General features: G+C 73.0%; 52 protein-coding genes (2 of these 52 cut by a window edge). 30 read left to right on the top strand and 22 right to left on the bottom strand.

Annotated features, from left to right (window positions below; genetic code table 11):
- Nucleotides 1–165: the start of a hypothetical protein gene (locus tag ACFY2L_RS28825; protein ID WP_390660391.1), read on the bottom strand. It extends 309 nt beyond the left edge of the window; the window shows 165 of its 474 coding nt (coding positions 1–165); the start codon lies at nt 163–165; its stop codon lies beyond the left edge, outside the window.
- Nucleotides 166–324: 159 nt separating this feature from the next.
- On the opposite strand from ACFY2L_RS28825, the gene ACFY2L_RS28820 reads away from it, so the two are divergent.
- The gene (locus ACFY2L_RS28820; RefSeq protein WP_390660390.1) at nt 325–837 is read left to right on the top strand and encodes an EF-hand domain-containing protein; all 513 of its coding nucleotides are present in this window, start codon (nt 325–327) and stop codon (nt 835–837) included.
- 3 nt (nt 838–840) lie between these two features.
- On the opposite strand, the gene ACFY2L_RS28815 is transcribed toward ACFY2L_RS28820, so the two are convergent.
- Nucleotides 841–2352, bottom strand: a complete 1512-nt coding sequence (locus ACFY2L_RS28815) for a class I adenylate-forming enzyme family protein (protein WP_390823852.1) — start codon at nt 2350–2352, stop codon at nt 841–843.
- Nucleotides 2353–2534: 182 nt separating this feature from the next.
- On the opposite strand from ACFY2L_RS28815, the gene ACFY2L_RS28810 reads away from it, so the two are divergent.
- The 4 genes from ACFY2L_RS28810 to ACFY2L_RS28795 all read left to right on the top strand — a co-directional run bounded on the left by ACFY2L_RS28810 (nt 2535) and on the right by ACFY2L_RS28795 (nt 6959).
- Entirely contained in the window at nt 2535–3764 is a 1230-nt protein-coding gene (locus ACFY2L_RS28810; protein WP_390660388.1) for an amidohydrolase family protein, read from the top strand.
- Entirely contained in the window at nt 3764–4894 is a 1131-nt protein-coding gene (locus tag ACFY2L_RS28805; RefSeq protein ID WP_390823851.1) for an acyl-CoA dehydrogenase family protein, read from the top strand. The genes ACFY2L_RS28810 and ACFY2L_RS28805 overlap by 1 nt, the downstream gene beginning before the upstream one ends.
- A 7-nt stretch (nt 4895–4901) precedes the next feature.
- A complete protein-coding gene (locus ACFY2L_RS28800; protein ID WP_390823850.1) occupies nt 4902–5804 on the top strand; it encodes an acyl-CoA dehydrogenase family protein in 903 nt (300 codons plus the stop codon).
- A 534-nt stretch (nt 5805–6338) separates the two neighbouring features.
- Nucleotides 6339–6959, top strand: coding sequence for an ATP-binding protein (locus ACFY2L_RS28795; RefSeq protein ID WP_390660385.1), 621 nt, complete (start codon nt 6339–6341; stop codon nt 6957–6959).
- Between the two features lie 474 nt (nt 6960–7433).
- On the opposite strand, the gene ACFY2L_RS28790 is transcribed toward ACFY2L_RS28795, so the two are convergent.
- On the bottom strand, nt 7434–8360 hold the full coding sequence (locus tag ACFY2L_RS28790; protein ID WP_390660384.1) for a cyclase family protein: 927 nt from the start codon (nt 8358–8360) through the stop codon (nt 7434–7436).
- A gap of 119 nt (nt 8361–8479) precedes the next feature.
- On the opposite strand from ACFY2L_RS28790, the gene ACFY2L_RS28785 reads away from it, so the two are divergent.
- The 3 genes from ACFY2L_RS28785 (at nt 8480) to ACFY2L_RS28775 (ending at nt 11709) form a co-directional block, all read left to right on the top strand.
- Nucleotides 8480–9394, top strand: coding sequence for an SDR family oxidoreductase (locus ACFY2L_RS28785; protein WP_390660383.1), 915 nt, complete (start codon nt 8480–8482; stop codon nt 9392–9394).
- Between the two features lie 101 nt (nt 9395–9495).
- A complete protein-coding gene (locus ACFY2L_RS28780; protein WP_390823849.1) occupies nt 9496–10641 on the top strand; it encodes an acyl-CoA dehydrogenase family protein in 1146 nt (381 codons plus the stop codon).
- Between the two features lie 18 nt (nt 10642–10659).
- A complete protein-coding gene (locus ACFY2L_RS28775; protein WP_390823848.1) occupies nt 10660–11709 on the top strand; it encodes a Zn-dependent alcohol dehydrogenase in 1050 nt (349 codons plus the stop codon).
- 44 nt (nt 11710–11753) lie between these two features.
- Here the strand turns inward: ACFY2L_RS28775 and ACFY2L_RS28770 are convergent, their stop codons facing one another.
- Nucleotides 11754–12797, bottom strand: a complete 1044-nt coding sequence (locus ACFY2L_RS28770; protein WP_390660380.1) for a GlxA family transcriptional regulator — start codon at nt 12795–12797, stop codon at nt 11754–11756.
- A 72-nt stretch (nt 12798–12869) separates the two neighbouring features.
- Between ACFY2L_RS28770 and ACFY2L_RS28765 the strand changes: the two genes are divergently transcribed.
- Nucleotides 12870–14183, top strand: coding sequence for an MFS transporter (locus ACFY2L_RS28765; protein WP_390660379.1), 1314 nt, complete (start codon nt 12870–12872; stop codon nt 14181–14183).
- A 35-nt stretch (nt 14184–14218) separates the two neighbouring features.
- Here ACFY2L_RS28765 and ACFY2L_RS28760 read toward each other — a convergent pair whose 3' ends face one another.
- Complete coding sequence (locus tag ACFY2L_RS28760; protein ID WP_390660617.1) at nt 14219–14803, bottom strand: flavin reductase family protein; 585 nt, start codon at nt 14801–14803, stop codon at nt 14219–14221.
- A gap of 92 nt (nt 14804–14895) precedes the next feature.
- Between ACFY2L_RS28760 and ACFY2L_RS28755 the strand changes: the two genes are divergently transcribed.
- Complete coding sequence (locus ACFY2L_RS28755) at nt 14896–15924, top strand: hypothetical protein (RefSeq protein WP_390823847.1); 1029 nt, start codon at nt 14896–14898, stop codon at nt 15922–15924.
- 3 nt (nt 15925–15927) lie between these two features.
- Here the strand turns inward: ACFY2L_RS28755 and ACFY2L_RS28750 are convergent, their stop codons facing one another.
- The 5 genes from ACFY2L_RS28750 to ACFY2L_RS28730 form a co-directional block, all read right to left on the bottom strand.
- The gene (locus ACFY2L_RS28750; RefSeq protein ID WP_390660377.1) at nt 15928–16794 is read right to left on the bottom strand and encodes an enoyl-CoA hydratase/isomerase family protein; all 867 of its coding nucleotides are present in this window, start codon (nt 16792–16794) and stop codon (nt 15928–15930) included.
- A gap of 16 nt (nt 16795–16810) precedes the next feature.
- Nucleotides 16811–19036, bottom strand: a complete 2226-nt coding sequence (locus ACFY2L_RS28745; protein WP_390660376.1) for an acetate--CoA ligase family protein — start codon at nt 19034–19036, stop codon at nt 16811–16813.
- A gap of 100 nt (nt 19037–19136) precedes the next feature.
- On the bottom strand, nt 19137–20654 hold the full coding sequence (locus ACFY2L_RS28740) for a flavin monoamine oxidase family protein (RefSeq protein ID WP_390660375.1): 1518 nt from the start codon (nt 20652–20654) through the stop codon (nt 19137–19139).
- Nucleotides 20655–20793: 139 nt separating this feature from the next.
- Nucleotides 20794–21972: a flavin-containing monooxygenase gene (locus ACFY2L_RS28735; RefSeq protein WP_390823846.1), complete on the bottom strand. Its 1179-nt coding sequence runs from the start codon at nt 21970–21972 to the stop codon at nt 20794–20796.
- Between the two features lie 283 nt (nt 21973–22255).
- On the bottom strand, nt 22256–23863 hold the full coding sequence (locus ACFY2L_RS28730) for a subtype B tannase (RefSeq protein ID WP_390823909.1): 1608 nt from the start codon (nt 23861–23863) through the stop codon (nt 22256–22258).
- Nucleotides 23864–24077: 214 nt separating this feature from the next.
- Between ACFY2L_RS28730 and ACFY2L_RS28725 the strand changes: the two genes are divergently transcribed.
- Together ACFY2L_RS28725 and ACFY2L_RS28720 are read left to right on the top strand one after the other, a co-directional pair.
- Nucleotides 24078–24527 (top strand): DoxX family protein, encoded by a 450-nt coding sequence (locus tag ACFY2L_RS28725; protein ID WP_390660373.1) that lies wholly within the window; start codon nt 24078–24080, stop codon nt 24525–24527.
- The gene (locus ACFY2L_RS28720; RefSeq protein ID WP_390660372.1) at nt 24524–24955 is read left to right on the top strand and encodes a Zn-ribbon domain-containing OB-fold protein; all 432 of its coding nucleotides are present in this window, start codon (nt 24524–24526) and stop codon (nt 24953–24955) included. Before ACFY2L_RS28725 ends, ACFY2L_RS28720 begins: the two co-directional genes overlap by 4 nt.
- 5 nt (nt 24956–24960) lie before the next feature.
- On the opposite strand, the gene ACFY2L_RS28715 is transcribed toward ACFY2L_RS28720, so the two are convergent.
- Nucleotides 24961–25608, bottom strand: coding sequence for a class I SAM-dependent methyltransferase (locus tag ACFY2L_RS28715; protein WP_390823845.1), 648 nt, complete (start codon nt 25606–25608; stop codon nt 24961–24963).
- Nucleotides 25609–25723: 115 nt separating this feature from the next.
- Here ACFY2L_RS28715 and ACFY2L_RS28710 point away from each other — a divergent pair, with 115 nt between their 5' ends.
- The 4 genes from ACFY2L_RS28710 to ACFY2L_RS28695 all read left to right on the top strand — a co-directional run bounded on the left by ACFY2L_RS28710 (nt 25724) and on the right by ACFY2L_RS28695 (nt 28228).
- Nucleotides 25724–26293 (top strand): GNAT family N-acetyltransferase, encoded by a 570-nt coding sequence (locus tag ACFY2L_RS28710; RefSeq protein ID WP_390660370.1) that lies wholly within the window; start codon nt 25724–25726, stop codon nt 26291–26293.
- A gap of 150 nt (nt 26294–26443) precedes the next feature.
- Nucleotides 26444–27301, top strand: coding sequence for a GNAT family N-acetyltransferase (locus ACFY2L_RS28705; protein ID WP_390823844.1), 858 nt, complete (start codon nt 26444–26446; stop codon nt 27299–27301).
- An 88-nt stretch (nt 27302–27389) separates the two neighbouring features.
- Nucleotides 27390–27872, top strand: coding sequence for a hypothetical protein (locus ACFY2L_RS28700; RefSeq protein WP_390660368.1), 483 nt, complete (start codon nt 27390–27392; stop codon nt 27870–27872).
- Nucleotides 27869–28228, top strand: coding sequence for a hypothetical protein (locus ACFY2L_RS28695; protein WP_390660367.1), 360 nt, complete (start codon nt 27869–27871; stop codon nt 28226–28228). The genes ACFY2L_RS28700 and ACFY2L_RS28695 overlap by 4 nt, the downstream gene beginning before the upstream one ends.
- A gap of 75 nt (nt 28229–28303) precedes the next feature.
- Here the strand turns inward: ACFY2L_RS28695 and ACFY2L_RS28690 are convergent, their stop codons facing one another.
- From ACFY2L_RS28690 to ACFY2L_RS28680, 3 genes are all read right to left on the bottom strand, one after another.
- Entirely contained in the window at nt 28304–28969 is a 666-nt protein-coding gene (locus tag ACFY2L_RS28690; protein ID WP_390823843.1) for a pyridoxal 5'-phosphate synthase, read from the bottom strand.
- Nucleotides 28970–28992: 23 nt separating this feature from the next.
- Nucleotides 28993–29949: an expansin EXLX1 family cellulose-binding protein gene (locus tag ACFY2L_RS28685; protein WP_390823842.1), complete on the bottom strand. Its 957-nt coding sequence runs from the start codon at nt 29947–29949 to the stop codon at nt 28993–28995.
- A 125-nt stretch (nt 29950–30074) separates the two neighbouring features.
- Nucleotides 30075–31241 (bottom strand): acetyl-CoA acetyltransferase, encoded by a 1167-nt coding sequence (locus tag ACFY2L_RS28680; protein ID WP_390823841.1) that lies wholly within the window; start codon nt 31239–31241, stop codon nt 30075–30077.
- Between the two features lie 76 nt (nt 31242–31317).
- Here ACFY2L_RS28680 and ACFY2L_RS28675 point away from each other — a divergent pair, with 76 nt between their 5' ends.
- Together ACFY2L_RS28675 and ACFY2L_RS28670 are read left to right on the top strand one after the other, a co-directional pair.
- Nucleotides 31318–32502 (top strand): acyl-CoA dehydrogenase family protein, encoded by a 1185-nt coding sequence (locus tag ACFY2L_RS28675; RefSeq protein WP_390823840.1) that lies wholly within the window; start codon nt 31318–31320, stop codon nt 32500–32502.
- Nucleotides 32499–32972 (top strand): nitroreductase/quinone reductase family protein, encoded by a 474-nt coding sequence (locus ACFY2L_RS28670; protein WP_390660362.1) that lies wholly within the window; start codon nt 32499–32501, stop codon nt 32970–32972. The genes ACFY2L_RS28675 and ACFY2L_RS28670 overlap by 4 nt, the downstream gene beginning before the upstream one ends.
- A 132-nt stretch (nt 32973–33104) precedes the next feature.
- Here the strand turns inward: ACFY2L_RS28670 and ACFY2L_RS28665 are convergent, their stop codons facing one another.
- Nucleotides 33105–33713, bottom strand: coding sequence for a LysE family translocator (locus tag ACFY2L_RS28665; protein ID WP_390660361.1), 609 nt, complete (start codon nt 33711–33713; stop codon nt 33105–33107).
- 82 nt (nt 33714–33795) lie between these two features.
- Here ACFY2L_RS28665 and ACFY2L_RS28660 point away from each other — a divergent pair, with 82 nt between their 5' ends.
- Nucleotides 33796–34248: an Lrp/AsnC family transcriptional regulator gene (locus ACFY2L_RS28660; protein WP_390660360.1), complete on the top strand. Its 453-nt coding sequence runs from the start codon at nt 33796–33798 to the stop codon at nt 34246–34248.
- Between the two features lie 88 nt (nt 34249–34336).
- Here the strand turns inward: ACFY2L_RS28660 and ACFY2L_RS28655 are convergent, their stop codons facing one another.
- Nucleotides 34337–34972 carry a TetR family transcriptional regulator gene (locus ACFY2L_RS28655; protein ID WP_390660615.1) on the bottom strand — a complete coding sequence of 212 codons (636 nt, stop codon included), beginning with the start codon at nt 34970–34972 and terminating at the stop codon, nt 34337–34339.
- A gap of 133 nt (nt 34973–35105) precedes the next feature.
- Between ACFY2L_RS28655 and ACFY2L_RS28650 the strand changes: the two genes are divergently transcribed.
- The 3 genes from ACFY2L_RS28650 (at nt 35106) to ACFY2L_RS28640 (ending at nt 39164) form a co-directional block, all read left to right on the top strand.
- Nucleotides 35106–35852, top strand: coding sequence for a VOC family protein (locus tag ACFY2L_RS28650; RefSeq protein ID WP_390660359.1), 747 nt, complete (start codon nt 35106–35108; stop codon nt 35850–35852).
- Between the two features lie 215 nt (nt 35853–36067).
- Nucleotides 36068–38434 carry a PQQ-binding-like beta-propeller repeat protein gene (locus tag ACFY2L_RS28645; protein WP_390660358.1) on the top strand — a complete coding sequence of 789 codons (2367 nt, stop codon included), beginning with the start codon at nt 36068–36070 and terminating at the stop codon, nt 38432–38434.
- 193 nt (nt 38435–38627) lie between these two features.
- Nucleotides 38628–39164, top strand: coding sequence for a hypothetical protein (locus ACFY2L_RS28640; protein ID WP_390823839.1), 537 nt, complete (start codon nt 38628–38630; stop codon nt 39162–39164).
- A gap of 477 nt (nt 39165–39641) precedes the next feature.
- Here the strand turns inward: ACFY2L_RS28640 and ACFY2L_RS28635 are convergent, their stop codons facing one another.
- The 3 genes from ACFY2L_RS28635 to ACFY2L_RS28625 are packed head-to-tail and all read right to left on the bottom strand — an operon-like array spanning nt 39642 to nt 41989.
- Nucleotides 39642–40415, bottom strand: a complete 774-nt coding sequence (locus ACFY2L_RS28635; RefSeq protein ID WP_390823838.1) for an enoyl-CoA hydratase/isomerase family protein — start codon at nt 40413–40415, stop codon at nt 39642–39644.
- Nucleotides 40412–40828, bottom strand: coding sequence for a Zn-ribbon domain-containing OB-fold protein (locus ACFY2L_RS28630; RefSeq protein ID WP_390660355.1), 417 nt, complete (start codon nt 40826–40828; stop codon nt 40412–40414). The genes ACFY2L_RS28635 and ACFY2L_RS28630 overlap by 4 nt, the downstream gene beginning before the upstream one ends.
- 3 nt (nt 40829–40831) lie before the next feature.
- Nucleotides 40832–41989, bottom strand: a complete 1158-nt coding sequence (locus tag ACFY2L_RS28625; protein WP_390823837.1) for a lipid-transfer protein — start codon at nt 41987–41989, stop codon at nt 40832–40834.
- Between the two features lie 92 nt (nt 41990–42081).
- On the opposite strand from ACFY2L_RS28625, the gene ACFY2L_RS28620 reads away from it, so the two are divergent.
- Complete coding sequence (locus ACFY2L_RS28620; RefSeq protein ID WP_390823836.1) at nt 42082–43671, top strand: FadD3 family acyl-CoA ligase; 1590 nt, start codon at nt 42082–42084, stop codon at nt 43669–43671.
- 89 nt (nt 43672–43760) lie between these two features.
- Here the strand turns inward: ACFY2L_RS28620 and ACFY2L_RS28615 are convergent, their stop codons facing one another.
- Together ACFY2L_RS28615 and ACFY2L_RS28610 are read right to left on the bottom strand one after the other, a co-directional pair.
- A complete protein-coding gene (locus ACFY2L_RS28615) occupies nt 43761–43967 on the bottom strand; it encodes a hypothetical protein (protein ID WP_390823835.1) in 207 nt (68 codons plus the stop codon).
- A 202-nt stretch (nt 43968–44169) separates the two neighbouring features.
- Nucleotides 44170–47154, bottom strand: a complete 2985-nt coding sequence (locus ACFY2L_RS28610; RefSeq protein ID WP_390660351.1) for a BTAD domain-containing putative transcriptional regulator — start codon at nt 47152–47154, stop codon at nt 44170–44172.
- Between the two features lie 182 nt (nt 47155–47336).
- Between ACFY2L_RS28610 and ACFY2L_RS28605 the strand changes: the two genes are divergently transcribed.
- The 6 genes from ACFY2L_RS28605 (at nt 47337) to ACFY2L_RS28580 (ending at nt 54728) form a co-directional block, all read left to right on the top strand.
- On the top strand, nt 47337–48578 hold the full coding sequence (locus tag ACFY2L_RS28605; RefSeq protein WP_390660350.1) for an amidohydrolase family protein: 1242 nt from the start codon (nt 47337–47339) through the stop codon (nt 48576–48578).
- Complete coding sequence (locus ACFY2L_RS28600; protein WP_390660349.1) at nt 48575–49486, top strand: TIGR03619 family F420-dependent LLM class oxidoreductase; 912 nt, start codon at nt 48575–48577, stop codon at nt 49484–49486. The genes ACFY2L_RS28605 and ACFY2L_RS28600 overlap by 4 nt, the downstream gene beginning before the upstream one ends.
- Before the next feature lie 21 nt (nt 49487–49507).
- Nucleotides 49508–50278: an SDR family NAD(P)-dependent oxidoreductase gene (locus tag ACFY2L_RS28595; protein WP_390660348.1), complete on the top strand. Its 771-nt coding sequence runs from the start codon at nt 49508–49510 to the stop codon at nt 50276–50278.
- Nucleotides 50279–50399: 121 nt separating this feature from the next.
- Nucleotides 50400–51518, top strand: a complete 1119-nt coding sequence (locus ACFY2L_RS28590) for an LLM class flavin-dependent oxidoreductase (protein WP_390660347.1) — start codon at nt 50400–50402, stop codon at nt 51516–51518.
- Nucleotides 51519–51537: 19 nt separating this feature from the next.
- Nucleotides 51538–53268 (top strand): amidohydrolase family protein, encoded by a 1731-nt coding sequence (locus ACFY2L_RS28585; RefSeq protein ID WP_390660346.1) that lies wholly within the window; start codon nt 51538–51540, stop codon nt 53266–53268.
- The gene (locus ACFY2L_RS28580; RefSeq protein ID WP_390660345.1) at nt 53265–54728 is read left to right on the top strand and encodes an aldehyde dehydrogenase family protein; all 1464 of its coding nucleotides are present in this window, start codon (nt 53265–53267) and stop codon (nt 54726–54728) included. Before ACFY2L_RS28585 ends, ACFY2L_RS28580 begins: the two co-directional genes overlap by 4 nt.
- 67 nt (nt 54729–54795) lie before the next feature.
- On the opposite strand, the gene ACFY2L_RS28575 is transcribed toward ACFY2L_RS28580, so the two are convergent.
- On the bottom strand, nt 54796–55203 hold the full coding sequence (locus tag ACFY2L_RS28575) for a nitroreductase family deazaflavin-dependent oxidoreductase (protein WP_390823834.1): 408 nt from the start codon (nt 55201–55203) through the stop codon (nt 54796–54798).
- A 156-nt stretch (nt 55204–55359) separates the two neighbouring features.
- On the opposite strand from ACFY2L_RS28575, the gene ACFY2L_RS28570 reads away from it, so the two are divergent.
- A protein-coding gene (locus tag ACFY2L_RS28570; protein ID WP_390823833.1) for a hypothetical protein crosses the window boundary here: on the top strand, nt 55360–55706 show its 5' end (the start). The gene runs 358 nt beyond the window's last position; only the first 347 of its 705 coding nucleotides appear in the window; its start codon is at nt 55360–55362; its stop codon lies beyond the right edge, outside the window.

Raw genomic sequence — 55706 nt, 5'->3', positions numbered from 1 at the left:
TGCCCCGGCGTACGAGCCGTAGGCGTCCATGCGCTCCTGGCGCAGCTTCTCGTCGCGGGTGAACCGCTCGGTGCGCTCCACCGTCCGCAACTGGAACCGCTGGGTCAGGCCCGCGCCCAGCAGGGTCCCCAGCACCGCTATGACGCTCGCCGCCACTGCCTCCACGCCGACAGTCGATCACACCGTGGCTGTGCCACAGCGCTGTACCGAAATTTCCCCGGACTTGGCACAGACGACATCCTTCGGCTGCCGGAACGCCGTCGTCGTCGTACGCTCCCTGCCGGAAGCATCCCCACGCGAGAACGTAAGGCGGCCGGAGGAGACATGGTCACCAGCGAGTACGAACGCAGGATCGCCGACCGGTTCGCCGCCTTCGACCAGGACGGCAACGGCTACATCGACCGGGAGGACTTCGGCGCGGCCGCCAAGGCGCTGCTCGCCGAGTTCGGCACGGCGGCCCGCTCCGACAAGGGACAGGCGCTGTACGCCGGTGCGGAGGCATTCTGGCAGGGCATGGCGGGCATCGCGGACCGGGACGGCGACCAGCGCATCACCCGGGACGAGTTCGTCGGCGGCGCGGTCAAGCGCCTGCACGACAACCCCGACCGCTTCGCCGAGATCGCCCGCCCCTTCCTGCACGCCGCCCTGGCCGTCGCGGACGGCGACGGGGACGGCCTGGCCGCGGTCGAGGACACCGCGCGCGTGCTGCGGGTCCTGGGCGTCCCGGAGGATCTCGCCCGCGGCATCGCCGCCGCCCTCGACACCGACGGGGACGGCAGGGTCGGCGAGACGGACGTCGTCCCGGCCTTCGCCCGCCACTTCACCGTGCCCGAGTAGGCGTCACGCCGGCGGCCGGGCGTAGCGCTCCCGCAGCTTGTACTTCAGCACCTTCCGCAGCGTCTCGTTGCGCGGGAGGGCGTCCACCACCTCCAGCTGCTCCGGCAGCTTGTGCACCGACAGCCCCGCCGCGCGCAGATACGACGTCACCGCCTCCAGGGTGGGCTCCCCGGCCCCCGGCGCCCGTTCCACCACCGCGCACACCCGTTCCCCGCGCTCGGCGTCCGGCAGCCCGATCACCGCCACGTCCCCGACTCCCGGATGGGCGGCGAGCAGGTCCTCGATCTCCTTCGCCGACACGTTCTCGCCCTTGCGGATGATCACGTCCTTCAGCCGGCCGGTGAGGACCAGGTGTCCGGAGGCGGTCAGGTACCCCAGGTCGCCGGTGCGCAGAAAGCCCTCCTCGTCGAAGGCCTCCGCCGTCTGCGCCGGATCCAGGTAGCCCTGGCACACGGCCTCCCCGCGCAGCCGCACCTCCCCGCCCTCCGCGATCCGTATCTCCATCCCGCGCGGCGGCCGCCCCTCCGTCGTCGCGAGGTTCTCGGCGGTGTCGTCCGGCGATCCCATGGTGATCATCGGGACCTCGGTCATGCCGTAGCCGTGGGTGAGCTGCACGCCCATCTCGCGGGTCACGGCGTGATAGACCTCCGGCGGCTTGGGCGCCCCGCCGCCCGCGAGCAGCCGCAGCGAGGGAATCACCTTCACCCCCGGCCGCTTGCGCTGTTCCGCCAGGAACATCGAGTAGAACGCCGTCGACCCGCCCGCCACCGTCACCCCGTGCCGCCGGTACCCCTCCAGCGCGTCCGGCAGCGCGAACTGCTCGAACATCACCGCCGGGAAGCCGTACAGCAGCAGCATCACCGTGTAGTCGGGGCCGGCGATATGGGCGTACGGGAACGCCATCGACCCCACGTCGTCCGCGGTCAGGCACAGCGCGTGGGCGAGGCAGGAGCCGCCCGCGATGAGGGAACGGTCGGTGTGCAGCACGCCCTTGGGGTCGGAGGTCGTGCCCGAGGTCCAGTAGATCCAGCGGACCGAGGTGCCCTCGGCGGGCGGCGGGGGCAGTACGCGCGGGTCGCCCTCGGGGAGGTCGTCGTAGGCCTCGAAGACGCCCTTGGCGCCCAGCCGCCGTGCCATCGCGCCGAAGTCGAAGCCCCGCCACACGCCCGGCACCGCGAAGAACTCCGCCCGGGACTCGCGCAGCGCGAAGCCGACCTCGCGGTCCCGGTAGAAGGGGATGACCGGCGACTGCACCGCGCCCAGGCGGGCCAGCGCGAAGGACAGCACGGCCGTCTCCGGACGGGTGGGCAGCTGCCAGGCGACGACCGTGCCGGGGCGCACCCCCCTGTCGTACAGCCCGGCCGCCACGCGTTCGGCCCACGCGCGCAGCTCGCCGAAGGTCAGGCGGCGGTCGTCCTGGAGCAGGACCGGGCGGTCCGGGGTGAGGGCGGCGCGGCGGGCGAGGAGCTCCCAGAGGGTGCGGGACGCGCTCAGCTCATGGGCGATGTCGTTCACGGCGGCCCCCTGCCGGTGGCTGACGGATGTCGGGCATGTAGCTGACGGACAGTCAGATCGTGGGCAGAGCGTAGGGCCGGTCGGCTTGTCGGTCCATAGTCGCGGGACTAGCCTTCCAGGGGAGCGTTATCTGACGGTCCATCAGAAACGGTGGCTCACGAACCCCAGGCCGGAGGGGACCCATGACGGAACTGCCCCGCATCATCAGCGTCGACGACCACGTGATCGAGCCCGCGCACCTCTTCGCGACCTGGCTGCCGCGCAAGTACCGCGACCGCGGGCCGCAGCCCCTCACCGCCGGGATCGGCGAGCTGGCCTACGTCGGCGGGAAGTACCAGATCACCATGGACCCCGCCGGCCCGCCCACCGACTGGTGGATCTACGAGGACCTGAAGTTCCCGTACAAGCGCAACATCGCCGCCGTCGGCTTCGACCGGGACGAGATGACCCTGGAGGGGATCACCCGGGAGGAGATGCGGCGGGGGTGCTGGGACCCCGGGGCCCGGCTCGCGGACATGGACCTCAACCACGTCGAGGCGTCCCTGTGCTTCCCCTCCTTCCCCCGCTTCTGCGGCCAGACCTTCGCCGAGGCGCACGACAAGGAGGTCGCGCTGGCCTGTGTGCGCGCCTACAACGACTGGATGGTCGAGGAGTGGTGCGGGGACAGCGGAGGGCGGCTCATCCCGCTGTGCCTGATCCCGCTGTGGGACATCGGCCTGGCGGTCGCGGAGATCCGGCGCAACGCCGCCCGCGGGGTGCGCGCGGTCACCTTCTCCGAGATCCCCACCCACCTCGGTCTGCCGTCCATCCACTCCGGCTACTGGGACCCGTTCTTCGCGGTCTGCGAGGAGACCGGGACGGTCGTCAACATGCACATCGGGAGCAGCTCGCAGATGCCGGCCGCCTCACCCGACGCGCCCCCCGCCGTCCAGGCGTCCCTGTCCTTCAACAACGCCATGGCCTCGATGATGGACTACCTGTTCAGCGGAGTCCTGGTGAAGTTCCCGGCGCTGAAACTGGCCTACTCGGAAGGCCAGATGGGCTGGATCCCGTACGCCCTGGAGCGCGCCGACGACGTCTGGGAGGAGCACCGGGCCTGGGGCGGGGTGCGGGACCTGATCCCCGAGCCGCCGTCGACCTACTACTACCGGCAGATCTACTGCTGCTTCTTCCGCGACAAGCACGGGGTGGCGTCGCTGGACGCGGTCGGCCGCGACAACGCCACCTTCGAGACCGACTACCCGCATGTCGACTCGACCTTCCCGCACACCAAGGAGGTGGCCCTCGACCACGTCAAGGGCCTCGACGACGAGACGGTCTACAAGCTGATGCGGGGCAACGCGATCCGCATGCTGGACCTGGACTTCGACCGCGGTCTCGGGCGGGCTCTCGACCGGGATCCGGCCGCCTGATGGACCTCTCGGACACCCCCGAGGACGCCGAGTTCCGCGCCCGGCTGCGGGACTGGCTCGGCAGGACGCTGCCCGCGCTCCCGCCGAAGCCGTCCCCCGACGACTGGCCGGGGCGCCGAGCCTTCGACCTCGGCTGGCAGCGGATGCTGTACGACGCCGGGTACGCGCACGTGCACTGGGACGCCTCCCCGACCGTACGGCTCATCTTCCTCGAGGAGACGGAGAGGGCGGGCGCGCCCTATGTGGGAGCCGGCTTCGTCGGACTGCTGCACGCCGGTCCGACGATCGCCGCCGAGGGCACGGACGCCCAGCGCGAGCGCTGGCTGCCGCCGATCCTGCGCGGCGAGGAGGTCTGGTGCCAGGGCTTCAGCGAGCCGGACGCCGGCTCCGACCTCGCGTCGCTGCGCACGCGCGCGTGGCGCGACGGAGACCACTACGTGGTCAGCGGATCCAAGATCTGGACCTCCCACGCGGAAGTCGCCGACTGGTGCGAGCTGTTGGTGCGGACGGATCCGACGGCCGCCAGACACCAGGGCATCACCTGGCTGGCGATGCCCATGGACGCCCCGGGGATCACCGTACGGCCGCTGCGGACGCTCGCCGGGTCCGCCGAGTTCGCCGAGGTGTTCCTCGACGAGGTCCGGGTGCCGGTCGCCCACCGGGTCGGGGAGGAGAACGACGGCTGGCGGGTGACGATGGTGACCCTGTCCTTCGAGCGCGGCACGGCGTTCGCGGGCGAGGTCGTCGCCTGCCGGCGGGTGCTCGGCGAAGTGGCCCGGGAGGCCCGGCGGAGCGGCCGCTGGGACGATCCGGCGCTGCGGCGGCGGCTCGGCCGCCTGGAGGCGGAGTTCCGGGCGCTGTGGCGGCTGACGCAGTGGAACGTGAGCCGGGCCGCGGGCGGCGGGACACCCGGCGTCGGGGGTTCGGTCTTCAAACTGAGGTACTCGCACGCCCGTCAGGAGCTGTACGACACGGCCGCCGAGGTCCTGGGCGACGCGGCCCTCGACCTCGACCGGCCCTGGGTGCTCGACCGGCTGTCCTCGCTGTCGTACACCATCGCGGCCGGGACCTCGCAGATCCAGCGGAACATCGTGGCGGAACGGATCCTGGGGCTGCCGAAGGGGCGGTGAGATCTGCGTGCGCTTCCAACTGACCGACGACCAGCAGGCCTTGCAGCGGGGGGTACGGGAGCTGCTCGCCCGGCGCTTCGGCCGGGACGCGCTGCGGGCGGCCGTGGAGCGGCCCGGCCTCGACCGGGCGCTGTGGCGGGAGCTGGGCGCGGCGGGCTTCTTCGCGCTCCGGCTGCCGGAGGCGGACGGCGGGGTCGGACTCGGGCTGCCCGAGGCCGTGTTGGCGTTCGAGGAGGCGGGCCGGGCGCTGCTGCCGGGCCCCCTGGGGGCCACCCATCTCGCGGCGGGCGACGTGCCGGGCGCGGCCGAGGGGGAGACCGTCGTCACGGCCGTCGACCGCGGCGGCCTCGTGGAGTGGCTGGCGGAGGCGGACGTGGTCCGCGGGAACGCCTCGGACGCCGTGACGCTGCGGTCGGTGGACCCGCTGACGCCCCTGCACCAGGTGCCGGTCCGCCCGGCGGCCGACCCGGCGGCCGACCCGGGTGCCGACCCGGTGGCGGTCCTCCTCACCGCCGCCGAGCAGCTCGGCACCGCCACGCGCGCGTGCGAGCTGGCCGTGCAACACGCCCGGGCGCGGGAGCAGTTCGGGCAGCCGATCGGTGCCTTCCAGGCCGTCAAGCATCTGTGCGCGGAGTCGCTGGTGCGGGTCGAGGTGGCCCGTGCCGCGGTCTACGCGGCCGCCGTCACCGCCGATCCGGCCGACATCGCCGCCGCCCGGCTGCTCGCCGACGAGGCCGCCGTGCGCGGCGCCCGCGACTGTCTCCAGGTGCACGGCGGCATGGGGTTCACCTGGGAGGCGGACGTCCACCTGCTGCTGAAGCGGGCCTGGGTGCGCACCCGGCGTGCGGGGGGCGGCACGGAGAGTGAGGAGCTGCTCGCGGCGGAACTGCCGGCCACGGAGGGCCGGTGACGCGACTGCCTGCGATGACGGCCCGGCGCGGGGCGGACTGCCGTACGGATGTCGCGGATTGTGGCATACCGGAATCACGGAGCGTTGATATCGGGTTGTGTCCGATGCGTGACCCGTCACGGCCCGGAGTCGGCGGGACCCTCCGGTACCTTCTGTGGGATGCGAGTGGTTCCGAGCACGAGCCGTGCCGGTGGTGCCCCTGGGGCGGCGCCGAAACCGGCGGTGTGCGCCGCTGCTCGCAGGGCGGACGGGCCTCGGGCCCCCGCCTGTTCGACTCCCCGGCGTGGGCCTCGCACAGTATGCCGCACGAGTACTCCTTCGCGCTGGAATATGCCCGAAGCGCTTGTTGAGGTGACTGTACGTCAACCAAGCTGTCTCGTAAGGGATTCACGTTCCGTCACGCTGCCTCTGGCTGTTGTTCTGGCCATGCAGAAAATGGCTACGATCGTGGCCCCCGTCGTCATGGTGCACACGCGGCTCGCGTGGCTCGCGTGGCGCACGGCCATGTGTCCGCCGGTTCGGATGGTGTGAGCGGTGCAGGTGCTTCAAGTGCAGCTGGAGATCCGGCCCGACCCCGCAGAGGTGGGGCGCGCCCGCAGGTGGGCCCGTTCGCGCCTTGCCGGGTCCGGCATAGGGGACGACGAGCCGCTCGCGGAGACGTTGATCCTGCTCGTCTCCGAACTGGTGACCAACGCCGTGGTGCACACCGGCTGTCCGGCCGTGGTGCGGCTGTCCCTGCCGGGCGGCGGGCCGGAGGCGGCGGACGGGGCGGCCACCGTCCGTCTGGAGGTGGCGGACGGAAGCGACCGCGCCCCCGTCCCCCGGTGTGTGGGCGACGACGCCACGGGCGGCCGGGGTCTGGCCCTCGTCGACTGCCTGGCGGACCGCTGGGGCTGGAGCGTGGAGGGCGGCGGCAAGCGCATCTGGTGCGAACTGGACCGCTGCGAGGGGCCCGCCGAGGGCGCGGCGGAGTGCGCGAGCGCGCGGGGCGGCGGCAGCGGCAGCAGCGACCGGAACGGCAGTGGTGCCGGCAGTGGCGCGGACCTCGGGAACGCGGGCGGCCGGGAGGGTGCGGTCTTCCCCGCGCCGGTCTACCCGAAGCCCCCGGTGCGCCCGGAGCCGGCGTACGAGGGGTTCGCGTTCCAGGTCGTGTGACGTGAGGAATCGTCAGGTGCGGTGCACGGGCGCAGAAAGCGCTGTCGTGCCCGGCCGGGGCGGCCTCGGTGCGCCCTGATGTGCTTCTGTGCGCGCCCGCTGCAAATGGGGCGTAAGTAATAAATCCCCGTTCGGGTGTTGACGCGGCGTGTCCGTTTGATCACGCTTGTGGTCAGCGATTCGCCGTGAGGGGACGACGAGGGTTTCGGGGACGACAGCCCTTGCCGAGTGTGGGTCGTGGCGCGGCGCGAGGTCCCTCAGGGCCGGAGGGGAGCCGGGGAGAGCGCGCCGGTTTGGATGGCGGCGCGCGGTGCCGTGCTCGGGGCGGGCAGCGGCGCGCCGCCATCCGGCGTCTCGTGGGTGTGGGGGGTGCGGGGAGGGGGTTCGGGGGCCGGGGGTTCGGAGGTCGGGGGTTCAAGGGCCGGGGGATCGGAGGCCGGGAGATCAGAGGCCGGGAGATCAGAGGCCGGGAGATCAGAGGATCGCCACGGGAGCCACCGGGGTCCCGGTGCCCCCGACGAACGGCTCGGGCATCGCCGACAGCAGGAACGCGTAACGCCCCGCTTGTCCACAGGCTGTGGACAACTCTTCGAGATTCCAGTTCTGGCCCTGCAGCATCCCCATCTCCACGAGGTCGAGGGCGTGCACGGGCAGCCACAGGTCCTCGATCTCCGGCGGGAAGATCTCGAAGGTCAGGGTGTCGTTCGCCACGGCGGCCACATCGCGCGCGTGGAACCACTCCGGGGTGCGGATCGACAGCCCCGGCGAGGGGAAGCCGTACCCCTGCTTGTCGCCCGCCAGGTAGAGCTGGATCTGCCCGGTCCGCACCAGCACGACGTCACCGGCGCGCACGCGCGTGCCGGCCAGTTCCTCCGCCGCGTCCAGGTCCTCCGGGGTCACCGCGTGGCCGCCCTCCAGCCGGTCGACACCACGCGCGCGTGCCACGTCCAGGAGCACACCCCGCGAGACGACGTGCCGCGCCTTGTCGATCCCGCTGAACTCCGCGCCGCCGTGGGCGGTGATGGTGGTGGCCGGGCGGCCGTTGTAGAGCTTCCCCGAGTGCGAGACGTGCGTCAGCGCGTCCCAGTGCGTGGCCGCCTGCAGGCCCATCGTCACGGCGTCGTCGCTGCACGCCACCGTGCCGGGGCCGAAGATCTCCTGGTTGATCTGCACCATGGCGTGCAGCGGGTTGACCCGCCCCGGGATCAGTCCGCTCTGCACGCCGTCCTCGCGCAGCGGCAGGGCCAGCGGGACCCGGCGGCCCGTGCGGACCTCGGCGGCCGCGGCCCGTACGACCTCGTCGCTGATCAGGTTCAGCGTCCCGATCTCGTCGCCGGTGCCCCAGCGCCCCCAGTTGTTCACGCGCTTGGCGATGTCGTGGAACTCCTCCGGCAGTGCCATCCGGTGCCTCCCCGGGGCTTGTCCTCGCCCGTCCGGCGGGACATAGAATCTAACGGACCGTCAGATACGTTCTTCAGGGCATCTAACCGTCCGTCGGAAACTGCGGGAAGGGGCTGGGCGTGGGGAACTTCTTGGCCGGCAAGGCCGTCGCCGTCACGGGGGCGGGACGAGGCATCGGACGGGCGGTGGCGCTCGCGGCGGCGGCCGAGGGCGCCCGGGTCGTCGTCAACGACTACGGGGTGGGCGTGGACGGCGCGGCACCCACGAGCGAGGTCGCCGAGGCCGTCGTCAAGGAGATCGAGGCGGCGGGCGGAGAGGCCGTCGCGGTCGCCGACGACATCTCCACGATGGCGGGCGGGCAGCGGGTCGTGGACACCGCCCTGGAGGCGTACGGACGCCTCGACGGGGTCGTCTGCGTGGCCGGGATCCTGCGTGAGCGGATGCTGTTCAACATGTCCGAGGAGGAGTGGGACCCGGTCGTCGCCACCCACCTCAAGGGGACCTTCACGGTGTTCAGGGCGGCTTCGGCGGTGATGCGGGCGCAGCGGTCCGGCACCCTCATCGGCTTCACCAGCGGCAATCACCAGGGGTCGGTGTCGCAGGCCAACTACAGCGCGGCCAAGGGCGGGATCATCTCGCTGGTGCGCAGCGCGGCGCTCGGGCTGCACAAGTACGGGGTGACCGCGAACGCGGTGGCGCCCGTGGCCCGCACCCGGATGTCGGCGGGGGTGCCGACGGAGCTGACGGAGATCGGGGAGCCCGAGGACGTGGCCGCCATGGTGATGTTCCTTTTGTCGGACCGCGCACGCGAGCTGGGGATAACCGGGCAGGTCTACACGGTCGCCGGTGCGAAGATCGCGGTGTGGGCGCAGCCCCGGGAGTTGCGGGCCGCGTACGCCGAGGGCGGGTCCTGGACGCCGGCGCGTATCGCGGAGGCGCTGCCGGGGACGGTGGGGGTGGATCCCATGCCGATGCTGGAGCGGTTGGAGGAGATGCGGCGGGCCGCGGCGGACGGGAGCCGGCCGAACGCCTGACACACCGGGGGACGGCCGGGCGGCGGCCGCGGCTTCGTCGCGGCTGGTCGCGTGGTTCCCGCCCCCGCGTTCCGCACACTCCGCGGCGGAGAGGAGACCCCGTGGACTTCGGGTTCACTGCACAGGACGAGGCGTTCCGGGCGGAGGCCCGGGCGTGGCTGACGTCGCACGCCGGGAAGGCGCCGGACCGGCGCGGCTGGGAGCGCACCCTGGGTGCCGCGGGCTGGATCGGGATCGGCTGGTCCGAGGGCGGGTACGGCAACCGCACCGCCACCCTCACCCAGCAGGTCGCCTGGGCCGAGGAGTACGCCCGCTCGGCCGCCCCGCCCCGCTCCGGGCACATCGGGGAGAACCTCCTCGCGCCCACCCTGCTGGCGCACGGCACGGCGGAGCAGAAGGCCCGCTTCCTGCCCCCGATCGCCGCCGGTGCCGAACTGTGGTGCCAGGGCTACAGCGAACCGGGCGCCGGCTCCGATCTCGCCGGAGTCCGTACGCGGGCCGAACTCGCCCCCGACGGACGGACGTACCGCGTCACCGGCCAGAAGATCTGGACCTCCCTCGCGCACGAGGCCGACTGGTGCTTCGTCCTCGCCCGCACCGACCCCCGGTCGGCGCGCCACCACGGGCTGACGTTCCTCCTCGTCCCCATGGACCAGCCGGGCCGGATCGAGGTCCGGCCGATCCGGCAGATGACCGGCACCAGCGACTTCAACGAGGTCTTCTTCGACGGGGCGCACGCGCGCGTGGAGCATGTCGTCGGCGCCGTGGGCGAGGGCTGGCGGGTCGCGATGAGCCTCCTCGGCTTCGAGCGCGGGGTGTCCACGCTCGCCCAGCAGATCGGCTTCGCCGAGGAGTTGGGGCGGGTGATCCGCACAGCCGTGGAGACGGGCGCGGCCGACGACCCCGTCGTACGCGACCGGCTGGTGGGGCTGTGGGCGGAGCTGCGGACCATGCGGTGGAACGCGCTGCGGACGCTGGGCGGTTCCGGTGGGCCGGGGGCGCCGAGTGTGGCCAAGCTGCTGTGGGCGGGCTGGCATCAGCGGCTCGGGGAGCTCGCGGTGCAGGTGCGGGGCGCGGCGGCGAGCGCGGGCCCGTCGGACTGGACGCCCGCGACGCCGTACGAACTCGACGACGCACAGCACCTGTTCCTGTTCTCCCGGGCCGACACGATCTACGGCGGCTCGGACCAGATCCAGCGCACGATCATCGCCGAGCGCGTGCTCGGCCTGCCCAGACAGCCCAGGTGACAGGGGAGTGGTGGCGTGATGCGAGGCGTGCTGTTCGACGGGAAGCGGGCGGAGGTCGTCGACGATCTCGACGTACGCGATCCGGGCCCGGGCGAGGTGCTCGTGGCGATCTCGGCAGCCGGGCTGTGCCACAGCGACCTGTCGGTGATCGACGGGACGATCCCCTTCCCGGCGCCGGTGGTGCTGGGGCACGAGGGGGCGGGGGTGGTGGAGGCCGTCGGGGCCGGGGTCTCCCATGTCGTGCCGGGGGACCACGTCGCGCTGTCCACGCTCGCCAGCTGCGGGACCTGCGCGGAGTGCGACCGGGGGCGTCCCACGATGTGCCGGCAGGCGATCGGGCGCCCTCAGAAGCCCTTCCTGCGCGCGGGCCGGGCGGTGTACCAGTTCGCCTCCAACTCCGCCTTCGCCGAGCGGACGGTCGTGAAGGCCGTCCAGGCGGTGCGGATACCCGAGGACATCCCGCTGTCCTCCGCCGCGCTGATCGGGTGCGGGGTGCTGACCGGCGTGGGCGCCGTGCTCAACCGCGCGCGCGTGGGGTACGGCGAGAGCGTCGTCGTCATCGGGACGGGCGGCATCGGGCTCAACGTCCTCCAGGGCGCGCGGATCGCGGGCGCGCTGCGGATCGTCGCCGTCGACGCCAACCCGGCGAAGGAGGCGGTGGCACGGCAGTTCGGGGCCACCGACTTCCTGACGTCCACGGAGGGCGTGCGGGACGTGCTGCCGACGGGGGCGGACCACGTCTTCGAGTGCGTGGGGCGGGTGGAGCTGATCCGCGCGGCCGTCGACCTGCTGGACCGGCACGGCCAGGCGGTGCTGCTGGGGGTGCCGCCGGCGACGGCGGAGGCCTCCTTCCTCGTCTCCTCCCTCTTCCTGGACAAGTCCATCCTGGGCTGCCGCTACGGCGCCTCCCGCCCCCAGCGGGACATCGCCCTGTACGCCGGCCTGTACCGCGAGGGCCGCCTGCTCCTCGACGAACTCATCACCCGGACCTACCCGGTCGAGGACTTCGAGAAGGCGGCGGCGGACGCGGAGGCCGGCAGAGTGGCCCGCGGCGTACTGACGTTCTGACGGCCCCGGCCCGTGATGGGGTGCGAAGGCGGTATGCCGGTCGGTCAGGGGAGGGTGTCGACTTCGCTGTGGCGGGTGGGCTCGTGGGGAGCCGTTCCGTCGGTCCCGGTGCGGAAGGTGCGGCGATACGCCGTCGGAGTGACCCCGAGGGCCGCCTGTAGGTGCTGCCGCATCGACTGGGCGGTGCCGAAGCCTGCGTCCCGGGCGACCTGGTCGACGGACAGACCGGTGGACTCCAGCAGGTGCCGGGCCCGTTCGACGCGCTGCTGGGTGAGCCACTGGCCCGGACTGACGCCGGTCTCCTCGCGGAAGCGGCGGGTGAACGTCCGTACGGACATGGCCTCCTGCGCGGCCATGTCCCGCAGCTGGATCGGCTCGTGCAGGCGGCCGAGCGCCCACGCCCGCGCGGTGGTCGTGCCGGTCTGCTGCGGGTCGGGCACGGGACGTTCGATGTACTGCGCCTGCCCGCCGTCGCGGTGCGGCGGGACCACCGTCCGGCGGGCGACCTCGTTGGCGACGGCGGTGCCGTGGTCGCGGCGGACCATGTGCAGGCACAGGTCGATGCCGGCGGCGACACCGGCGGAGGTGAGGACGTCGCCGTCGTCGATGAAGAGGACGTCCGGGTCGACGTCGATCTCCGGGAAGAGCCGCTGGAAGTGCTCGGCTTCGGCCCAGTGGGTGGTCGCGGGGCGGCCGTCGAGGTGGCCGGCGGCGGCGAGGACGTACACGCCGGTGCAGATGGAGGCGAGGCGGGTGCCGGGGCGGATGTGCGCGAGCGCGGCGGCGAGCTCGTCGGTGAGCACGCCCTCCTCGAAGACGGGGCCGAGTTCGTAGGACGCGGGGATCACGACGGTGTCGGCGGTGGCGAGGATCTCCGGGCCGTGCGCGACCGTGATCGCGAAGTCGGCGTCCGTCTCGACCGGTCCCGGCGGCCGCACCGAGCAGGTCAGGACCTCGTAGAGAGGCCTGCCCCGGGCGTCCTTGGGGCGGCCGAAGATCCGGTGCGGGATGCCGAGCTCGAAGGGGAGCAGGCCGTCGAGCGCGAGGACGACGACGCGGTGCGGGCGGTGCTCACTGCCGGGGCTCATGGCCCGATCCTAGCGAATGCTGTCCTTCGGGCCACTCGTGAGGGGAGTGGCCGAGACAGCACTCTTTATGGCGTGACCCAGACAAGCGAGGCTCCCGCAGCCATTGAGGACAAGAAGCCCACCCGCCGCCGGCGCGTCCACCGCGCCTGGTTCGTCGCCGCCGTCACCTTCGTCACGATCATCGGCGCGGCCGCCTTCCGCTCGCTGCCCGGCCTGCTCATCGACCCGCTGCACCAGGAGTTCGGCTGGTCGCGCGGCACGATCGGCGCGGCGGTCTCGATCAACCTGGCCCTGTACGGGCTCACCGCGCCCTTCGCCGCCGCCCTCATGGACCGGTTCGGCATCCGCCGGGTCGTGGCCGTCGCCCTGACCGTGATCGCGCTCGGCTCGGGCCTGACGGTGTGGATGACGGCGGCGTGGCAGCTGCTGCTGTGCTGGGGCCTGCTGGTCGGCCTCGGCTCGGGCTCGATGGCGCTCGCCTTCGCGGCGACGGTCACCAACCGCTGGTTCACCGAGCGCCGCGGCTTCGTCAGCGGCATCCTCACCGCGGCCTCCGCCTCCGGCCAGCTGATCTTCCTGCCGGTGCTGTCCTGGCTGGTGACCCGCCACGACTGGCGCCCGGCGGCGGTGACGGTCGCGCTCGCCGCCCTCGCCGTGGTCCCGTTCGTCTGGATCCTGCTGCGCGACCATCCGGCGGACGTCGGCCAGAAGCCCTACGGTGCCCAGGAGTTCGTACCGAAGCCGGCCCCGGTGCAGGGAGCCGCGCGCCGGACGGTGCGGGTGCTGCTCTCGGCGATGCGCACGGGCCCGTTCTGGCTGCTCGCGGGCACCTTCGCGATCTGTGGCGCCTCCACGAACGGACTGGTCCAGACCCACTTCGTGCCGGCCGCCCACGACCACGGCATGCCGGTCACGGCGGCGGCCTCGCTGCTGGCGGTCATCGGGGTGTTCGACGTGGTCGGCACGGTCGCCTCCGGCTGGTTCACGGACCGCTTCTCACCGCGCCGGCTGCTGGCGGTGTACTACGCGCTGCGGGGCGTCTCGCTCCTGTTCCTCCCGATGCTGCTGGCGCCGTCCGTCCATCCGCCGATGATCTTCTTCATCGTCTTCTACGGCCTCGACTGGGTGGCCACCGTCCCGCCCACCCTCGCCCTGTGCCGAGAGCAGTACGGCGACGACAGCGCCATCGTCTTCGGCTGGGTCCTGGCCTCCCATCAGGTGGGCGCGGCCCTGGTCGCCTTCCTCGGCGGCGTCGCCCGGGACACCTTCGGCTCCTACGACGTGGTCTGGTACGCGTCCGGGGCGCTGTGCGCGGCGGCGGCCCTGATGGCGCTGGTGATCCGGCGCCGGCCGCCGGTACCGGCGGCGATGCCGGCGGTGGCCTGAACGGGTGGCCGGCGCGCACGCGTCGCCGGCACCGGTCAGAGGAACCGGCCCTGGTGGAACAGCAGGGGCGGCTCGTCCCCGTCCGGCGTTCCCAGGGCGTCCACCCGTCCCACGACGATGAGGTGGTCGCCGCCCGTGTGCACCGCGTGGATCGTGCAGTCGATCCAGGCGAGCGCGCCGGCGAGACGGGGAGAGGCGGAGACCGGTGCCTCGTCGTGGTCGACACCCGCGAACTTGTCCGTGCCGCTTCTCGCGAAGGAGCGGCACAGGGCGGCCTGGCCCGCGCTCAGCACGTTGACGCAGAACACGCCCGCCCGCGCGATGCGCGGCCAGGTCGTGGACGTACGGCCGACCATGAAGGCGACCAGGGGCGGGTCGAGGGAGAGGGACGAGAAGGACTGGCAGGCGAAGCCGGCGGGGGCGTCGCCAGGGGCGGCGCCGGGTGCCGTGATCACGGTCACGCCGGACGCGAAGCTCCCCAGCACCCGCCGGAACTCGCCCGGGTCCACCGGCGCCCGTTCGTCCTCGCGGACGCAGCGCAGTTCGGGGCGGGGCAGCGGCTCGACCGGCCCGGCCCGCAGATAACGGACGGCGGCGGCCGCCATCCCCGCGTGTCCCATCATGTCCTCATTGAAGCTGACGGTGTGTCAGATAGGAAGGGGTGGGAGGCCCCGTGACACGCGCGCGTACCCTGCCGCCTGGGGGTGGTGGCATGCGCACGAAGAGAGACCCGGCGAGCGGCCCGGGGACGGGCCCGGAGAAGAACTCGGAGATGGGCCCGGAGGGGGGTCCGGGGAAGGGCTCGGAGATGGGCCCGGAGGGGGGCCCGGAGAAGGGCTCGGAGACGGGCCGGGGGAAGGGGCCGAAGCGAGCCGACGGCAGGGTCGCGACGGCGGTCGCGGTCGGTGCGGCGCAGCTTCCGGCGGCGTGGGCGCTCTGGTGGGAGCACGATCTGGCCACCGACCCGTACGGCCGCTCCTACAGTTCCCTCGCGCTGCTCTTCGTGTTCCTCTTCGCACCCGTGTACCTGCCGGTGCTGGGTCTGCTCCACGCCTGCACCCAGACCCTGCCGGGTGCCGCCCTCGCCCGGCTCGCGCACGGCCGGCTCCGGTGGCCGCGCTGGGTCCGGCATCTGGCCGCCACGGTGCTGGTCGGAGCCGGATGGGGCGCGCTGGCCGCCGTCCTGTGGGGCCTGCCGTTCGGCACCACGGTCCTCGTCCTCGCGGCGCTCGCCGTCCTGCCCGTCCTCGCGACGGCCTACGCGCGGCGGCGGTCGTGGGGCGCCTGGAGCGTCTGGTGGCGGGCGGCCGCCGGTTCGGCCGCCCTGTTCGTCCTCGCCCTCACGGCCGGGACGCTGGCCACCGCCGCGGGACTGATCGAGGAGTACGAACCTCCCCGGCTGACGGCCGACGAGGTCGCCGGTGTCTGGCGCGGCCGGAGCGGAGCGGAGCTGCGGCTGGCGCCGGGCGGGCGGGCCGAGGTGGTCCGGATGCCGGCGGAGGCCGGGTTCGGGGAGGAACCGGTGACGTGCGACGGCACCGGCACCTGGGTCTTCGAGGAGGGGCCGGGTGCGTGGGACGGCGTCGCCGTGCGCCTCGATTCGGGCAGGGGCACCGGCAGTACGTGCGGGGACGAGGTGACCTGGTCGGTGGGCGGGACCGACCGCGCGCCCGAGCTGTTCAGGTTCCTCGGGGACCCGGACGCGCAGGATCTGCGGATCCTCGAACCGGCCGGCGGCTGACCGTCACCGGCCCCTGAACTCGGCCGCCCGCCGCTCCACGAAGCTCGCCACTCCTTCCCTCGCGTCGGCCGTCGTCATGTTGATCTCCTGGGCGGCGGCCTCGGCGGCGAAGGCCGTGCCGCGGTCGGCGTCGAGGGAGGCGTTGACCAGCTGTTTGGTGAGGGCCAGGGCGCGGGTGGGGCCGTGGGCCAGGCGGTCCGCCCACGCACGGGCCGTCTTCTCCAGCTCGCCGTCCGGGACCACCCGGTTGACCAGGCCGAGGCGTTCGGCGTCCGGCGCGGTGAGCGCGTCGCCGAGGAACATCAGCTCCTTGGCGCGCTGGGGACCGATCAGGCGGGGGAGGAGATAGGCGCCGCCCCCGTCGGGGACCAGGCCGCGGCGGACGAACACCTCGATGAACCGCGCCGACTCGGCGGCCAGGACCAGATCGCAGGCGAACGCCAGGTGTGCGCCGAGGCCCGCCGCCGTGCCGTTCACCGCCGCTATCACCGGCTTCTCGCAGTCCAGGACGGCGGCGATCAGGCGCTGGGCACCCTCCCGCAGGGTGCGGGCCACGTCGCCGGCCACCCGGTCACCCGTCGAGGCCCCGCCCCGCAGATCCGCTCCCGCGCAGAAACCGCGGCCGGTGCCGGTGAGGACGACGGCCCGGACGGCGGGGTCGGCGGAGGCCTCGGAGAAAAGTCGGATCAGGCGTTCTCGCTGGTCAGGGGTGAGGGCGTTGAGTGTTTCGGGGCGGTTGAGGGTGAGGATCGAGACGTGATTGTCAGTGGCGTGCCGTATCCATGACTCAGGGGAGATTTCCGGCTCACCGGTGGTTCCGGTCACTCGGGGCGTTCCGGAAGTCGCCGACTCACGGGGGGAATCGGGCATGTTCGTCTCACGCATCTCAGCGACACACCGCCAACGCGTCCAGCGCCACCGCTCCCTGCCCCCAGGGCAGCACCACCAGCGGGTTGATGTCGAGCTCGGCCAGGTCGCCGCCCAGCTCCAGCGCCATGCGCTGGACCCGCAGGACCACCTCGACGAGAGCGTCCACGTCGGCGGGAGGGCGTCCCCGGACGCCGTCCAGCAGGGCCCTCCCGCGCAGTTCGGCGAGCATGCCGCGGGCCTGGTCCTCCCCGAAGGGGGGCACGCGCACGGCGGCGTCGCGCAGCACCTCCACCAGGACCCCGCCGAGGCCTACCGTCACCGTCGGGCCGAAGAGGTCGTCGTGGGTCATCCCGACCACCATCTCCACGCCCCGCTCGACCATCTGGCAGACCAGGACGCCGTCCAGCGCGACGCCCTCGTAGCGGGCGATGTCGGTCAGTTCGCGGTAGGCGTCGCGGACCTGGCTCGCCGAGGTCAGGCCGATCTTCACCAGGCCCAGTTCGGTCTTGTGGGCGATCTGCGCGCCGGACGCCTTCATCACCACCGGGTAGCCGACCAGCCCCGCCGCCCGTACGGCCGCCGCAGCGCTGGTCACCAGCTGCTCGCGCGGGACCCGGATGCCGTACGCCCGCAGCAGTTGCTTCGCCGCGTGCTCGCTCAGCTGCTGGCCCGGGCGCATCAGCAGCTGCGCCTTGCGGAAGGACGGGGACGGGGTGCGCGGGGCCTGGTCGAAGGGCGAGCGGTAGTCGCTCACGAAGCGGTGGTGGTCGAGAAAGGCGCGGACCGCCGTGACGCAGTTGCCGAGGGTGCGGAAGGTCGCCACCCGGGAGGACCCCAGCAGCACGTCGCGGTAGGCCGCCTCGGTGCCCACCGGCGAGCCCCACACCACGCACACCAGCTTGTCCGTCTGTTCCGCCGCGTCCACCAGGTCCTGCACCAGACGATCGCTCAGTGGCGGGAAGGGACCCGTGACGGGGCAGATCAGCACCCCCACCTCGGGGTCGTCGAGGATCGCGTCGATGATCTTCCGGCCGCGCCGGTCACCCACCGGGTGCCCGCCGTTGTCGACCGGGTTGGCGACGTTCAGGTACTCGGGGATCCACTGGTGCAGCTCGGCCTGCTTGGCGTCCGAGAGGGCGGGCAGGCGCAGGCCCGCCGCCGTGGCCAGGTCGGCCGCGTGGGCGCCGGTGCCGCCCGAGATCGAGTAGACGACGACACCGTCCGCTCTCGGCGGGCGGGCGCGGGCCAGCAGGGCCGCGGTGTCCTGCAGTTCGTCCAGACCGTCGACGCGGATCACGCCGTACTGCCGCATCGCCGCGTCCACCACCTCGTCCGCGCCGGTCAGCTTGCCGGTGTGGGAGGCGGCGGTGCGGGCGCCGGTCTCGGTGCGGCCCACCTTCACGGCGACCACCGGGACCCCGCGCCGGGCCGCCCGGTCGGCGGCGAGAAGGAAGGCGCGGCCGTCCTTGAGCCCCTCCACGTAGCAGGCGATGGCGCCGACCTCGGGGCGCTCGGCGAAATAGGACAGGAAGTCGGCGGTCTCCAGGTCGGCCTCGTTGCCGGTCGGCGCCCAGTGCGAGAGCCGGACGCCCAGTTCCTGGAGGGCGAAGACGGGGCGGCCCTGATGGCCGGACTGGGTGATCAGCGCGATGGACGGGCCGGTGAGGTCGTCGCGGAACCGCTCGAAGGCGTTGAGATTGGTGTTGGGCCCCAGCAGGCGTATGCCGGAGCGTTTCACGGCCGCCGTGAGGCGGGCCTGTGCGGCGGCGCCCTCCTCGCCGGTCTCCGCGAATCCGGAGGCGAAGACGACCGCGAACCTGACCTTCGCCTCCGCCAGTTGCTCGATCACGGGCAGCGGCTCGGCGACCAGGAGCACGGCCAGGTCGACCTGCTCCGGCAGCTCGGCGACCGAGGCGGCGCAGGGGATGCCGAAGACGGACTCGCGGGTGGGGTGCACGGGGTGCAGCCGCGCCCCCACCCGCTCGGCCCAGTCCACCAGTTGCCGGGTGACACCGGTGTTCGGGCGTCCCTCGGCGTCCGAGGCGCCGACGACCGCCACCGACTCCGGCCGGAAGAACCGGTCCAGATCGGGGACGGTCGCATACAACGGCCGGCCGCTGACGTCGAGGTCGTCGACGTCGGCCGGCCGGCCGTGGACGGCGGGTCCGGGCTGCTCGCCGCACGCGATGACCCGGGCCCGGCGGGAGTCGGTGGTGAGGGTGCCGTGGGTTGATCCAAGCATCGGTCCGCCCGCTCCTGTGTGACTGCCAAGTAACTGACGCTCTGTCAGATTACATAGCTGACGGGTTGTCAGGAATGGGCGTGCAGCGAGAAAAGGACGGCTACAGGACCGCCAGGACCTCCTGCGCCACCCGCTCGCCCGACCGCACCGCGCCGTCCATGAAGCCCATCCAGTGGGTGGAGGTCTCCGTCCCGGCCCAGTGGATGCCGCCCACCGGCCGGCGCAGTGCGGGGCCGTACTGGGTCAGGACGCCGGGCGCGGCGATGGAGACGGGGCCGCCGCGGGTGTAGGCCTCGTTGTTCCAGCGTTGCAGGACGAAGGAGGTGGGGGAGGCCGCTTTCTCGCCGAAGTACGTCACGTAGTCCTTCAGGACGGCCGCCCTGACCTCCGCCTCGCCGGCGGCGTCCAGCGCCCGGGCCTCGTCGGCCTCGATGAAGCCCATCAGCGCGCCGTAGGAGGCGTCGGGCGGGGAGTTGTCGAAGGTGGAGCTGACCACACCGGTGTCGCTGACGACCTGGCCGTTGAGGCCGTCGGCACGCCAGAAGGGGGTGTCGTAGATCGCGATCGCCTTGCCGACCGAGGCCATCGGCAGGCGCTGGGTGAGCTGGTCGCGGCCGGCCGGGAGGAGCGGGTCGTAGGTGATGCGGGCGGCGAGCGGCGGGGGTACGGCGACGACGACCTTCCTGGCGGTGACGGTGATGCCGTCGGCCGTCACGACGTACGTGCTGCCCGACCGGGTGATCGCGCGCACCGGGGCGTTCAGCACCACCCGGTCGCCCAGGGTGGCGGCCAGCTTGACCGGCACCAGCTGGGAGCCGCCGACGAAGCGCAGTTCCTGGGCGCCGCCGGCGGTCTCGGTGAGGCGCTCCAGGGTGCCGACGGTGGACTCGTTGCCGGCGGCGGCGATGTAGAAGAGGACGAACAGGAGGGAGAGCTCACGGGGTTCGGCCGAGAAGATCGAGGTGCAGGCCACGTCCAGGAGGAACTTGGCCGAGGGGACGACGGCGTTGGCGCGCAGCCAGGTCTCGAAGGTCTGCCGGTCCCATTCCTGGGCCTTCGCGGCGGTCCAGGGGGCGTCCACCGGGATCGTCTTGGCCATGTCGTCCAGCGAGGCCTGCACGATCGCGGCGTTGGCGAGCCCGGCCGCGTCGATCGGCGGGACCGAGCCGAGGATGCCGTCGGTGGCGTACGGGGTCTTCTTGCCGTCCTTGTAGAGGAGGTTCTTGCCGGTGTTGTAGGTGGCGAAGGTCTGCACGCCGAGGGAGTCGGCGAGGGCCTTGATGCGGTCCTGGGTGGGGCCGATGAACTCGCCGCCGCCCTCGGTGACCCCGCCGCCCGCCAGGGACAGGTTGAGGACCCGGCCGCCCACGCGGTCGCGGGCCTCCAGGACGGCGACGGTCCGGCCGGCCGCCACCAGGTCGCGGGCCGCGGTGAGGCCGGCCAGACCGGCGCCCACGATCGCGACGTCCACGTCCCGGGTGGCCGCCGCGGACGCCGTACCGGCGGCGGTCGCGGCGAGGGCGGTCGCGCCGGCGGCCACCGCGGCGCCGCGGCCGAGCAGGGAGCGGCGGGAGATGCCGTCGCCGGAGCGGCGGGGGAGGTGTCTTTCACTTGCCACGTGCGTCCTCCGTAGCGAGGGGGCGGAGCGGGAAAGGTGAACAGGGCTCACATTCTGGCTCCGCGCGAGGGCGCGCGACAACGCCCTCGTCACATCTGGCACACGTGTAACAGGCAGGGAAATGAAAGGAGTTGAGGATCTACCGGAGGTGGCGGCCGACGGCCTTCGCGATGCGCTCCGCGTCGATCGACAGTTCGCGCAGGGTGCCGCTGATGGGGGTGGTGAAGCCGGTGAAGTACAGGCCGGGCGCGTTCTTCGGGGTGCGCGCGCCGTGGGCGAGGGGGTGGCCGCGTTCGTCGAGGACGTCCAGGTGGCCGACCAGGTCCTCCAGGGCGCGGACATAGCCGGTGGCGGCGACGACGGCGTCCGGGGAGATCCGGGTGCCGTCGGCGAGGACGACCTTGCCGCCGTCCTCGAAGCCCTCGACGGCGGCCACGACCTCGACCCGGCCCCCTCGGATCGCGTCGATCAGGCCGACGTCCTGCACCGGGATCGCGCCCTGTCTGGCCCGCGTGTAGAGCCCGGTGTCGGGACGCGGCAGTCCGTACGAGGACAGGTCGGGGATGCTAGCCCGGGCCATCACCCGGCAGATCCGGTCGACGAGGGGGACGGGCAGGCGGCGGACGAGGATGCCGCTGTACTGGGCGGGCCAGCCGGCGGTCGAGCGGCGCACGATGTGCGGGACGGTGCGCACCGACAGCCGCACCCGCTCGGCCCCGCTCTCCACCAGGTCGACGGCGATCTCCGCGCCGGTGTTGCCGACGCCGACGACGAGGACGTCACGGCCGGCGTACGGCGTGCCGTTGCGGTAGGCGGAGGCGTGTGCGAGTTCCCCGGTGAACGTGTCGCGGCCGGGCCAGTCGGGCAGGGACGGGGTGTGGTTGTAGCCGGTGGCGACGACGACGGCCGAGCCGGTCAGTTCGCGGCCGCCGGTGGCGTGCAGCAGCCAGCCGGTGCCGTCGGGGGTGCGCTCGATCCGGGAGACCTCGACTCCGGTGACGATCTCCAGCTCATGGACCTCGGCGTACTTCTCCAGGTACCGCACCACGTCGTCGCGGCCCACCCAGCGGCCGAAGCGGCGGGGGATCTTCAGCCCCGGCAGGGCGGAGAGGCGGCGGGTGGTGTGCAGATGCAGCCGGTCGTAGTGGCGCTGCCAGGACGCACCGACCCGGTCGGCCTTCTCCACGACGACGGCGCGTATCCCCCGGGCGCGCAGGGCGTACGCGGTGGCGAGTCCGCCGGGGCCGCCGCCGATGACGTAGACGGGGCGGTCGGCGGGGTTCGCGGTGGTGAGGGCGGTCGGTGCGGAGTCTTCCATGAGCGCGAGCGTAATCACGCGCGAGATTGATGGGTCTCGGTCAAGACCGGAATTGGTTGCGGATCGATCACGCTTGGGGGAGAGACGGGTGGGACCGGTGACGTACTTCACCTGGTCGTGGAGAAGACCGCACGGGAGAGCCGGGTCCCGGAAAGGGGGCGACGCCCGGCCCAGGTGCGCGTGGGCCGGGCGTCGCGGGCGGTCGGCGCCGGCAGCTATGACGGGAAGCGGACGCCGCCGCGTCCAGGATGCCTCCCGGGGGCGCCGGGAGGCGGGGGAACCGCTACTTCTTGACCCTGCCCTTGTGGCCGGTCACCTTCGCGATCCATGTGATGAAGTCGCCCGGGTCGGTGTTGGCGCCGTGGCCCTCGTCCCAGTAGTAGAGGTGGTCGACGTCGTCGCCGAGGGTGTGCGCGGCGGCGGCGAGGTTGGCGGAGACCGTGTGCGAGGTGTCCGAGTCGTTGGTGCCCAGACGGATCCACCAGTGCTTGGTGCGGGCCTGGTTGGGCTTGTCGACGAGGAAGTACATCGGGTTCATCAGCCGCAGGACCTCGGGGATGTCGCTGTCGAGGCGCTTGCTCGTGACCCCGGTGGTGTCGTGCTTCAGGCCGTACGCCGTGAAGTGACGGGTCCCGGTGGTGCCCTTGCCGAAGAGGTTGTTCTCGCCGGCCGACAGGTCGAAGGCGTCGAAGGCCGGGGCGGTCTTCTTGCGGGCGCCGACGTGGGTGAGGAAGTCGTCCCAGGAGAAGGTGGCCCTGCCGTTCTGCCAGGTGATGAAGGTGTTCGAGGCGAGGTAGGCCGCGCGGTCGGAGTCCGAGAGGGCGCTGAGGTACCGGGTGGCCGAGGGCTCCAGGTACTGCTCGACGAGGTACGCGTCGTAGTTGCGGGCGGTCAGCCGGGTGCCGTCGAGGCCCTTGAGCTTCAGTCCGGCCTGGTACTCGGCGAACTGCGACCGCAGTTCCTTCGACACGGTCTGGTCGACCTTGGAGCCGGAACCGGTGGCGTTGGCGCCCCAGTTCCATTCGTAGGCGCCGTCGGCGTGCTCCAGGTCGGTGATCGGGCACCAGGCGCCGGTCGCGAAGATCGCGTCGGAGGCGTCGGCGGCGCCGAGCTCCTTCAACGGCTTGTCGTAGAGCGGGCTGTCGCCGGAGGCGCCGAGCAGGGCGGACAGGGCGCCGCCCGCGCTGGTGCCCGCGGAGACGATCCGGTCGGTGTCGCCGGGGATGCGGCCCTTGTTGGACCGGACGTACCGCACGGCCGCCTTGAGGTCGACGATCGCGGCGGGGGCGACGCCGTAGTACTCGCCGGCCGAGTTCGTGAGCGTGCGGCCGCGGGCGCCCGGCTCGACGACGACGTAACCGGCGGCCAGGGCCAGCAGCTGGTTGGTGTTCAGGGCGCCGCCGGTGTCGTTCGTGTTGCCGTTGGCGTTGGGGGCCGCGGAGGCGTCGGCCGAGGCGCTGGGCGCGGCACTGGCGGAGGCGGTCCCACCGGGTGCGCCGCCGCCCGGGCCGACGATGCCGCCGGACGCGCCGATCCCGGTGGCGTCGGCCACGGAGGAGGGCATGTAGCCGCCGACGGAGTTCGCGAACAGGATCGGTGCGTCGCTCGCGTCGACCGCGGTGCCGTCGATCTCGACCGGAACGCTGACGTTCAGGCTCTGGTACTTCTCGTCGACCGGGTCGGCGACGTAGGTGATCGCCTTCCAGAAGTGGTACGTCACGGCGTGCTCGTCGCCGTCGGTGTCCGTGACGGTCGTCGTCAGCTCGCTGTAGGCGTCCGGGTCGAAGACCAGCGAGTCCGAGGAGGCCGAGGACGACGAGTCCTCGGAGGCCCGCGCGTTCAGGGCGATGCCGCCCACCGCCGCCACGCCGGCGGTCGCGCCGATGCCCATGACGACCGACCTGCGCTTGATTGCCCTGTGCTTCACGGTTCGACTCCCTCGCTTCTTCGGGTTGCGTCTGGAACCTAACGAGTTCGTGGACAAAATTGCCAACAATCCGGGGTCATTCATGGAGGACCCACAGCTTCATGGCGGGCGCACAGGGTTCTCTCATCGGAAATACACGGGGTTCCCGGATCCGGTCATCTGACGTACCGTCAGATCCATGGATGCGATCTGGCTCGACGGTGCTCAGTGGCTGGCGGTGCTGCGGATCGGGCTCGGGCTGTGGTGGCTGGAGAGCTGGCGGCACAAGGAGAAGAAGAGCTGGTTCGAGGGTTCCGGCATCGCCTGGGCGGCGGACGTGGCCGCCAAGCACCGCTGGAACGCCGTACGTTCCGGCTTCGAGGTCGTCGTGAAGCCGCGCCCGCGGGTGATGGCGTACGTCGTCGTGTACGCGGAACTGGCCCTGGGACTGGGGCTGATCGCGGGCTTCCTGACCCCGGTCGCGCTGGCCGGCGGGCTGCTGCTCAACCTGATCTACCTGGTCCTCATGATCCACGACTGGGCCGAGCAGGGGCAGAACGGCATGATGGCGCTGATCTCGGTGGTGGGGCTGGGCGGCATGGCCTGGCAGACGTGGTCGGTGGACAGCGCGCTGGGACTCTTCCTGTGAGCGCCCGCCCCGGGCCCGCCCGGTACGACCTCCCTGAGCCCGTCCGGTACGACCGCCCCGAGGCCGACGCCTTCACGCGCGCGTACTGGGACGCCGCCGCCGGGGGCCGGCTGCTCATCCGGCGCTGCCGGGCCTGCGCACGGGCCCACCACTATCCCCGCGAGTTCTGCCCGTACTGCTGGAGCGAGGACGTGACCTGGGAGGACGCGGACGGCCGGGCGACCCTCTACACCTGGTCCGTCGTCCACCGCAACGATCTGCCGCCGTTCGGCGAGCGGACGCCGTACGTCGCGGCGGTCGTCGATCTGGCCGAGGGGCCCCGGATGTCCACCGAGGTGGTCGGGGCGGGGGTGCCGGGCGACCTGTCGGCCGGGATGGCGCTGGTGGTGGACTTCCGGGAGGGCGTGCCGGTGTTCCGGAGGGCGTGAGGGGCTCAGGTCCTGCGGGCGAGCAGCTGCACCTCGCGGAACTGCCGCTGGTCGGTCGGCTCGGGCTCGCGGACCAGCCGGGCCGTCTCGGCCAGTCCCGACGCCCGCAGGATCCCGGAGAGGTGGTCCGGCTCCCACCGGTGGGCCGTCGCCACCTTGTGGTCGTAGGCCTGCGTGGGGAAGGAAGGACCGTCGGTGGCCGGGAAGCCGAGCAGCAGGTGGCCGCCGGGGGCCAGGATCCGGTGGAACTCCGCGACCACGGCGGGGAGTTCGTGCGGCGGGGTGTGGATGAGGGAGAAGCGGGAGAGCACGCCGCCCAGCTCGCCGTCCGCGATGTCCAGTGCGGCCATCGATCCCACCTCGAACCGCAGACCCGGATACGCCTCCCGGGCCAGCGCGATCATCGCGGGGGAGGCGTCGACGCCGAAGGCCTTCAGTCCCAACTCGTCGAGATGGGCGGTCACATAGCCGGGCCCGCACCCCAGATCCGCGACCGGGCCGGCACCGCCCGCCCGGACGAGCTCGGCGAACGCGCCCAGGATCCCGCGCTCCAGCGGTCTGTCGCGCAGCGAGTCGCTGAACATCTCCGCGTAGACGGGGGCGACGGAGTCGTAGGCCTCGCGGGTGGTGCGCAGGGAATCGGCGTCGACCATGAGCGAACGGTAGCCCGTCGCCCCCCGGGTGGTTCGCGGGACGCCGGAAGTCCGCCCCACGGCCGTGCTCCCAGGGGCGGGGCGCGACGGGGGGCCGGAGGTGTTCAATGGCCGGATGACCGATGTTCTCGAGGGGTACGGCCTCGCCCTGCGGCGCTGGGACCCGGCGTCCGCCACCGATGTGGACGCATGGCTGCGCGGGCACCTCGACCCCGAATTCCGGCGCTGGAACACCCCGCTGCGCACGATCGTCGACACCGCCAGTGCCCGGGCGTCGCTGGAGGCGAAGGCCGCGGACGTGGACGCCGGGCTCGCCATGACGTTCTGCGTCACCGACGCCGCCGACGGGACGATCCTCGGACAGGTCTCCGTCAACGCGATCGACCGGATCCTGAGCAACGGCATCATCGGCTACTGGGTACTGCCCGAGGCACGCGGCCGGCACGTGGCCACCCGCGGTCTGCTGCTCGCCGCCCGCTGGGCGTTCGACGAGGTCGGACTGCACCGGCTGGAACTCGGCCACGCCCTCGGCCACGAGGTCTCCTGCCGGGTCGCCGAGCGGTGCGGATTCCTCTACGAGGGGACCCTGCGCGGAGCGATGTGGGAGGCGGAGCGCAGGGACGCCTTCCGGGACGTCCACCGCCACGGCCGCCTCGCGACGGACCCGGAGCCGAAGGCGCCGTGATGCGGGCCGGTACGGGCGGCGTGACCCAGGAGGGTGTGGGCCCCGTGCCCCGGGCCGGTGTGTGTGCCGTGACCCGGGCCGGTGTGAACCCCGTACACCGTGCCGTAAATCGGGGGCGGTGAGGGCGGGGGCTGCGCGACCATGCGGGGCATGCGACCGGACGACTGGCACCTGACCCACGATCTCGACGCCTTCCTCCAGCGCGCCGCCGACTTCCTCACCGCCCGGCCCGCGACGCACACCGTGCTGCTGACCGTGCTCGACGGTCTGCGCCGCGGGGGCGTGCACGCCTACGGTGAGGAGGACCCCCTGTTCGGTGTGCTGGAGACGGACGGCGAGGTCACCGCGGCGCTCCTGCGCACCCCGCCGTACTGGATCAACCTCACGCCCCTCACCGGCGAGCAGTCCGACTCCCTCGCCGCCCGGCTGGCCTCCGCCGGACACCGCCTGCCAGGTGTCTCGGCCGAACGCGACACGGCCGCCGCCTTCGTGGACGCGTGGAAGCGGCACGCCGGCGCGCAGGCCTCGCTCCGGTGGCGCCAGCGCCTCTACCGGCTGGGCGAGTTGACCGGGCCCGAGCCCGCCCCCGAGGGCGCCCCGCGGACCGCCGGCCCCGCCGACCGCGCCCAGGTGGCGCGCTGGTTCGAGGAGTTCGGCGCGAGCATCGGCGAGCGCGGTCACCAGGACGGCGGGGCCTGGGCCGACGCCCGTATCGCCCACGGCGGGGTCACCCTGTGGGAGACACCCGCCGGCACCCCCGTCTCGATGGCCGCCGTCACACCGGAGGTGGCCGGCCAGGTGCGCGTCACGACCGTCTACACCCCGGCCCACCTGCGCGGCCGGGGCTACGCGGGCGCGGCGACCGCCGAGGTCAGCCGCACCGCCCGCGCCTCGGGAGCAGCCGAGGTCCTGCTCTTCACCGACCTGGCGAACCCCACCAGCAACGGCCTCTACCAGCGCATCGGCTACCGCCCGGTGACCGACTTCGCGGTGTACGGGTTCGAGTGAGCGGGACAGGGCGTACCGCGGCGCTCTTTCGAGTGAGGGCGGGGAAGAGACAGGGCGGGGGCAAGACTTTCGAAGTACTTTCAAAGTCATGACTGAGAATGCGAATGCCGTCGTGAACTTCTCGGAGCTGGTGAACAAGAACAAACAGACTCTCGCCCGTCTCAAGGAGTCCCCCCGGCTGTTGCTGCACCGCAGAGACGGGGAGGACCTGGTCCTCACGACCGCGACCCGGGCGCAGCAGGACCAGACGGTGGTGTCGGCCGCCACGCGGATGCTGGCCGCGCTCGCGCGCCGGGAGCCCGGCAGTATGGAACTTCTCCTGGCCATACTGCCGGACGCCTTCCCCTGGATCCGCTTCCTGCCGGAGCCTGACGTCCACGCCTTCGCCGTGGAACTGGTCGACACCATGCGGGCCGCGGACTCCATCGGCAACAGCGCCTCCGTTGCCCAGATGCTCATCGCCTGGCAGCACACGGCCGAGGTCCACTCCGACCCGGAACTGCTGGCCGCGCTCAGCAGGGACCACGCCGAGGACTACGGTCCGGCCGTGGACCCCCGGGAGGCCGGATGAGCGCGGGCCGAGGAGACCGCGCCGCGCCGCCGGCACCGGAAGGACAGTGGGAGGTCCGCTTCGCCGACGCGGCTGCGGCGAAGGGCTGGGAGAACCTGGCGCAGCAGGCGCGCGAGAACACCTTCCGCGCCTGGACCGTCATGCGCGCGGACCCCGCACCGTCCGTGGAGACACCCCGGCACCACCGCCTGAAGGGCAGCCTGGCGCACGGCACGTATCGCGGGCAGACCTGCGAGCAGTGGCAGATCGAAGTGACGGGTGGGGGGCGCGTCTGGTACCTCCTGGACACGTCCCGTGACACCTGCTGGATCACGTTCGCCGGGACGGGGCATCCCCGCGCCACGGACCGCGCCTGAGCCCTGGTCGCAGCGGGTGGTCGGCTCCACCCGCCGTGATGTCGAGGATGAGCGCGCGGAGGGCTTCACGGGCCCTCACGGCCACAGCAACTGTCGTGACCAGCTGTCCCCGTCCCTGCCGTACGTCAGCCGTACGTGCCGTCGCCGTTCGTCGCCCTGGAAGAACTCCACCTGGTCGGGGCGCAGCCGGTACAGGGTCCAGGTCGGGGACGGTGCGGTCGGGTTCCTGCGGGCCTCGTCCCAGGCCTCCTGGGAGACCCGCGCCAGTTCCTCCGGTGAGGTCAGGGCCTCGCTCTGGCGGCCCGTGAGCGCGGCGGCCAGGGCGCCCGTCGAGCGGGCGTGCAGGTCGGCCTGGGACTCCTCGGAGGGGGCGGAGGTGACCGGGCCCCGGACGCGGACCTGGCGGCCGAGCCGGGGCCAGTAGAAGGTGAGGGCCGCGTACGGGCGGGCGGCGAGCTGGCGGCCCTTGCGGCTGGTCGCGTGGGTGGCGAAGGCCCAGCCGGTCGCGTCGGCGCCGTGCAGCATCACGATCCGGGCGTCCGGGAGGCCGTCCTCGCCGGCGGTCGCGAGGGTCATGGTGTGCGGCTCCCGCTCGCCCGCCGCGACCGCCTCGGCGAACCAGGCCGTGAAGAGGTCCACGGGATCGCCCGGCGCCCGCGCGGTGTCGAAGGGCGGCAGTTCGGTCACCTCCGGGTCCCACACCCGCAGTGACCGCAGCAGCTCATGAAGATCCGTAGCCATGCCCCGAGTATCCGGTCATCCGGTCAGTGCCGGGCGAACTGCACCCCGGTCGCCTGGACGGCGTCGGGCCGCACGGCGACGCCCTCGACGGTCAGCCGCTCGCCGTGGATGTCGGTGAGCCTGATCGCGCTCCCGCACCCGCTGCCCTGCTCGGAGAGGAAGTAGTTGTACTCGGTGCGCGCCAGCCGGACCCAGCCGCCGCTCGTACGGACCTCCAGGCGGGCCAGCGGATTGCGGTGGCCGATGGCCTGGATGCCGCACCAGTACGGGCTGGAGCCGGTCTTGTAGCGGATGGAGACGGTGTCGGAGGTGGCCGGGCTCACCAGGTTCCAGGTGATGGCGACACGGCCGGCCGAGAGGGGGGCGAGCCTGGCGAAGGCCTGTTGGCTGAGGTCGAGCTGGCCGGGCTGGCAGGGGGCCGGGCACTCGTTGGTGATGCGGACCGTCACGGACCTGCCGCCCGCGTGGACGGCCACGTACGCGCCGCACGCCTTCGACGTCTCGTAGTCGGCGGTGTTCATCGCCGCGGTCATGACGTCGGAGGTCGGGCCGTAGGAGCAGGCGCCGTCGCCGTTCCCGGCGTCGTAGGAGGTGGCGACACCCTGGTAGGTGGTTCCGGGGCGGATCCGGCCGGCCAGGGACGTGCCGGTGGAGGTGCGGGTCCGGGTGGTGGGCGTGGCCGGGGGACGCCTGGACGCGGAGGCGGCCGGGCTTGCCGGGCCGCCGGCCGACTCGCTCGCCCGGGGAGTCGGGGACGCCGTGGACGGCGTCGGCGACCGCGTCGGCTCCGTCGCCGTGGGGGAGCCGCCGAGCTGGGCGCCCGCCGCGGGCGCGACCGCGTGCGGCCCGTCGCCGGAGCCGCCGTCGGGGCGGAAGGCCATCACGAGCGAGACGACGAGCGCCACGGCCGCCACGGCGACGGCGGGGACGAGCGCGGGGTGCCGCCGGGGGCGGGAGCGGCGGTGCGAAGGGGATTCCACAGCTGAGTCCTTCGGTCGGGCGAGGCTCCGGTGCGGGGAGCGTCCGCCTCACCAGTCGCCACGGAGCCCCCGGAGGTTGCCGTGACTGCATACGGCCACGGGTCCCTCCGGGTTCACCGCCCGTCTCACCGTCCCAGCACCACCGTCCCCGAGGAGCAGAACCACCCGCCCGTGCCGGACGCCACCCCGAGGCGCGGCACCTCCCCGTCCCCCGTGCGCACCTGTCGTGCCCCCGCCTCCCCCCGCAGCTGCCGTACCGCCTCCACCAGCAGGAACAGCCCCCGCATTCCGGGGTGCTGGGCGGACAGCCCGCCGCCGTCGGTGTTCACCGGCAGCTCCCCGCCGACCCGCAGCCGCCCCTTCTCCACGAACGCCCCGCCCTCGCCCTTCGCGCAGAAGCCCAGGTCCTCCAGGGTCACCAGCGTCATGTAGGTGAACGCGTCGTAGATCTCGGCGAAGTCCATCTCCTGCGGCCGCACCCCCGCCCGCTCGAACGCCAGCCGCCCGCTGACCGCCGCCGGGGACACCGTGAAGTCCTCCCACTCCGACAGGCTCCCGTGCGAGACGTGCTCACCGGTGCCGAGGATCCACACCGGGGCGGTGCGGCAGTCCCGTACGTACTCCTCGGCCGCCAGCAGCACCGCCGCGCCGCCGTCCGAGCGGATGCAGCAGTGGAGCTTGGTGAACGGGTCGGCGATCACCGGGCCGGACAGGACGTCGTCGACGGTGACCGGGGCGCGGAACATCGCCTCCGGGTTCAGCGCCGCGTTCGCCCTCGCCTGCACCGCGATCTCCGCCAGCTGCTCGATCGTCGTGCCGTACTGGAGCATGTGGCGGCGGGCGGCCATCGCGTACTTGGCGATCAGGGTGTGGCCGTAGGGCGCCTCGAACTGGAGCGGGCCGCGCGCGCCGAAGGCGAAGGTGCCGGTGCGGCGGCCGGCCCGGATGTCGGCGCGGGCCGTGGAGCCGTAGACCAGCAGCACGGCGTGCGCACGGCCGGCGGCGATCGCGTCGGCCGCGTGCGCGGCCATCACCTCCCAGGTGGAGCCGCCGACGGAGGTGGAGTCGACCCAGGTGGGGCGCAGGCCCAGATAGTCCGCGACCTCGACGGGGGCGAGGGTGCCGAGCCCGGCGGACGCGAAACCGTCCACCCTCGACCGGTCCAGCCCCGCGTCCGCGAGCGCCCGGCGGGCCGCCTGGGCGTGCAGGGCGTAGGGGGTCGCGTCGTCCACCCGGCCGCAGTCGGAGAGCGCGACACCCACCACCGCCACCTTCCGGCTCCCCGCAGTCACGAAGGGCCACCTCCCTCTGGGCATCTCGTTCCCGGACTCCTAATATGACGGACCGTCAGATCCGGAGGGAAGTGCCATGGACGCCAGCTTCACCGCCGAACAGGACGAGATCCGCCGCACACTGCGGGAACTGCTCCACAAACGCTGCGGCCCCGAGGAGCTCAGGGCCGCCCTCGCCGCCCCCACCGGACACGACCCCGCCCTGTGGGCCGCCCTCGCCGAACAGCTCGGGCTGCCCGGCCTCGCCCTCCCGCAGGCCTACGGCGGTGTCGGCTGCCCGCCCACCGACCTCGCCCTCGCCGCCGAGGAGACCGGCCGGGCCCTCGCCCCCACCCCGCTGCTCGCCACCTCCGTCCTGACCGCGCCCCTGGTCCTCGCCCTCGGCACCGACGCCCAGCGGGCCCGCCTGCTCCCCCGCGTCACCGACGGCGCCCTGACCGCCGCCCTCGCCGTCCCCGCACCCGCCCTCGCCACCGCCCTCGCCCTGACCGGGCCGGGCGGCGGCGACTGGTCCGGCGGGGGCCGCGCCGGAGGCGTGCAGGCCCGGCGGGCCGAGGGCGGCTGGCGGCTGTACGGGGAGGCCGCGCAGGTGCTCGACGGGCACAGCGCCGGGCTGCTGGTCGTCGCCGCGCACACCGGCGGGTTCGTACGGTCGCGGACCCTGCTGTTCCTGGTGGCGGGGGACGCCGCCGGGGTCGTCCGCAGACGGCAGACCGCGCTGGACGCCACCCGGCCGCAGGCCCGGGTCCAGCTGCGGGACGTGGAGGCCGAGGTGCTGGGCCACGAGGACGCGGACGTCTCCGGGGCGCTGGCCCGCGCCGGTGACTTCGCCGCCGCCTTCCTCGCCTGCGAGGCCGTCGGGGCCGCCGGCCGGGCGCTGGAGCGGACCGTCGAGTACCTCGGGCAGCGGAAGCAGTTCGGCCGGCCGATCGGGTCCTTCCAGGCGGTGCAGCACCGGCTGGCCGATGTGTACGTCCGCATCCAGGCCGCACGGTCCGCCGCCTGCTACGCCGCCTGGGCGACCGGCCGGGGGGAGCGCGTCGGGGGCCTCGCGCTCGCCCAGGCGCTGGAGGCGCTGCGCCTCGCCGCCGCCGAGGGCGTCCAGCTGCACGGCGGCATCGGTTTCACCTGGGAGCACGAGGCGCACCTGTACTTCAAGCGGGCCGCGGGCGACGAGCTGCTGTTCGGGCCCGTGCACCGGCTGCGCGCGCACGCGGCCGACGAGGCCGGGCTGTTCGAGCGTACGGAGGTGACGGTGTGATCGGTGTCCGGGTGGTGCAGAAGGTGTCCTCGACGCGGACCTTCGCGAAGGTCGCCCCGCACGTCGTACCCGCCCTCGACCGGGCCGTCCACCGGCTCACCCGGGGAAAGGTGCTGCTCAGCGCCCAGATGCTGCCCGGGGTGATCCTCACCTGCACCGGTGCGAGAAGCGGGCGGCCGCGCCGCACGCCACTGGCCTGCATGCCCGGCTCCGACGGCCGGAGCTGGATCCTCGTCGGCTCCAACTTCGGCCGCCCGGGCCATCCCGCCTGGACCGCCAACCTCCTCGCCCACCCCGACGCCGGGATCAGCTGGAAGGGCACCGACATCCCGGTGACCGCGCGGCTGCTGGAGGGGGAGGAGCGGGCGGCGGTCTGGAAGCAACTGCTGGCGTTCTGGCCGCCGTACGCGACGTACCAGGCGCGGGTGGAGCGCGAGATCCGGGTCTTCCGGCTCACCCCGAGAAACTGAGGCCCGCCCCGCCGCACGGCCGCCCTTCGGGCGACGACGGGAAAGTGACGACAGGTCCTAGGCCGTGTCCGCAACGTCACGCCGCGAGGCCCGCCGCCCTGCGGGCGAACGGCGGGACCTTGCGGACACGGCCTAGAACGCCCGCTGGATCAGCAGGAACGCCCCGATGCCCAGCATCGCGGCGCCGGAGGTGCGGGTGACCGCGCGGGCCGCCGCCGGGCGGGCGCCGAGGAGCCGGCGGGCCAGGACGCCGACCGTGAGGTAGACGGCGGCGCAGCAGGCCATGTGCAGCAGGCCGAGGACGGCCGTCTGGGCGGCGACCGGCAGCCGGTCCTCCCCGCCGGCCAGGAACTGCGGCAGGACGGACAGGTACAGCAGCAGCCCCTTGGGGTTCAGTCCGCTGATCGTGGCGCCGCGCAGGAAGCCCCGGCCCTCGGCCGCGGCCTCTCCCGCCACCGGCACGCCCGGGCGGCGCAGCACCCCCCAGCCCAGCCACACCAGATACGCAGCCCCGGCCGCCGTCAGTCCGGTCAGCAGGGCGGGCGAGCCCGCGACCAGGACCGCCAGGCCCGCCGCCGCCAGCACGGTGTGCAGGGCGTAGCCGCTCACCAGGCCGCCCACCGCCGCGCCCACCGGGCGGCCGCGCAGCCCGGCGGAGATCACGTACGCCCAGTCGGCGCCCGGTACGCAGACCAGCAGCAGGTCCACGGCGAGGAATGAAAGCAGCGTTCCCGAGTCCATGAAGGGGACATTAGGCGCGATGTGGCCGAAAATGTTACCGTTCTTTTCCTGAAACCAGAGGGTTCGGGGGAAGATTTTCCCCATGGACGACGTGGACCGGAAAATCCTTGCCGAGTTGCAGCAGGACGGGCGGCTGACCGTGACCGAGCTGGCCGCGCGGGTGCGCCTGAGCGTCTCGCCCTGCCACCGGCGGCTGCGGGAACTGGAGCGGTCCGGGGCGATCAGCGGATACCGGGCGGTGGTGGAGCCGGCGGCCGTCGGGCTGACCTTCGAGGCGCTGGTCTTCGTCTCGATGCGGCAGGAGGACCGGGACACGGTCGCCGAGTTCGAGCGGGCGGTGGGCGAGGTGGAGCACGTGCTGGACGCCCAGCGGCTCTTCGGGGAGCCGGACTACCTGCTGCGGGTGGCCACCGCCGATCTCGCCGCCTTCCAGCGGCTGTACGACGAGCGCCTCGCCACCCTCCCGGGTGTGCAGCGGCTGACCTCGACGCTGGTGATGAAGCACGTGGTGAAGGACCGGCCGCTGCCCGCATAGAGCGGCAGGCGGTGGCTCACCTGAGTGAACCACCGCCTGCCAGACAGGACTTGACCGTGGAAAAAGGTGCGCGTGGGGTGCGCGGGGGCTACTTCGTCGGCTTCTTGCCGGTGATGCCCAGATGCACCAACAGCGCCAGGTTCGGCTTGAGTTCAGCCTGCTTGACACCCCACGACTGGAAGCCCTTCTGGTGCGAGGCGACCGCCGCGAGCATCGCGACCAGCGAACCGGCGACCGCGGCCGGGTTCACGTCCTTGTCGACCCTGCCCTTGGCCTGCAACTCGGCGACGGCGTCCGCCAGGGAGTTGTTCACCGAGTTGAGGATCTTCATACGGAGTTTGTAGAAGCGCTTGTCGCCCTCGGCCGCGCCGAGGTCGACGACGCGGAGGATCGCGTCGTTCTTCTTCCAGAAGTCCAGGAACCCGTCGACGAGTTCCTGCGCCGTCTGCCAGCCGGCCTTGCCGACCCACGAGCGGCCCTCCAGCAGCTCGGTCAACCCGGCTCCCTCGGCGGCCATTTGCTCGGCGATCTCCAGGACGGCGCCCTCGACGTCCGGGAAGTACTGGTAGAAGGTCGCGGGCGAAGTGCCCGCCTTCCGGGCCACGTCGATGACCTTGACGTCCCGGTACGGAGAGGAGCTGAGCATCTCGCTGAGGCAGTCCAGCAGCTTCTGCCGCGTCGCCTGCCCGCGCCGACCGGCAACGCGGCCGTCGACGGTACGCACTTGTCCTGTCATGTCGTCAGCTTACCGAGGGGTGATCGGAGCGCGATTCGGCCGACTGCAAATGGGGTGCGGGGAGGTCCCGGGGAGGGTGTGCTGGTCTGCGCGTTGCGTGAACCGCCGTTAGTTTGGCTGCATGGCCGAAAACAGGGCATCGGTGAACACGGAGGGTGGCGCCCGGGGCGTCCCCGAGGGCGTCCCGTGCTGGGTGGACGCGCAGCTTCCCGACGTGGACGCGGGCAGACGGTTCTACGGCGAGCTCTTCGGATGGACCTTCGAGCAGGCGTACGGCGCCTCCGTGTGGGCCCGGCTGGGCGGGGCGCCCGTCGCCGCGCTCGCCCACAAGACGGACGGCCGGATGCCCACCGTGTGGACGGTCTACTTCTCCACCCCCGACGCCGAGGCCACCGCCCGGCGGATCCTGTCGGCCGGCGGGCAGCTGGTGATGCCCCCCTTCCCGGTCGACGGCCTGGGCACGGCGGCCCTCGCCGCCGACACCGAGGGCGCCGTCTTCGGCCTCTGGCAGCCGGGCAGCCACTCCGGCTTCGGCGTCCGGCACCTCCCCGGCGCCTTCGCCTGGGCGCAGCTGTACGCCCGCGACACCGAGGCCGCCAACACCTTCTACGGCCACCTCTTCCACGACGCCCTCTTCGGCCCCGGCGCGGAACCCGACTTCGGCCGCGCGCCCGTCGCCGACGTCTTCCCGGAGGTGATGCCGCCGCACTTCCTGGTCCACTTCGGCGTCGAGGACTGCGAGGCGGCGCTCGGCACGGTGGGACGGCTCGGCGGCCGGGTCCAGGCGGGCCCGTTCTCCGCCTCGTACGGCACGGTGGCCGTCGTCACGGACAATCAGGGGGCGTCGTTCGCGCTGCTCCAGCGTTGAACCACGTACTTGAGTACCTGCTGAAGTACCGTCCGACGTGCAGTTTCGTCCGTATATGAGATGAGACACCCCGATTGCCCCCGGGTTCGCAACCGGCCGCTCGGCCAGGAAGAATCTGGGGTGCGTGCCGCCATGGCGGTGCGGTGGTGAGACGCTGCACTTCGGTCGCGTACACATAGTGGGAGACGTGGCCCGTACGGGGAGGTGGCAGGCAAGTGGTGGATCAGCTGACGCAGCACGATCCGCGGCGGATCGGGCCGTTCGAGGTGCTGGGACGGCTGGGTGCCGGCGGCATGGGGCTGGTCTATCTGGCACGCTCGGCGTCGGGCCGGCGCGTGGCGATCAAGACGGTCCGGACCGAACTGGCCGAGGACCAGCTCTTCCGCGTGCGGTTCACGCGCGAGGTGGAGGCGGCCCGCGCGGTGTCCGGTTTCTACACGGCCGCGGTCGTCGACGCCGACCCGCGCGCCGCCGTGCCGTGGCTGGCCACCGCGTACGTGCCGGCGCCCTCGCTCGAGGAGATAGTGAACGAGTGCGGGCCGCTGCCGGCCCAGGCCGTGCGCTGGCTGGCGGCGGGCGTCGCGGAGGCGCTCCAGTCCATCCACGGCGCCGGGCTCGTCCATCGTGACCTCAAGCCGTCGAACGTCCTCGTCGTGGAGGACGGCCCCCGGGTGATCGACTTCGGCATCGCGTCCGGTGTCTCGAACACGCGTTTGACGATGACGAACGTGGCCGTCGGCACTCCGGCCTACATGTCCCCGGAGCAGGCGAAGGACTCCCGCAGCGTCACCGGCGCCAGCGACGTCTTCTCGCTCGGCTCGATGCTCGTCTTCGCCGCCACCGGTCATCCGCCCTTCCACGGCGCCAACCCGGTCGAGACGGTCTTCATGCTCCTGCGCGAGGGCCCGGACCTGGAGGGCCTGCCCGACGAGCTGCGCCCGCTCATCGAGTCCTGTATGCAGATGGAGGCCACGGCCCGCCCCAACCCGGCCGACCTCCAGGCCCAGCTCGCCCCCCACCTCTTCGGCTCCGGCTCCGACGACAGCGGTACGGCGTCGGCCTGGCTGCCCGAGAAGGCGGTCACGCTCATCGAGACCCGCCGCGGCGGCCGTCCGGCGCCCAAGCCGGCCCCGGCGGGCCCGCGCAGCGCCGGCCGGGGTGCCGTGGCCCCGCCGCTGCCGGTGCCGCCCCCGCCGTCCCACGACCCCGTCGTCCCGGGGCCGGTGCCCGCCGTGGTCGGCGCCCCCGACACCGGCCCGGTCCGGCTGCCGGGCGCGGCCGTGCCGATCGGGCCCGGCCCGCGCGTCGCCGACGTGCGCGCCACCGCCGCCGTGAAGGCCCCGCTGCCCGAGCCCGGCCTGGTCGCCAACTGGACCCGGGTGCGCCCCGGCGTCAACGGCGCCGACACCGGCCTCGCGGCCACGCAGCCCGCGCCCCCGGAGACCACCCCGGCGGGCTGGCGTCCCTGGCGGTTCCGCATGTCGAACGACGTGTGGGGCACCCCGGCCGTCTCCGGCGACCTCGTCTACGTCACCTCCTTCGAGGTGCACGCGCTCGATGTGGCGACCGGACGGCGCCGCTTCAAGACCCGGGACGTGGCCTGGTCGATGGCGGTCGCGGACGGCCGTGTGCACGCCTCCGACGGCCCCACCCTGTTCGCCCTGGAGGCCCGTGAGGGCCAGGACCTGTGGCGGCTCCAGACGGACGCCTGGGTGTACTCCCTCAAGGCCGACCGGGGCACCGTCGTCACCGCCACGCGCGGCGGCGGCGTCCAGGCCTGGGAGGCCTCCAACGGGCAGAAGCTGTGGGAGATCACCGGCTGCCAGACCGACTTCGAGTCCCCCGAGGCGGGCCCCGCCCTGCACGACGGCACGGTCTTCGTCTGGCAGGACGCCCGGCTCAGAGCCCTGGACGCCCGCACGGGCGAGGAGCGCTGGTCGTACCCCATCGGCGACGCGGCCTCCTGCGGCGGCGTCCCGGTCCGGGTCACGCCCGCCCCCGACGGCTACGCCTACCTCTCGGCCGGCACCCGCGTCATCGCCGTCGACGTGGCGAGCGGCATGGTGCGCTGGCACTTCGAGGCCCCGGCGGTGTTCCTGTCCCCGCCGGCCTTCGTCCCCGGCCCGGCCGTCACCGGCGGTGGCGTGTACCTCGCCGACTACCTCGGCACGGTCTACGCCCTCGACGCCGCCGACGGCCGTGACCGCTGGCGCATCGCGACGGAGTCCCGGGCGTCCGTCGAGCCGGTGCTGGTCGCCGCCGGGCACGTCCACGTGGGCAGCGGCAAGGGCCTCTACACCCTGGACGCCGTCACCGGCACGCCCAAGTGGCGCTTCCAGGCGGGCGGCGACATCGTGGGCGCCCCGGCGGTCGCGGAGGGCCGTATCCACTTCGGCTCCACGGACCACCTGCTCTACACCCTCAAGGCCGACGACGGGCGGCTGCGCTGGAAGCTGGCCACCGGCGGCGAGATCACCGGCTCCCCGGTGGTACGGGACGGCGTGGTGTACGCGTGCAGCAAGGACCGCTGTGTGTACGCGCTGGACGCGGAGAAGGGGACCGGGACGGCACGCACGGCGTGAGCCGGTCCCGGCGGGCGCCCGGGAGGCCCGGGTCCGGGACGGCCGTCGTACGGGGCTGCACGGAAGGGGCCAGACGGCGGCCGTCGCTGCGGGGAGCGGCCCGTTCGCCGCTCTCACGGCAGACGCTACGCCCCGTGTCGTCCGGTCGCCAGGCAGTGACATGACCGTGACAGCCGTTGTCTAGTCTGGCGGCATGAATCCACGGGGGCACGGAAGGCTCAGGTTCGCGGCGGTGGCGGTGCTGGTCGTACTGGCACTGACCGGTTTCTCCACGGGGAGGAGCCGCGGCCACGGCAGCGGTGAAGGCGGGGGCGGCGGCGGGTGCAGCAGCTCCGGCCAGGACCACGACGGGTCCTCGTCGAGCGGTGGTTCCGGCGGGTCGCGGTACCACGACGACGACTACGACGACGACACCAGCGTCTCGGGCGGCTCCTCCGGGAGCACGCAGCCGGCGGAGGTCCAGGACGCCACGACGGTCCTGCTGAGCTGTGCGACGAAAAAGACACCGTACGCGACGGTCCGGGTCGACAACCCGAACGCCGTCGACGCCACCTTCTCCTTCGAGGTCGAGTTCCTGAACGACCAGGCGGACGTGGTCTACCGCAAGCCCATGACGGCGTACGTCTCGGCGGACGGCTCGACGCGCGTACCGGTGAAGGTGGACGACACCTCGCTGTTCTCCCGGTTCGACCACTGCCGGGTCGACCCGTACGCGCCGGCCGTCGACTGACCCAGGCGTCCAGGCGCGCGCACACCTGAATGGCCTCCTCGACGCGGCCGACGAGGGGCGCGTGGCGACCGTGCACCGTGACTCCGGACGCTCGGCGGTCGTGGACGTGGAGCGGCTGCGACACCATCTGTCGCTGGTCCGGCCGTCGAAGGCGGAGGTGGTCGCCTAGGGGGTGTTGTGAAAGTCCCGCACAGCACCCGCGGCGCCCGGCACGCACCCTCGCCGCACCGGCCAAAGGCCCAAGTAGCTCCGCTAAGAGGGCCTTCGTCCGGCACGCCGAGGGCACGCACCGGACACCGCGGGCACCGCACTGGACTTTCACAACACCCCCTAAGCGAACGGCCGGTCCGTATTTCTGCCCGGCCCCCCGCCGGCCGCCGACGGGGCCACGTTCGACGAAGCCATGGCGGAGATGATCCAGGTCGAGCGTCGACCGGGTGATGGATCACGCCGCCCTGCTGGTCTCGGTACAGCCGCTCAGCGAATCCGGGGCCGCGACGTCGACCGTCCCGCGAACAGCTCCGCCTGCCGTTCGCCCGGCAGGTTGCCCAGGGCGATGAGGTGCGGCGCCTGGGCGAAGCCCGCCGTGCGTGCCGTCTCCGTCGCCGACCACAGGGCCCGTACGGTGCCCTGGACGCCGGCCGGCGGGTAGCCGGCTACGACGGCGGCGCAGGCGACGGCGGCCGCCAACGCCGCTCCGGTGTCGGTGAGTTCGGAGACCAGGCCGATGTCGTGGGCCCGTCGGGCGGAGATCCGTTCGGCGGTGCCCATCAGCATCATCCGCGCGGCCTCCCCGTACGGCATCCGCTGCGCCATCAGCACCGACTCGTAGGCGCTGACCATGCCGTAGGTGGTGTGCGGGTCGAAGAACACGGCGTCCGCGCCCGCCACGACGAACTCGCACTCCCCGAGCAGATAGAAGGCGCCCCCGCAGGCCATCCCCTCCACCGCGGCGACGACCGGCTTCCACAGGTCGTTCGCCTTGGGCCCGATGGTGAGGAGGGGATCGTCCTGCATGTAGGGGGAGCCGGGCTGCGGGACGACCGCGTCCCGGTCGATGCCGGTGCTGAACGCCCGCGTCCCCGCCCCGGTGAGCACCACCGCCCGCACGCCGTCGTCGTACCGCAACCCCCGCCACGCCTCCCCGAGTTGCCGGGCGGTGTCGAGGTCGATGGCGTTGAGCTTCTCCGGCCGGTCGAGGGTGACGACGGCGACGCCGGTGTCCTTGTCGACGTCCAGACGCACGCTCACGGCCGCTCCAGGACCCACTGCGGAAGCCCGCGTTCGTCGAAGACGGCCTGCACCCGGGCGCCGATGCGGATCCGTTCGGCGGGGAACGAGTCGAGCCGCGCGCCGGGACGGCTGACGAGGTTCCCGACGAGCCGGATCCGGGGCGCCTCCGCGAGTTCGACGACGATCACGTTGTACGGGGCCTGCGCCGCGTAGTCGGGCAGGAGCGGCGGGTGCGGGACGACGTACGACCAGATCCGGCCCCGTCCGGACACCGGCCGCCACTCGCTCGCGAAGGACTGGCAGTGCGGGCAGCAGGGGCGGGGCGGGAAGCGGGGTTCGGCGCAGTCGGCGCAGGCCTGGACACGCAGCTCGCCCTGGGCGGCGTACTGCCAGAAAGGGGCTCCGTCGGAGTCGGTGACGGGGTTCAGCACGGGTCAGCTCCTCAGCAGCAGGGCGGAGGTGGGGACGCCTTCGCCGGCGGTGACCAGGCAGGTGGCGGCGCCCGGGACCTGGGCGGTGCTGGTCCCGCGGAGCTGCTTGACGCCTTCGTTGATGAGGTTGAATCCATGGACGTAGGCCTCGCTGAGCCCGCCCCCGCCGGTGTTGAGGGGCAGCCGCCCGCCGATCTCCAGGGCGCCTCCCTCGGTGAAGGCGCCCCCCTCACCCCGCCCGCAGAACCCGTACCCCTCCAGGGAGAGCGGGACGAGGGGCGTGAACGCGTCGTAGATCTGGGCCACGTCGACGTCGGAGGGGGTGAAGTCGGCGTGCTTCCACAGGTGCCGGGCGGCCGACCAGGCGGGGCCGGTGAGGGGGTCGTCGTTCCAGTAGTTGACCATGCCGTGGTGCTGGGCGGGCAGTCCCTGGGCGGCGGAGTGGACGTAGACGGGCCGCTGCCGGCAGTCTCGCGCCCGCTCCCGGCTCACCACCACGCAGGCCAGCGCCCCGTCCGTCTCCAGGCAGTTGTCGTAGAGGCAGAGGGGTTCGCTGATCCAGCGGGAGGTCATGTACATCTCGCGGGTGAGGGGGCGCTCGTACATGATCGCCGCCGGGTTCTGGTTGGCCCGGTTGCGGCAGGCGAGGGCCACGTTGAACAGGTGGTCGCGGGTCGCGCCGTACTCGTGGAGGTAGCGGCGGGCCAGCATGGCTATCTCGTCGACGGGCCGGAGCAGGCCGAAGGGGCGGGTCCACTGGGCCGGGGTGGGCAGCTGGACGGCGGTGTTGGTCCAGGGCCGGGGGCCGCTGCCCCGCTTCCGCGACCGCCAGGCGACCCCCACGGTCGCCTGCCCGGCGGCGATCGCGGCGGCCAGGTGGGCGACCGTGGCGCACGAACCGCCGCCGCCGAATCCGACCTTGCTGAAGAAGGTCAGATCCCCGAAGCCGACGGCCTTCGCGAGCTCGACCTCGTCCGTCTCCTCCATGGTGTACGAGGCGAGCGCGTCGACCTCGCCGGGGGAGATCCCGGCGTCGTCGAGCGCGGCGAGGACGGCCCGGCAGGCGAGGGTCCGTTCGTCCTCGGGGAGGTGCTTGGCGAACGGGGTCTGACCGATGCCGACGACGGCGGTGGCGTCCTTGAGGCCGGTCGCTCCGGGCATGCTGCACGCACCTCCACAGGCGGACAACGCGGCTGACAGGCCGTCAGGTTACCGCTAATCTGACGGACAGTCAGCTAGTGGGGAGGCCGGGCGTGCGCGGTGACGTGGAGTGGGGGACGATCCCCCGGCTGGTGAGCCGGGCGGCCGAGCGGTACGCGGACACCGAGGCGGTGGTGGAGGGCCGTACGCGCATCTCGTACGGCGAACTCGGCGCCCGGGTGGAGCGTGCCGCGGCGGCATGCCTGGCGAACGGGGTGCGGGCGGGCGACCGGGTGGCCGTCTGGGCCCCGAACTCCCTCGACTGGATGGTCGCCGCACTGGGCGCGGTGACGGCGGGCGCCGTCCTGGTCCCGCTCAACACCCGTTTCAAGGGCACCGAGGCGGCGGACGTGCTGCGCCGCAGCGGGGCGCGGCTGCTGTTCGTGACGGGGACGTTCCTGGGCACCTCGTACGTGGCGTCGCTGCGGCGGGCTGCCGGGGAGGGGCCCGCGCACGGGCGGGGCCCGCTGCCGGGGCTGCCGGCGCTGGAGCAGGCCGTGGTCCTGTCGGACGACGCCCCGGCGGACTTCCGGACCTGGAAGGACTTCCTCGCGAGCGGCGAGGGGACCGGGGCGCGGGAGGTACGGGAGCGGGCGTCGGCGATCCGCGGGGAATGGCCCTCGGACATCGTCTTCACCTCCGGCACGACCGGCCGTCCCAAGGGCGCGGTCATCACGCACGCGCAGACGCTGCGGGCGTACGAGGTGTGGTCGGACCTGGCGGGTCTGCGGGAGGGCGACCGCTATCTGATCGTCAACCCCTTCTTCCACACCTTCGGCTACAAGGCGGGCGTGATCGCCTGTCTGATGCGGGGCGCGACGATGATCCCCCAGCCGGTGTTCAACGTGGACACGGTCCTGGCGAACGTGGCGTCGGAACGGGTGTCGGTGCTCCCGGGCCCGCCCACGCTGCACCAGTCCCTGCTGGACCACGCCTCACGGGCCGCCTACGACCTGTCCGCCCTGCGGCTGGTGGTGACGGGCGCGGCGGTGGTGCCGCTGCGGCTCGTCGAACGCCTGCGGGGCGAACTGGGCGTGGAGACGGTCCTGACGGCGTACGGCCTCTCGGAGGCGAGCGGTGTCGTCACGATGTGCCGCCGGGGCGACGACCCCACGGTCATCGCCTCCACCTCGGGACGCGCGATCCCCGGCACCGAGGTGCGGGTGGCTGCGCCTCCCGGGCAGCCGGGCGAGATCCTGGTCCGCGGCTTCAACGTCATGCGCGGCTACTACGAGGACGAGGCGGCGACGGCGGAGGTCCTCACCCCCGACGGCTGGCTGCGCACGGGCGACATCGGCGTCCTGGACCGGGCGGGGAACCTGCGCGTCACCGACCGCCTGAAGGACATGTACATCGTCGGCGGCTTCAACGCGTACCCGGCGGAGATAGAGCAACTCCTGGGCCTCCACCCGGACGTCACCGACGTGGCCGTCATCGGCGTCCCGGACGCGCGGCTGGGAGAGGTGGGCAAGGCGTACGTGGTCCGGCGCCCCGGAGCCGTCCTCACCGGCGACGACCTGATCGCCTGGGCACGACGCGAGATGGCGAACTACAAGGTCCCGAGATCGGTGGCCTTCGTCACGGAACTCCCGCGGAACGCGAGCGGGAAGGTGGTGAAGGGGGAACTGCGCGGTAGGGGCTGACCCGAGGGCCGCCCCCCCACACACACGCCACGGCCGCGACGGCTCCCCCTCCGCGCCGCCGCGGCCGATCCCCGTGAAGGTGGCTCTCGTCAGACCGTCTCGCCCGTCGCGTGGAAGTCGGACGGCGTGTTCAGGGGCTCGGTGGTGGCGTGGAAGTCCTTGGTGGTGATCTCCGAGTCCTCCGCGGCGGCCGCGTCCGTGGCCGGCTTGGACTCCGTGATGATCGCCGGGGCTTCGGCCTTCTCGCTGGTCGCGTGGAAGTCGGCAGGCTTGACGGTGCCGGTGTTGTCGGCCATGAGGTGACTCCTAGAAGCGTGAAACGTAAGGGCATCGTTGGCTGCGAGACCGCCCGGCAGCTCCCCCGTGGATTGCCGGGCGGTCTCGTGAGGCCGTTCACCTTAATGGCGCGGCCTTCGCACCGAGCCGTCTGCCCCCCGACGCGACGGTCCGGCGCAACTGAGAATGCCGGGCGGCGATAAACGAATGATGAACGCCCCCTCACCCGACCGGCGTCGAGGCCAGCAGCCCGCGTACGGTGGCCGCCTCCGGGGACCTCGACGCCTCGAACACCGAGAGCGCCTCCTGCCAGCACACCTTCGCCCGGTCGGTCTGACCGATGCCGTGCAGACCGCGGCCGAGGGCCGTGAGGACGTTGGCGCGGCGCCAGTCGCCGCCGATGCCGTGCAGGACGGCGAGGGCCTGTTCGGCGCAGGCCGCCGCGCGGGCCGGGCTGTGGTCGGTGAGATGCAGCTCGGCGAGCCGGAAGAGGGTCATGCCGTGCCACAGCTGCTGCCGCGCGTCCTGGAACATGCCGAGGGCGTCGGTGAGCGTCTCCAGCGCCAGCGCGGTCTCTCCGGCGCTCGTCAGCGCCAGTCCCAGCGCGTACTTCCCGTTGGCGAGGCGCAGGGCCATGCCGGTGTCGTCGCGCTCGTAGATGGTGACGCCCTGCCGGGCCAGGGTGACGGCGCTCTCGGTGCGGCCGGTGGCCAGGTGGACCCGGGACAGGTTGCACAGGGCGCTGGCCTCGCCCGGGGTGTTCCGGTCGGCGCGGAAGGCGGCGAGCGCCTCGGTGAGGTGCTGCTCCGCCTCGTCGTGCCGCCCGTTGTAGAGCGCGATGATGCCCTGCTGGTTCGGCGCCTGGGCGCGGACGACGGGGTCCTCGGCGGCGCGGCCCAGCTTCAGCGCCTCCCCCGCCTCCCGGTCGGACTCGCCGAACTGTCCCGAGACCCCCAGGATGTGGCTGTGCATCAGGCGGGCGCGGCCCTCGGCGTAGGGGTCGCCCGTCCGCTGCGCGGCCGCGACCACCGCGGTCGCGGCCAGCACGTACTGGCGTGAGCTGATCCCCGACTCGCCGAGGTCGACGGCCGCCACGAGCAGATCGGCCGCGCGCCGCAGCATGCCCGCCGTGCCGGCCTGCTGCACGGCCGCCAGCAGCCCGCTCGCCTCCGTGAACAGCCAGTCCAGCGCCCGGCCCCGGTCGGTGAAGGCCAGACCCGGGTAGCTGCTCCGGCTCAGGTGGTCCAGCACCCGCTCCCCGGGCCGCTCGATCGCGTACACCCCCGCCGCCGTCGCCAGATAGAAGTCCAGCAGGCGGGACGTCGCCGCCTCCCGCTCGCTGGGGGGCTGTTCGTCGCGTTCGGCGCAGGCGCGGGCGTAGAGGCGGACCAGGTCGTGGAAGCGGTAGCGGCCCGGCGCCGCCGACTCCAGCAGGGACGTGTCGACCAGGGACTCCAGGAGGTCCTCGGTGTCCTCCGGCGGCAGGTCCAGGACCGCCGCGGCCGCCGCCAGGGAGATGTCCGGGCCGTCCGCCAGGCCGAGGAGGCGGAACGCGCGGGCCTGGGACGGCTCCAGCGCGCCGTACCCCAGCTCGAAGGTGGCCTTCACCGCCAGGTCGCCGGCCTGGAGCTCGTCCAGCCGGCGTCGCTCGTCGGCGAGTTTCGCCGCCAGGACGGACACCGTCCAGGTGCGGCGGGCCGCCAGCCGGGACGCCGCGATGCGGATCGCCAGCGGCAGGAAGCCGCACGCCGCCACCACGTCCAGCGCGGCCTCCCGCTCCGAGGCCACCCGCTCCTCGCCCACGATCCGGGTGAACAGGGCGAGCGCCTCGTCGGGCGACATCACGTCCAGGTCGACCAGGTGCGCCCCGGCCAGGTCCACCATCCGCACCCGCGAGGTGACCAGCGCCGCGCAGCCCTCCGCGCCCGGCAGCAGCGGCCGTACCTGGGCGGCGTCCCGCGCGTTGTCCAGCAGGACCAGCACCCGGCGTCCGTCCAGGACCGAGCGGTACAGCGCCGCCCGTTCCTCCAGGGAGTCCGGGATCGCCGACTCGGCGGTGCCGAGGGCGCGCAGGAAGGCGCCCAGGACGGTCTCCGGCTCCGCGGCCCTCGCCCCGGCCCCCTGCAGGTCCACGTACAACTGCCCGTCGGGGAAGGCCGGGCGGGCCTGGTGCGCCACGTGCACGGCGAGGGTCGTCTTGCCCACGCCGCCGATCCCCGCGAGGGCCGACACCGCCATGACCCCGCCGGCGCCGCCGCCTCCGGCTTCCGCCAGCACCTCCCCGAGCTCCTTCACGAAGGCCGCCCGCCCGGTGAAGTCCGGCACCGTCGCCGGGAGTTGCGCGGGCCGCACCCGCACCACCGCCGGTTCCGCCGCCGGTGCGGAGGGTTCGGCCAGTTCCGGGTCGGCCTGGAGGATACGGCGCTGCAGTTCCCGCAGCCCCGGCCGCGGGTCCACCCCCAGCTCCTCCGCCAGCAGCCGCCGCGTGTCCGCGTACACGGCCAGCGCCTCGGCCTGCCGCCCGCTGCGGTACAGCGCCAGCATCAGCAGTTCACGCAGCCGCTCCCGCAGCGGGTACGCGGCCGTGAGCGCCGTCAGCTCCGAGACCGCCTCGGCGTGGCAGCCCTGCTCCAGGTCCATGTCCAGCCGGGACTCCAGCAGTCCGAGCCGCCACTCCTCCAGCCGGACCCGCTGCGCCTCCGCGTACGGCCCGGGCACCCCCGCGAGCGCCTCCCCGTCCCACAGGCCCAGCGCGCGGTTCAGCACCTCGCGGGCCCGGGTCAGGTCCCCGGCGCTGCGCGCCTTCTCCGCCTCCGCCGCGCACTCCTGCGCCACGGCGAGATCCAGGGCGCCCTCGCCCAGCCCCCGTACGGCGTACCCGCCGGACTCGCTGACCAGTACGCCCGGGTCCAGCACCTTCCGCAGCCGCGAGGCGTACGTCCGCACCGCCGCCAGCGCCTGCGAGGGAGGCTCCTCGCCCCACAGCGCGTCGATCAGCTCACCGGCCGTCGCCGTGCGGCCCTCGCGCAGCAGCAGGGCGGCCAGCAGGGCGCGTTGCTGGGGGGACCCGGTGTTCAGCTGTTCCTCGCCGCGCCGGGCCCGCACCGGGCCGAGCACGTCGAAGCGCAGTGCCGCCGGCTCCCCCGAGGAACCGGGGCGCCTCTGCTCCGGCACGCGCGGGCCGCCGTGTTCTCCACGGTCGTCCATCAGGGCTCCCCTTAGGCATCCGAATGACCCGCTCAGTTTGCCCTGTCCGTGCCGTGACCGTCAGCCTGCACGGGCGTGCACACATCCCTCACATCCGGTAGGCGCACATCCCCGCGGAGTCGATCAGGTCCGGCCGGTGCGCACTAGCTGACGACCCGTCAGATCAGCGCTACCGTGCCCCCATGGAGACCTCACCGACGCCCGTGGCACCGCTTCCGCCGATCATCTCCGTCGACGACCACACGGTCGAACCCCCCACCGTCTGGCAGGACCGCCTGCCCAAGAAGCACCTCGACACCGGCCCGCGCATCGTCCGCGCCCCGCTGAAGGAGATGACCTTCCTCGGCGGCCACTTCAAGCCCGTCATGGGGGCCCCGGGCGACGACGGTCCCGTCGGCGACTGGTGGGTCTACGAGGACCTCAAGCGCCCCCTCACCCGCCTCGACACCGCCGTCGGGTGCAGCCGGGACGAGATCAGGCTGGAGGTCATCACCTACGAGCAGATGCGCCCGGGCTCCTACGACGTCCCCTCCCGCCTCGCCGACATGGACGTCAACCACGTCCAGTCGGCCCTGTGCTTCCCCACCTTCCCGCGCTTCTGCGGCCAGACCTTCACCGAGGCCGCCGACCACGAGCTGGGCCTGCTCTGCGTGCGCGCCTACAACGACTGGATGGTGGAGGAGTGGTGCGGCCCGCAGGCACGGGGCCGGCTGATCCCGCTCACCCTCATCCCCCTGTGGGACGCCGACCTGGCCGCCGCCGAGGTCCGCCGCAACGCCGAACGCGGCGTCCGCGCCGTCGCCTTCTCCGAGATACCCCCGCACCTCGGCCTGCCCTCGGTCCACACCGACTACTGGGACCCGTTCCTCGCCGCCTGCGACGAGACCGGCACCGTCGTCGCCATGCACATCGGCTCCAGCAGCCGTATGCCCTCCACGTCGGCGGACGCCCCGCCGGCCGTCGGCTCGACGATCACCTTCGCCAACTGCTGCTTCTCGATGGTCGACTGGCTGATGAGCGGCAAGTTCGAGCGCTTCCCGCACCTCAAGGTGATGTACGCGGAGGGCCAGATCGGCTGGATCCCGTACATCCTGGAGCGCGCCGACGTGGTGTGGGAGGAGAACCGGGGGTGGGGCGGGGTCGCCGAAAAGGTCCACCGGCCGCCGTCCGAGCTCTTCGCCGACCACGTCTACGGCTGCTTCTTCGACGACGCCTTCGGCCTGCGCAGCCTGGACTCGATCGGCGTCGGCAACGTCCTCTACGAGACCGACTACCCCCACTCCGACTCCACCTGGCCCAAGTCCCGCGAGGTCGGCGAGGCCCAGATGGGCCACCTGGACCCGGCCGTGGTCGAGCGGATCGTCCGGGGCAACGCCATCGACCTGCTGGGGCTGACGCCGGACGGCCTGTGGAGTCCGCGGTGAGCCTCGCGTACGGCATCCAGCTCCCCGTCCAGTCCCAGTCCACGCTCTACGCCGAACCCTGGGAGGCGGGCGCCGGACCCGCCGACCTCGTCGAGGTCGCCCGCGCCGCCGACCGGGCCGGCTTCGCCTACGTCGCCGCCTGCGACCACGTGGCGATCCCGCGCCGGCTCGCCGGGGCCATGAGCACGGTCTGGTACGACCCGGTGGCCACCCTCGCCCATCTCGCGGCCGTGACCGAACGCGTCCGGCTGCTCGCCCATGTCGCCGTCGTCGGGCTGCGTCACCCCCTGATCACCGCCAAGCAGTACGCCACCCTGGACCACCTCAGCGGCGGCCGGCTCGTCCTCGGCGTCGGCGCCGGGCACGTACGGGAGGAGTTCGAGGCGCTCGGGGTCGGCTTCGAGCAGCGGGGCGCCGTCCTGGACGAGACGATCGACGCGCTGCGGGCCGCGCTGGGCGAGGAGGAGTACCCGGCGCACCACGGCAAGCTGTTCGACTTCGAGGGGCTCGGGCAGCGGCCCCGGCCGGCCCAGCCCAGGGTGCCGCTCTGGGTCGGCGGCTCCTCCCCGGCGGCGGTCCGCCGCGCCGCCCTCAAGGGCGACGGCTGGCTTCCCCAGGGCGATCCGAGGGACCGGCTGCCCGCGCAGATCGAGACCATCGCACGGCTCCGGGGCGACGGCGCGCCGTTCACGGTCGGCGCCATCACCGAGCCCCTGTACCTCGGTACGCCCGCCTGGGACGTCGGCCGCCGCACCCTCACCGGGCCCCCGGAGGCCCTCGCCGCGTCCCTGCGCGCCTACGGCGCGATGGGCGTGCACCAGATCCAGGTCAGGTTCCGCTGCCGGAGCCGCTCCGAACTCGTCGACCAGATCGAGCGGTTCGGATCCGACGTAGGCCCCCTCCTCTGAGAAGACCCGTAAGGAGACCCCATGGGCAAGCTCGACGGACGCGTCGTCCTCGTCACCGGTGCCGCGCGCGGGCAGGGAGAGCAGGAGGCGCGGCTGTTCAGGCGGGAGGGCGCCGAGGTCGTCGTGGCCGACGTGCTCGACGACCAGGGCCGGGCCCTCGCCGAGGAGATCGGCGCGCTCTACGTCCGTCTCGACGTCGGCCGCGAGGAGGAGTGGGCCGCCGCGGTACGGGCCGCCAAGGAGGCGTACGGCCATCTCGACGGGCTGGTGAACAACGCCGGGATCCTGCGCTTCAACGCCCTCGTCGACACCCCCCTCGACGAGTTCATGCAGGTCGTGCAGGTCAACCAGGTCGGCTGCTTCCTGGGCGTGCGGACGGTCGCGCCCGAGCTGTCCGACGGCGGCACCATCGTCAACACCGCCTCCTACACCGGGCTCACCGGCATGGCGGCCGTGGGCTCCTACGCGGCGACCAAGCACGCCGTGCTCGGCCTCACCCGCGTCGCCGCCCTGGAGCTGGCGCCCCGCCGGATCCGGGTGAACGCGGTGTGCCCCGGCGCCATCGACACCGCGATGTCCAACCCGGCCCGGCTGGACCCGGACGCCGACCCCGAGGAGACGACCCGCGCCCTGGACTCCCTCTACCGCAAGCTGGTGCCGCTGGGCCGGATCGGCCGCCCGGAGGAGGTGGCCCGGCTGGCGCTGTTCCTCACCTCGGAGGACTCCTCCTACATCACCGGACAGCCCTTCGTGATCGACGGAGGCTGGCTCGCCGGCGTCTCGGTCATCTGATGGTCCGTCAGCTATTGACCATCCGTGCGGCCGGTGCCACAGTCGGCGGCAGTCCGCTGAATCTGACGGACCGTCAGTGAACGAATGGACCGCAATCCAGGACCTGGGACGGTGAACCTCCGTGGAATTCGGGCTCTTTGTACAGGGATACGTGGGCAAGCGTGCCGAGACCGACCCCCTCGCCGAGCACAAGGCGCTGATGGAGGAGACCGAGTACGTCATCCAGGCGGACAGGTCCGGCTTCAAGTACGCCTGGGCGTCCGAGCACCACTTCCTGGAGGAGTACTCCCACCTCTCCGCCAACGAGGTGTTCCTCGCCTATCTCGCCCACGCGACGCAGCGGATCCACCTGGGATCGGGGATCTTCAACCCGCTCGCCCAGGTCAACCATCCCGTGAAGGTCGCCGAGAAGGTCGCCATGCTCGACCACCTCAGCGAGAACCGCTTCGAGTTCGGCAGCGGGCGCGGCGCCGGCTCGCACGAGATCCTCGGCTTCCTCCCCGGCATCACCGACATGAACCACACCAAGGAGATCTGGGAGGAGACCATCGCCGAGTTCCCCAAGATGTGGCTCCAGGACGAGTACCCCGGCTTCCAGGGCAAGCACTGGCAGCTCCCGCCGCGCAAGGTCCTGCCGAAGCCGTACGGGAAGTCGCATCCGGCGATGTGGTACGCGGCCGGGTCGCCGCCGTCGTACGAGATGGCGGCCAGGAAGGGCCTCGGCGTGCTGGGCTTCAGCATCCAGAAGGTCTCCGACATGGAGTGGGTGCTGGAGAAGTACAAGACGGCGATCGTCGACGCGGAACCCGTCGGGGACTTCGTCAACGACAACGTGATGGTGACGACGACCGCGATCTGCGCGCCGACGCACGACGAGGCGATCCGGATCGCGGTGGGCGGCGGGCTGCACTACCTGCCCTCGCTGGTGTTCCGGTACCACGACACCTTCCCGCGGCCCGAGGGCTTCCCGGTGTGGCCGGAGACGCTGCCGGAGTACACGCCCGAGTTCGTCGAACTCCTGGTGGAGGAGGAACTGCTGATCTGCGGGGACCCGGACGAGGTCCTGCGGCAGTGCAAGCGGTGGGAACAGGCCGGTGCGGACCAGCTGTCCTTCGGGCTGCCGGTGGGGGTGCCGAAGGAGGAGACGCTGCAGACGATCCGGCTGATCGGGGAGCACGTGATCCCGAAGATCGACACGGATCCCGTCCACCGGACCACCCGGTTCCGGCAGGCGGCCTGAGGTTCGGGAGGCAGGCCCCATGCTCGATCACGTCATCAAGGGCGCGACCGTCGTCGACGGGACCGGTGCGCCGGGTTTCACCGCCGACGTCGGCATACGGGACGGCCGTATCGCCGCCGTCGGGTCGGTCACCGAGGAGGCACGGACCTCCGAGGACGCGCAGGGGCTCGTCCTCGCCCCCGGGTTCGTCGACCCGCACACCCACTACGACGCCCAGCTGTTCTGGGACCCGTACGCCACCCCGTCCCTGAACCACGGGGTGACCACGGTCGCGGCCGGGAACTGCGGGTTCACCCTCGCGCCGCTCCACCCCGACCGCCCGGAGGACGCCGACTACACCCGGCGCATGATGTCCAAGGTCGAGGGGATGTCGCTGGTCGCGCTGGAGGAGGGGGCGCCCTGGAACTGGAGTTCCTTCGGCGAGTACCTGGACGCCCTCGAAGGGCGGATCGCCGTCAACGCGGGCTTCATGGTGGGGCACTGCGCGCTGCGGCGGTACGCGATGGGACCGGACGCGGTGGGCGGGCAGCCGAGCCGGGAGCAGCTCGACGTGATCGTGCGGCTGCTGCACGAGGCCATGGACGCCGGTGCCTGGGGTTTCTCCACCACCCAGTCGTCCACGCACTCCGACGGGGACGGACAGCCGGTGGCCTCGCGGCACGCCGGGCCCGAGGAGCTGCTGGCCCTGGCGCGGGCCGTCGGGGAGCACGAGGGGACGCAGATCGAGGCGATCGTCGCGGGCTGTCTGGACCAGTTCAGCGACGCCGAGATCGACCTGTTCGTGGAGCTGAGCGCGGCCGCGGGACGGCCCCTGAACTGGAACGTCCTGACGATCGACGCGGCCGTGCCCGAGCGGGTGCCCCGGCAGTTGGTGGCGAGCGAGCGGGCCCGCAAGGCCGGCGGCCGGGTGGTCGCCCTCACCATGCCCATCCTCACGCCGATGAACATGTCGCTCGGGACCTTCTGCGCCCTCAACCTGATCCCCGGCTGGGGACCGGTCCTCGGTCTGCCGGTGCCCGAGCGGATCGCGAGGCTGCGGGACCCGGCCGTCCGGGCCGAGATGCTGCGGCGGGCCGAGTCGAAGGAGGCGGGCGTCTTCCGGCGGCTCGTGAACTTCGGGCGGTACGTCATCGGCGACACGTACAGCGCGGCGAACGAGGGACTCACCGGGCGGGTCGTCCGGGACATCGCCCGGGAGCGCGGCCAGGACCCCTTCACCACCCTGGTGGAGATCTGCGCGGCCGACGAGCTGCGGACGGTGCTGTGGCCCATGCCCACCGACAACGACCCCGCGTCCTGGGCGCTGCGCGCCGAGACCTGGCAGCACGAGGACGTCCTGCTCGGCGGCTCCGACGCCGGCGCGCACCTGGACCGCATGTGCGGAGCCCCCTACACCACGCGCTTCCTGGGCGACTGTCTGCGCGGGCGGAAGCTGGTGGGTCTGGAACAGGCGGTGAAGATGCTGACCGACGACCCGGCGCGGCTGTTCGGGCTGCGGGAACGGGGCCGGGTCCGGGAGGGCTGGCATGCGGACCTCGTCCTGTTCGACCCGGAGCGCATCGACGCGGGCAAGGCCACCCTGGTGCACGACCTGCCGGGAGACAGCCCGCGGCTGGACTCCAGGGCGGTGGGCGTGCGGGCGGTCTGGGTCAACGGGATCGCGGCCATCCGGGACGACGTGGTGACCGGTGCCGTGCCGGGCCGGGTGCTGCGGTCGGGGCGGGACACCGAGACGGTGAGCACGCGGTGAGCGGTCAGGGGGGCGAGGGGCAGCGGCTGTTCGTCGGCGGGGCGTGGATCGAGCCGGAGGGCGGTCACTACGAGGTGACCGACCCGGCGACCGAGGAGACCGTCGGCCGGGCGCCGGAGGCCTCCCGGGAGCAGGCCCTGGCTGCCTGCGCGGCGGCCCGGGAGGCCTTCGGTCCGTGGTCCCGTACGGCGCCGGAGGAGCGGGCGGCGGTGCTGGGCAGGGCCGCCGACATCATCCGGAGCCGTCTGGAGCCGTACGCCTCCCTGGCCCGGGCGGAGACCGGCGCCACGACCGGGACGGCCCGCGGGATGCAGGTCGGGGTGGGCGCGGCCCGCTTCCGCCGCTACGCCCGCGTGGAACCGGCCGAGTGGGCGATCCCGCCGCAGATCAACGAGGCGGGGCCGATGGGCAAGGCCGGGGTGACGGGCGCGCTCGCCGTCCGGCAGCCGGTCGGGGTCGTCGCCTGCGTCACCTCGTACAACAACCCCTGGGCGAACCCGGCCGGCAAGATCGCCCCCGCGCTCGCCATGGGCAACACGGTGGTCGTGAAACCGGCCCCGCAGGACCCCCTGTCCGTCTACCGGATGGCGGAGGCGCTGGAGGCGGCGGGGGCGCCGCCCGGGGTGGTGAACGTCGTCAGCGGGCGGGCGGTCGCCGTCGGCGAGACGGTCGTGGAGTCGCCGGACGTGGACATGGTGAGCTTCACCGGCTCCACGGCGGTCGGGCAGCGGATCGCCGAGGTGTGCGGGCGGGCGATGAAACGCCAGCTGATGGAGCTGGGCGGGAAGGGCGCGGCGCTCGTCTTCGACGACGCCGACCTCGCGTCGGCGGTGGCCGGGATCGGGACCACCTTCTCCTTCTACAGCGGGCAGATCTGCACGGCCCCGACGCGGGTGCTGGCGCAACGCCGGGTGTACGACCGGCTGGTCGGGCAACTGGCCGGATACGCGGGCCGGTTGAAGGTGGGCGACCCGCGGGAACGGGACACGGTGGTCGGGCCGGTGATCTCCGCCGCGCACCGCGACCGGGTGGAGTCGTACGTCCGACTCGGGCGCAAGGAAGGGGCGGTGGTCCTCGCGCCCGAGGAGCGGAGGCTTCCCGACCGGGGCTTCTACGTCGGTCCGACCGTGCTGGCGGACTGCACGAACGACATGCGGGTGGCCCGGGAGGAGATCTTCGGACCGGTGGTCGTCGTCATTCCCTTCGACGAGGAGGACGAGGGGGTGGCCCTCGCCAACGACAGCGACTACGGACTGATCGACTACGTCTGGTCGGGCGATGTCGCCCGGGCCTTCCGGGTGGCGCGGCGGCTGCGGGCCGGCGGCGTCGGGATCAACACGGTCGGCCGCAACATGGAGGCGCCGTTCGGCGGTTTCAAGAAGAGCGGGGTGGGCCGGGACGTCGGCTCCTACGCGCTCCACGCCTACAGCGAGGTGCAGGCGATCGTCTGGCCCGGATGAGCCGCCCCGGACCACGGCGCGCCGTCCGGCGTCCACCGCTTCCCCGAGACGGTCGCCCGCGCCGGCGTCAGTCCGTGAGGTCCACCCGTATCGTCAGCAGCCCCGTCCCCAGGGCCCGTACGGCCGCGCTGTTGGCCCGGGGCAGACTGCGCAGACGGGCGACGGGGTCGTCGTCGGGCAGCAGGTGGGCGGTGCCGTGGTGCCACCGCCCCCCGATGCGCACCCGCACCCGGGGATCGGCCTTGATGTTGCGGACGTACTGGGACCGCTCCCCGAACTCCGAGACCAGCCAGAACGTGTCCCCGATCCGGCGGCCGCCCAGCGGGGTGCGCCGGGGCTCGCCGGAGACCCGGCCGGTGGTCTCCAGGAGGGTGTGGAAGGGCAGGCGGCGCATGAGCGGGTTGGCGACGTACCGCTGGAAGGCGGTGGTCGCGCGGAAGCGGAGGTCGGAGCGGGGCCCGGTGGAGTCGGACATGATCCGTTGTGCCTTCCGGTGAGAGAGACGGCCAGGGACCTGCCCCACCCTGCCACCGGTGGAGTCTTCGGAGATCGCCGGAGTGGCCCCTTCCTCGCGCCCCGGGCAGGATGGACCGGGCTGAAGGGTGTGAATCCTCCCGAAAGGACCCCATTCATGAGCGCCGAGACGTCGGAGGCCGGGAGACCACCGCGACGGAACCGGACCCTGCCCGGGACCCCTCCGCGTTCCCGGCCCCGTCCCCGGCCCCATGCCCGTTCCCGGGCCGTCAGCGCGCTCGCCGGACTGGCTCTGGCCGCCGTCGGCGCGGCGTCCCTCGTCGCCTGCGGCGGGGACGGCGACGACAACGGAGGCTCCTCGTCCAGCCCCACCCCCACGGCCGCCGACACCGCGTCCTTCTCCGGCACTCCGCCCTCCGCGCTCACGTCGCTCGCCGAGTCCGTCGAGGCGTCCGTCCGCGCCTCGGCCTCGGCCGCGGCCTCCTCCGCCTCCGCCAGGGCCTC

It is taken from the genome of Streptomyces sp. NPDC001381, assembly GCF_042895685.1.
Classification (GTDB): domain Bacteria; phylum Actinomycetota; class Actinomycetes; order Streptomycetales; family Streptomycetaceae; genus Streptomyces.
Note: the sequence above shows the minus strand (reverse complement) of the source record. Positions and strands in the feature narration are given on the sequence as shown.

Excerpts from the sequence above, each read along its gene's own strand:
- ACFY2L_RS28775 (WP_390823848.1), top strand. The coding sequence starts at position 10,660 with ATGCGAGGCGTGCTGTTCGACGGGAAGCGGGCGGAGGTCGTCGACGAT.
- ACFY2L_RS28730 (WP_390823909.1), bottom strand. The coding sequence starts at position 23,863 with ATGGGCATCGGCGCGACCGCCGGCGTGGCGGCGGTGGGCGGCATCGCC.
- ACFY2L_RS28610 (WP_390660351.1), bottom strand. The coding sequence starts at position 47,154 with ATGGACGACCGTGGAGAACACGGCGGCCCGCGCGTGCCGGAGCAGAGG.
- ACFY2L_RS28625 (WP_390823837.1), bottom strand. The coding sequence starts at position 41,989 with ATGCCCGGAGCGACCGGCCTCAAGGACGCCACCGCCGTCGTCGGCATC.
- ACFY2L_RS28810 (WP_390660388.1), top strand. The coding sequence starts at position 2,535 with ATGACGGAACTGCCCCGCATCATCAGCGTCGACGACCACGTGATCGAG.
- ACFY2L_RS28615 (WP_390823835.1), bottom strand. The coding sequence starts at position 43,967 with ATGGCCGACAACACCGGCACCGTCAAGCCTGCCGACTTCCACGCGACC.
- ACFY2L_RS28750 (WP_390660377.1), bottom strand. The coding sequence starts at position 16,794 with ATGCCCGATTCCCCCCGTGAGTCGGCGACTTCCGGAACGCCCCGAGTG.
- ACFY2L_RS28595 (WP_390660348.1), top strand. The coding sequence starts at position 49,508 with ATGGGCAAGCTCGACGGACGCGTCGTCCTCGTCACCGGTGCCGCGCGC.
- ACFY2L_RS28650 (WP_390660359.1), top strand. The coding sequence starts at position 35,106 with ATGGCCGAAAACAGGGCATCGGTGAACACGGAGGGTGGCGCCCGGGGC.
- ACFY2L_RS28675 (WP_390823840.1), top strand. The coding sequence starts at position 31,318 with ATGGACGCCAGCTTCACCGCCGAACAGGACGAGATCCGCCGCACACTG.
- ACFY2L_RS28805 (WP_390823851.1), top strand. The coding sequence starts at position 3,764 with ATGGACCTCTCGGACACCCCCGAGGACGCCGAGTTCCGCGCCCGGCTG.
- ACFY2L_RS28745 (WP_390660376.1), bottom strand. The coding sequence starts at position 19,036 with ATGCTTGGATCAACCCACGGCACCCTCACCACCGACTCCCGCCGGGCC.
- ACFY2L_RS28640 (WP_390823839.1), top strand. The coding sequence starts at position 38,628 with ATGAATCCACGGGGGCACGGAAGGCTCAGGTTCGCGGCGGTGGCGGTG.
- ACFY2L_RS28790 (WP_390660384.1), bottom strand. The coding sequence starts at position 8,360 with ATGGCACTGCCGGAGGAGTTCCACGACATCGCCAAGCGCGTGAACAAC.
- ACFY2L_RS28735 (WP_390823846.1), bottom strand. The coding sequence starts at position 21,972 with ATGGAAGACTCCGCACCGACCGCCCTCACCACCGCGAACCCCGCCGAC.
- ACFY2L_RS28760 (WP_390660617.1), bottom strand. The coding sequence starts at position 14,803 with ATGGGACACGCGGGGATGGCGGCCGCCGCCGTCCGTTATCTGCGGGCC.
- ACFY2L_RS28770 (WP_390660380.1), bottom strand. The coding sequence starts at position 12,797 with ATGAGCCCCGGCAGTGAGCACCGCCCGCACCGCGTCGTCGTCCTCGCG.
- ACFY2L_RS28585 (WP_390660346.1), top strand. The coding sequence starts at position 51,538 with ATGCTCGATCACGTCATCAAGGGCGCGACCGTCGTCGACGGGACCGGT.
- ACFY2L_RS28755 (WP_390823847.1), top strand. The coding sequence starts at position 14,896 with ATGCGCACGAAGAGAGACCCGGCGAGCGGCCCGGGGACGGGCCCGGAG.
- ACFY2L_RS28715 (WP_390823845.1), bottom strand. The coding sequence starts at position 25,608 with ATGGTCGACGCCGATTCCCTGCGCACCACCCGCGAGGCCTACGACTCC.
- ACFY2L_RS28690 (WP_390823843.1), bottom strand. The coding sequence starts at position 28,969 with ATGGCTACGGATCTTCATGAGCTGCTGCGGTCACTGCGGGTGTGGGAC.
- ACFY2L_RS28575 (WP_390823834.1), bottom strand. The coding sequence starts at position 55,203 with ATGTCCGACTCCACCGGGCCCCGCTCCGACCTCCGCTTCCGCGCGACC.
- ACFY2L_RS28705 (WP_390823844.1), top strand. The coding sequence starts at position 26,444 with ATGCGACCGGACGACTGGCACCTGACCCACGATCTCGACGCCTTCCTC.
- ACFY2L_RS28820 (WP_390660390.1), top strand. The coding sequence starts at position 325 with ATGGTCACCAGCGAGTACGAACGCAGGATCGCCGACCGGTTCGCCGCC.
- ACFY2L_RS28605 (WP_390660350.1), top strand. The coding sequence starts at position 47,337 with ATGGAGACCTCACCGACGCCCGTGGCACCGCTTCCGCCGATCATCTCC.
- ACFY2L_RS28695 (WP_390660367.1), top strand. The coding sequence starts at position 27,869 with ATGAGCGCGGGCCGAGGAGACCGCGCCGCGCCGCCGGCACCGGAAGGA.
- ACFY2L_RS28700 (WP_390660368.1), top strand. The coding sequence starts at position 27,390 with ATGACTGAGAATGCGAATGCCGTCGTGAACTTCTCGGAGCTGGTGAAC.
- ACFY2L_RS28660 (WP_390660360.1), top strand. The coding sequence starts at position 33,796 with ATGGACGACGTGGACCGGAAAATCCTTGCCGAGTTGCAGCAGGACGGG.
- ACFY2L_RS28665 (WP_390660361.1), bottom strand. The coding sequence starts at position 33,713 with ATGGACTCGGGAACGCTGCTTTCATTCCTCGCCGTGGACCTGCTGCTG.
- ACFY2L_RS28710 (WP_390660370.1), top strand. The coding sequence starts at position 25,724 with ATGACCGATGTTCTCGAGGGGTACGGCCTCGCCCTGCGGCGCTGGGAC.
- ACFY2L_RS28725 (WP_390660373.1), top strand. The coding sequence starts at position 24,078 with ATGGATGCGATCTGGCTCGACGGTGCTCAGTGGCTGGCGGTGCTGCGG.